Genomic DNA, 57,671 nt, shown 5'->3' with positions numbered 1-57,671 from the left:
CGAGGTCATGGCCGGCAATGCGGCCGCCAACCCGTGGCGTGAACTGGAATGGCCGGCGATTCCCGGGCATTTCGGCAAGCCCTGGTTTTTGCCCTTTGTGGGCGCCTACTACCGGTTCCAAGACTATTTGCACTGAGTTGCCGTTGTTGCGTCACCGTCGTTTGCGTTTCCAGGACGCTCCGGACATCCGTGAGCACTCGATTCTTCCGATTATCGACAGGTAGCCTTGCTATGACTGACAACAAAAACACCCCCGACCTCATTTCCGGCCAGGACAGCCTGCGGATTTTCGAAGGTCTCAATCGTGGCATGTCGCGCCGTAACGCCCTGCAGATGCTTGGCGTGGCCGGTGTGGCCGCCGCTGGGGCAGGCAGCCTGTTCGGCGCCGCCGGCAAGCTGTTTGCCGATGAAGCCGCGGTGGACGGCAAGGGCAAGCCGGGCGGCAAGATCCGCGTGGCGGGCATGTCCAGCTCCACCGCCGACACCCTCGACCCGGCCAAGGGCGCGCTGTCTACCGACTACGTGCGCCACTTCATGTTCTATAACGGCCTGACCCGTTTCGATAAGCACCTGGTGCCGCAACTGGAACTGGCCGAGCGCATCGACAACGTGGATGCCACCCTGTGGACCATTACCCTGCGCAAGGACGTGACCTTCCACAACGGCAAGGCGCTGACTGCCGCCGACGTGGTGTTCTCCCTGAGCCGCCAGAAGGACCCGATCACCGGTTCCAAAGTCATGGCGCTGCTGGAGCAGTTCACCGAGATCAAGGCCAGCGGGCCCAACGAAGTGCAGATCCGCCTCAGTGCACCCAATGCCGAGTTGCCGTCGATCCTCGCCGTGTCGCACCTGTTGATCGTTCCCGAAGGCACCACCGACTTCAACAAAGGCATCGGCACCGGGCCGTTCACAGTCGGCGAGTTCAAGCCGGGTGTGCGTTCGATTGCCGTGCGCAACAAGAATTACTGGAAGCCGGGCCTGCCGTACCTGGACGAGATCGAATTCATCGCTATCGGCGACGAGCCGTCGCGGGTCAACGCGCTGCTGTCCGGCGATGTGCACATGATCAACGAGGTCAACCCGCGCTCCACCACGCGTATCAAGGCCAGCGCCAAACACCGCGTCGTCGATGCGCCGTCGGGCAACTACACTGACTTGATCATCCGTCAGGACCAGATGCCCGGCAAAAGCCCGGAATTCACCCAGGCCATGAAGCTGCTGCTGGACCGCGAGCAGGTCAAGTCCGCAGTGTTCCGTGGCTTTGCCGTGGTCGGTAACGACCAGCCGATTGCGCCGGGCTCGCGTTACTTCAACACCGACCTGCCGCAGACCGTCTACGACCCGGAAAAAGCCAAGTTCCTGCTGAAAAAAGCCGGCATGGAAAGCATCACCATGCCGCTGATGGCCTCGCCGGCCGCGACCGGTTCGGTGGACATCGCCGTGCTGCTGCAGCAATCGGCGAAACAGGCCGGGCTCAAGCTCGACGTGAACCGCCTGCCCAGCGATGGCTACTGGTCCAACCACTGGATGAAGCACCCGTTGAGCTTCGGCAACATCAACCCACGGCCCAACGCCGACGTGATGTTCTCGCAGTTCTTCCAGTCCAAGGCGCCGTGGAACGAGTCCGGCTGGCAGAACGATCAGTTCGACCAATTGCTGATGCTGGCTCGCGGCGAAACCGACGACGCCAAGCGCGCCAAGATGTACGCCGACATGCAGACCCTGGTGCATGACCACGCGGGTATCGGCATCCCGGTGTTCATCAGCAACATCGACGGCGTGGACCAGCGCATCAAGGGCTACGACAGCAACCCGCTGGGCGGCTTCATGGGCTACATGTTCGCCGAGCAGGTGTGGTTGGACGCTTGAGGAGGGCAGGGCGATGAATAGCAATACACTGTGGTTGATCGGCCGGCGCCTCGGCGCCGGGGTCGTGACCTTGTTGATCGTGTCTATGGTCGTGTTCGCGATCACGGCGGTACTGCCGGGGGACGCGGCGCAACAATCCCTTGGCCAGTTCGCCACCCCTGAACAGGTGGCGGCGCTGCGCCTGAAACTGGGGTTGGACCAGCCCGGTGTGTTGCGTTACCTGCACTGGTTGATGAACCTGCTCAGCGGCGATATGGGCGTGTCGGTGTCCAACGCCATGCCGGTGGGTGAGCTGATGGCCGGACGCGTGCCCAACACCTTGATGCTGGCGGCCACCACGGCGTTGGTCTCGGTGCCGGTGGCGATGGTGCTCGGCATCGGCTCGGCAATGGGCCGGGGCGGGCGCATCGACAGCTTCCTCAGTTTTGTGACCCTGGCCATGGTCGCGGTGCCGGAGTTTCTGGTGGCGACCCTGGCGGTGCTGATTTTTGCGGTCAACCTTGGTTGGTTGTCGGCGCTGTCCTACGCCAGCGATATCAGCTCACCCTGGCAATTCATGCGCACCTACGCGCTGCCAGTGATGACCCTGTGCTGCGTGATCGTCGCGCAAATGGCCCGCATGACCCGCGCTGCGGTCATCGATCAACTCGACAGCCCCTACGTGGAAATGGCTCGCCTGAAGGGCGTAGGTCCGGTGCGCATCGTACTGCAGCATGCACTGCCCAATGCCATCGGGCCGATTGCCAACGCCATTGCCTTGAGCCTGTCGTACCTGCTGGGCGGGGTGGTGATTGTCGAGACGATCTTCAACTACCCCGGCATTGCCAGCCTGATGGTCGATGCGGTGACCAACCGTGACATGGCGCTGGTGCAAGCCTGCACCATGTTGTTCTGCGCGGCCTACCTGGGCCTGGTGCTGCTCGCCGACCTGTGCGCGATCCTGTCCAACCCGAGGCTGAGAAATCAATGAACAACCTCATGGTGAAAACAACGCCCGACCTGTCGGCGGGCAAAGTCTCCAACGCGCCGTCCTGGCTCGGGTTGGTGGGCGCCGTGGTGTGCGTGAGCTGGCTGCTGGTGGCGCTGTTCGGTCCCTGGCTGGCGCCGCACCCGGTGGGTGAAGTGGTGTCCGACAACATCTTCGACAGCATCAGCGCTACCTACCCATTCGGCACCGATTACCTGGGCCGCGACATGCTCAGTCGCATCCTGGTCGGCGCACGCTTTACCGTTGGCCTGGCGCTGGTGGCGGCGGTGTTGGCCAGCGGCCTGGGTACCGGCTGCGCGTTGCTGTCGGTGGTCTCGCCCAAATGGCTGGACGAAATCATCAGCCGGCTGATGGACGCGTTTATTTCGATCCCGAGCAAAATGCTCGCGCTGATCATGGTTTCGGCGTTCGGCTCCTCGGTGACGCTATTGATCACCACCGCCGTGCTCAGCTTCAGCCCCGGCGCGTTTCGCATTGCGCGCAGCATGGCGGTGAATATCGAAGCCCTGGAATACGTGCAAGTCGCCCGCACCCGTGGCGAGCGGCGGGTGTACATCGCCTGCGTGGAAATCCTGCCAAACATGCTCAACCCGGTGCTCACCGACCTGGGGCTGCGCTTCGGGTTTATCGTGCTGCTGCTCAGCGGCATGAGTTTCCTCGGGTTGGGCGTGCAGCCGCCGGATGCGGATCTGGGCTCGCTGGTGCGCGAAAACATTGGCGGCCTTGGCCAGGGCGCACCGGCCATCGTGCTGCCGGCCTTGGCCATCGGCACCCTGACCATTGGCGTGAATCTGTTTATCGACCGGCTGTCATCCCGACGCAGTCGCCGCACGGGAGGCCATTGAAATGACTGAGTTGATTCGGGTCGAAGACCTGCGCGTGGTCGCCTGTGGCGAGCGCGGTGAGGTAGAGATCGTCAAGGGGGTGAGCTTTACCCTGGAGAAAGGCGAAGTGCTGGCGCTGATTGGCGAGTCCGGCTCGGGCAAGACCACCATCGCCCTGGCGTTGCTGGGTTATGCGCGGCGGGGCTGCCGGTTGTCCGGCGGGGTGGTGCAGGTCGGTGAACACGACATGCTCGCCCTCAGCGAAAAACAGCTGCAAGGCCTGCGCGGCAATCGCGTGTCCTATATCGCGCAAAGTGCGGCAGCCGCGTTCAACCCCGCGAAAAAACTCATCGATCAAGTGGTGGAGGGCGCGTTGATTCACGGCCTCGGCACTCGGGCGGCGTTGCAAGCCAAGGCCGTCGAGCTGTTTCGCGACCTGGCCCTGCCGAACCCTGAAACCATCGGTCAACGTTACCCCCACCAGGTCTCCGGCGGGCAACTGCAACGGGTGATGGCGGCGATGGCGCTGATCAGCGACCCGCTGCTGGTGGTGCTCGACGAACCGACCACGGCGCTGGACGTGACCACCCAGATCGACGTGCTGCGCGCTTTCAAGCGTGTGGTGCGCGAGCGCGGCGCCACGGCGGTGTACGTGTCCCACGACCTAGCGGTGGTGGCGCAGATGGCCGATCAGATCGTGGTGCTCAACGGCGGGCAGATCCTCGAACAGAGCGCCACCGCGCCGCTGCTCAAAGCCCCGGCCCACGCCTACACCCGCAGCCTGCTGGCCGCCGCACGGCCCGACGAAACCATTCGCCCACCCTGTGGCATCGCCGCAGACACGCCTTTGCTGACCATCAGCGGCCTCACCGCCGGCTACGGCAACAAGAACCTGCACGGCATGCCGGCGATCCGCGTGCTCGAAGACATCGACCTCACCGTACGCCGTGGCCAGGCCATTGGCGTGATTGGCGAGTCGGGCTCGGGCAAGTCGACCTTGGCGCGGGTAGTCGCCGGGCTGCTGACCCCGGCCCTCGGCGGCCTGACGTTTGACGGCCAACCCTTGGGCGCGAGCCTGTCCCACCGCACGCCGGAGCAGTTCCGCCGCATTCAGATGGTGTTCCAGAACGCCGACACTGCGCTCAACCCGATGCACAGCGTAGCAACCATCCTCAGCCGTCCGTTGAAGATGTACTTCGGCCTCAAAGGCGCCGCATTGCAGGCGCGTATCGGCGAACTGCTCGACCTGGTGCGCCTGCCGCGGGACATGGCCGAGCGGCGCCCGAATGAACTGTCCGGTGGGCAAAAGCAGCGGGTCAACCTGGCCCGGGCACTGGCCGCCAAGCCGGACTTGATCCTGTGCGATGAAGTCACCTCGGCCCTCGACACGGTGGTCGGCGCGGCGATCCTCGAACTGTTGCGCGACCTGCGCCAGCAACTGGGCGTGTCCTACCTGTTTATCAGCCACGACATCTCCACCGTGCGTGCGCTGTGCGACGACATTGTGGTGATGTACAGCGGTCACAAGGTGCAGGCCGGCAGCCGCCAGTCGTTTGCCGAGGCGCCGTTCCATCCTTACACCGACCTGTTGATTCACTCGGTGCCGGAGCTGCGCCAGGGCTGGCTGGAAAACTGCGGCACCACCTGCGCCGAGCTGCCGCCGATTGGCGCGCGGGCCAACGTGCCGCAGCTGTGCACCTTCCTCAACCGCTGTCCGGTGCGGGTCGACGGGCTGTGCAACCGCACCGCGCCGAACCGTCGCCGGCTGGACAACGGCAGTGAAATCCTCTGCCACCACGACGGCGCCCATTTGCTGAACACCCAGCAGGGCGTCACGACCATGACCTTGGGAGCCTATGCATGAACGGGCGTTTTGTGAGGCTGGCCGAACAGGGCCGGCCAACGGTCAGCCTGACCGTGGACGGCGCACCCATCGAAGCCCTGCAGGGCGACACCCTGATGGTCGCGCTGCTGACCCAGGGCAACGCCTTGCGCCAGTCCGAATTCGACAGCGGCCGCCGCGCCGGTTTCTGCCTGATGGGCGCGTGCCAGGACTGCTGGGTGTGGACCCGCAGCGGCGAACGCCTGCGTGCCTGTTCCAATGAAGTCCGTGATGGGCTGGACATTGTCACCACACAACCGGAGGCGACATGGCCACTGCACGGGTAGTCATTGTGGGGGCTGGACCTGCCGGGGTGCGTTGCGCCGAAACCTTGCTGGCTGCCGGTATCCGCCCCATTGTCATTGATGAAAACCGCCGCGACGGCGGGCAGATCTACCGTCGTCAGCCCCAAGGCTTTACCCGCGACTACGCCACCTTGTACGGCAGCGAAGCGACCAAGGCGCAAGACCTGCACCAGAGTTTCGACCGCCTGCGCGGCGCCATCGACTACCGCCCCGACACCCTGGTGTGGAACCTCACGCCGGGGCAGTTGTGCTGCGTCAGCCAGGGCCGTCACAGCACCGTGGACTACGACGCACTGATCCTCTGCACCGGCGCCACCGACCGCTTGATGCCCATCGAAGGCTGGCAGCTGGCGGGCACCTACAGCCTCGGCGGCGCGCAGATCGCGCTGAAGAACCAAGCCGTGTCCATCGGCCACCGCGTGGTGTTCATGGGCAGTGGGCCGCTGCTGTATCTGGTCGCCAGCCAGTATGTGAAAGCCGGTGCCACGGTGGCGGCGGTGCTCGATACCTCGCCGATGAGCCTGCGGATCAAGGCCTTGCCCAAGCTGCTGGCGCGGCCGGGTTTGTTGTTCACCGGGATCAAATTACTGGCCCAGCTGTATCGCGCCAACGTGGCGGTGCACTTGGGGATCAAGCCGCTGCAGGTGCTGGGCGATGCAGCCAATGGCGTGATGGGCGTGCGCTTTTGCACGGGCAACGGGCGGACCGAGACCGTGCAGGCCGATGCCGTGGCGCTGGGTTATCACCTGCGCCCGGAAACCCAGTTGGGCGATCTGGCCGGCTGCGCTATGGCCTTTGATCAGGCGTCGAGCCAGTGGTGGCTGGCTACCGACGCCGCGGGGCGTACCTCGGTGAAGGGCGTGTATGCGGCCGGTGACGGTTCGAAAATCCGTGGCGCCGACGCCGCCGAGCACGCCGGGCGCCTGGTAGCGCTGGCGCTGTTGGAGGATTTAAAACAACCGGTGGATAAGGTGCTGCGTGAGGAACAACAGCAGGCCCTGGCAGTGATGGACCAATTCCGTCTCGGCCTGGCCCAAGCGTTTCCGTGGCCCAGCGAACAGGCCAAGGCGCTGCCCGACAGTGCGATTGTGTGCCGCTGCGAGATGATCAGCGCCGGTGAACTGCGCCGCACGGTAAACGAAAAGGGCGCCTGCGAAGTCAACCGTGCCAAGGCGTTCAGCCGTGTCGGCATGGGCCGTTGCCAGGGCCGTTATTGCTCCCAGGCCGGGGCCGAAGTGATTGCGGCCGCCGCCGGTGTCCAGGTGCAGGACGTCGGTCGCCAGCGTGGCCAGGCGCCGGTCAAACCCTTGTCGATGCTCACCGAGGAGGCCGCTTCATGAGCGTGCAAAAAACAGATGTGGTGATTGTCGGCGGCGGCCTGATGGGCGCGGCGACTGCGTTTTTCCTGCGCCGTCGCGGGCAGTCGGTGATCCTGCTGGAGCGTGACCAGATCGGCCAGTACGCCAGCGGCGTGAACTTCGGCAATGTGCGCCGACAAGGGCGTTTCCTCGGCCAACTGGCCTTGGCCAACCGCTCTTGGGCCTTGTGGAAACGCCTGCCGGAGTTGATCGACGATGACCTGGAGTTCATCCCCAGCGGGCATATGCGCGTGTGTTATCGCGAAGACGAAATCGCCGAGCTGGAGGCCTACGCGGCCGCGCCGGAAGCTGAACAGTTGGACCTGAAGATCTATCGCGGCGCCGAGTTGCATCAACGTTTTGGTTTCCTGGGCCCGGACGTGAAGGGCGGCTCCTACGCGCCCCATGACGGTCACGCCAACCCGCGCCTGGCGGCACCGGCCTTTGCCCGCGCTGCGATTCGCCTGGGCGCCCGGATTGAAGAGCGTACCGAAGTCGCCGAGGTGCAAAAAATCGGCGCTGACTTCCACATCGCCACCACCGACGGCCGCCAGTTCCAGGCCGCGCAACTGCTTATCACCGCCGGCGCCTGGGGCCAGAAACTCTCGGCGCAGTTTGGCGAACCGGTGCCCCTGGACACCCACGGCCCGCAGATGGCGGTGACCGAACCGGTGCCCTACGCCTTGCCCACGGTGATCGGTGTGTACACCAAGATCCCCGAGGAAGTGATCTATTTTCGCCAGATCCCACGCGGCAATATCGTCATCGGCGGTGGTTATCGCAGCAAACCCGACATGCAAAACCGCCGCGCCTATGTGGAGCCGCGCAGTATCCTCAACCAGATCAGCCAGATGCGCCGCCTGCTGCCGGGCGTTGGCAACCTGAATATCATCCGCGTGTGGAGCGGCATCGAAGGCTACCTGCCGGACTCGCTGCCGGTGATGGGCCAAAGCGGCACCGTCGACGGCCTGTTCTATGCCTTTGGCTTTTGCGGCCATGGCTTCCAGCTTGGCCCTGGCGTCGGCGATGTGATGGCCGAACTGCTCGCCACCGGCAGCACCAGCACGCCGATTGCGGCGTTTTCCATCACCCGCTTTGCCTTACCTGCCGAACAACGGAGCCAAGCCTCATGAAGCCCCGCGTACTGGATATCCTGAAAACACTCATGGCCTTTGACACGGTGTCGTCCGAGTCGAACATGGCCTTGATCGAGTACGTGCGCGACCTGCTGCTGACAAAAGGCATCGAGTCGCTGATCGTCAAGGACCAGAGCGGCAAGAAGGCCAACCTGTTCGCCAGCACCGGCCCCAAGGACCAGCCTGGCGTGTTGCTCTCCGGGCACACCGACGTGGTGCCGGCGGCCGGGCAGGCGTGGACCTTTCCCGCGTTCGCCGCCACGGTGCAGGATGGGCGCATCTACGGGCGCGGCAGTTGTGACATGAAGGGCTTTATCGCCCTGGCCATCGACGCCATGCTCGATGCCGCCGACCACACCTTGAACCGCCCATTGCAACTGGCCTTGTCCCATGACGAGGAGATTGGTTGCGTGGGCGTGCGGCGCTTGCTCGATGTGTTGCACCTGGCGCCGGTGCGGCCGTTTTTGTGTCTGATCGGCGAGCCGACCAACATGCAGTTCGTGCTCGGGCACAAGGGTAAGGGCTCCTACCGCACCTACTGCCGTGGCCTGGAGGCGCATTCGTCGCTGGCGCCGCGCTCGGTCAATGCCATCCACGTGGCCTGCGACTTTATCGCCGCCCTGCGTGACAGCCAGCAGCAGTTGCAACGCCACGGTGCCCAGGACACTGACTACGACGTGCCCTACAGCACCGTGCATGTGGGGCAGATCGTCGGCGGCAAAGCGCTGAATATCGTGCCCAACCTGTGCACCCTGGATTTCGAAGTGCGCAACTTGCCCGCCGACGACCTGGATCAGTTTCTGGAGCAGATGCGCGAGCGTGCCGAAGTCATCGTGCGTGAGGCGCAGAAGCTGTCCAGCGTGGCGGCCATCGAGATCGAAACCCTTAACGTCTACCCAGGCCTGGATACCCATCCGAGCGTCGAAGCCGTGCGTTTTCTCAAGCAATTCGCCGCGCCGGACACCGGCACGTCCAAGGTCTCGTTCGGCACCGAAGGCGGCCTGTTCAAGCAGCGCCTGGACGTGCCGGTGGTGGTTTGCGGGCCGGGTTCCATCGAGCAGGCGCACAAGCCTGATGAGTTTATCGAGATCAGCCAGATGGACGCCGGCGCGCAGTTTTTGCAGGGCTTGCTCGGCTCGTTGAAGGCCTAGCAGAGCCTGCCGTCCTGGGCTGAATTTCAGCACGGCACGCTGCTGTACCCGCGCTTTCGGCATCCTCGTCCGTGGCACCTCCCTAGACTGGAGCGTGTCTCGGATCAGGATCTCGACCATGCTCACCACTCGCTTGCAAGACCCCAGCCTGTTGGCTGAACTCGCCTATGTGGACGGCCAGTGGGTCGCCGCCGACAGCGGCGCCACCCTGGACATCCACGACCCCGCCACCGGCCACTTGCTGGCGCGGGTGCCCGCCATGGACGCGGTGGACACCCAGCGCGCCATCGCCGCCGCCGAACGCGCCTGGCCCGCCTGGCGCGCACGCCCGGCCGCCGACCGTGCGGCGCTGTTGGAGCGCTGGTACCAGGCGATGCTCGACAACCTCGACGACCTCGCGCTGATCATGACGTGGGAGCAGGGCAAGCCGCTCAACGAAGCCAAGGGCGAAGTGCGCTACGGCGCCGGTTTCGTCAAATGGTTCGCCGAGGAAGCGCGCCGGGTCTACGGTGAAACCATGCCGGCGCCCAGCGGTGATCGCCGCCTGCTGACGTTGAAGCAACCGGTGGGCGTGTGCGCCGCCATCACCCCGTGGAACTTCCCCAACGCGATGATCACCCGCAAATGCGCGCCAGCGTTGGCCGCCGGGTGTCCGATCATCGTCAAACCGTCGGACCTCACGCCGCTGTCGGCCCTGGCCCTGGCGGTGTTGGCCGAGCGCGTCGGCATTCCTGCTGGCGTCTTCAATGTGATCACCGGGCTGCCTGCTGGCATCGGCGAGGCCCTGACCGGCAGCCCGGCGGTGCGCAAGATTTCCTTCACCGGCTCCACTGCCGTCGGCCGCCTGCTGATGCGCCAGAGTGCCGAGCACATCAAGCGTCTGAGCCTGGAACTGGGTGGCAACGCACCTTTTGTGGTGTTTGACGACGCCGACCTGGAGCTGGCGGTCGCCGGGGTGATGATCAGCAAATTCCGCAACGCCGGGCAGACCTGCGTGTGCGCCAACCGCATCCTGGTGCAGAACGGTATCTACGAACGTTTCGCTGCACGCCTGGTGGAAGAAGTGGGCAAGCTCAAGGTCGGCAACGGCCTGGAAGAGGGCGTGACCCTCGGCCCGTTGATCAACCCGGCGGCGGTGAACAAGGTGGCGCGGCATCTCGACGATGCCCTGAGCCAGGGCGCGACGCTGCTGTGTGGCGCGGTTCCCACGGGTGACAGCCAGTTCGTGCAACCCTCGGTACTCGGCGACTGCCACGCCGGCATGCTGCTGGCCAATGAAGAAACCTTCGGCCCGGTGGCGCCGCTGATGCGCTTTACCGATGAAGCCCAAGCGCTGGCCTTGGCGAACGCCACGCCGTACGGCTTGGGTGCCTACTATTTCACCCAGGACATGCAGCGCTCGTGGCGTTTCGGTGAGGCCCTGGAGTTCGGCATGGTCGGGCTCAACACCGGGATCATTTCCATGGAAGTTGCGCCGTTCGGCGGCATCAAGCAGTCGGGGCTGGGGCGTGAAGGCAGCAAATACGGGCTGGATGAGTACCTTGAGGTCAAGGCTTTCCACATTGGCGGGTTGAACTAGCGAGGCAGGATCGATGAGCAAGGCATTCAGAATCGCCGCGATTGCCGGCGATGGGATTGGCAAGGAAGTGTTGCCCGAAGGGCTGCGAGTATTGGAACAAGCGGCCAAGATCTGGGACTTGAACCTGAGCATCGACGTGCTCGATTGGGCCCACTGCGACTACTACCTGGAACACGGTCAGATGATGCCCGACGATTGGTTCGAGCAGCTCAAGGGGTTTGACGCGATTTACTTTGGCGCGGTGGGCTGGCCGGACAAGGTGCCGGACCATATCTCGCTGTGGGGTTCGTTGCTCAAGTTCCGCCGCGACTTCGACCAGTACGTGAACATCCGCCCGGTGCGGCTGTTCCCCGGCGTGCCGTGCCCACTGGCCGGTCGCGAGCCGGGCGATATCGACTTCGTGGTGATCCGTGAAAACACCGAGGGCGAGTATTCGTCGGTGGGCGGCAAGATGTTTGAAGGCACCGATCATGAATTCGTTCTGCAGGAATCGGTGTTCACCCGGCGCGGCGTGGACCGCATCCTCAAGTTCGCCTTCGACCTGGCCCAGACCCGCCCGCGTAAAAAACTGACGGCGGCGACCAAGTCCAATGGGATCTCCATCAGCATGCCGTACTGGGATGAGCGTACGGCGTTGATGGCGGCGAATTATCCTGAGGTGAGTTGGGACAAGCAGCACATCGACATCCTGTGCGCGCGGTTTGTGTTGCAGCCGGACCGGTTTGATGTGGTGGTGGCGTCGAATCTGTTTGGCGACATCCTGTCCGACCTGGGCCCTGCGTGTGCGGGGACCATTGGGATTGCGCCGTCGGCCAACCTCGACCCGGAGCGCCGGTTTCCCTCGTTGTTCGAACCGGTGCACGGCTCGGCGCCGGATATTTATGGGCAGGGCATTGCGAATCCGATTGCGATGATCTGGTCGGGGGCATTGATGCTGGATTTTCTGGGGAATGGCGATGCGCGGTACCGGGCGGCCCATGATGGGATTTTGCGGGCGATCGAGGGGGTGATTGCTTGCGGGTTGGTTACGCCGGATCTGGGGGGCGTTGGATCCACTCAGGAGGTTGGGGTTGCGATTGCTGGGGGGTTGGTTGAGTGAGTACATATCCGTCGTTTGGGTAACGGTCAACCCGGCGTCCTACCGGGCAGAGGTACCTACACGACGCTTGAAGCGCTGACACATAACTCTGTGGTGAGCGGGCTTGTCCCGCGCCGGGCTGCGAAGCGGCCCCAGAACCTTCACTTCGATTGATTCTGGCACTCTGCGATGACCTTATTGGGGGCTGCTGCGCAGCACAGCGCGGGACAAGCCCGCTCACCACAACAGCTCATTTGCCAGGGATTCAGCATGCACGGGAAGTTTTTTGGGGGCTTTTGCAAAGTGAGCCGCCGTCAGGCGGAGCCATAAGTAGCCGTTACCTAAATAACTCATCGGGGCAGAGGTACCTACACGACGCTTGAAGCGCTGACACATAACTCTGTGGTGAGCGGGCTTGTCCCGCGCCGGGCTGCGAAGCGGCCCCAGAACCTTCACTTCGATTGATTCTGGCACTCTGCGATGACCTTATTGGGGGCTGCTGCGCAGCCCAGCGCGGGACAAGCCCGCTCACCACAACAGCTCATTTGCCAGGGATTCAGCATGCACGGGAAGTTTTTGGGGGCTTTTGCAAAGTGAGCCGCCGTCAGGCGGAACCATAAGTAGCCGTTACCTAAATAACTCATCGGGGCAGAGGTACCTACACGACGCTTGAAGCGCTGACACATAACTCTGTGGTGAGCGGGCTTGTCCCGCGCCCGGCTGCGAAGCGGCCCCAGAACCTTCACTTCGATTGATTCTGGCAGTCTGCGGTGACCTTATTGGGGGCTGCTGCGCAGCCCAGCGCGGGACAAGCCCGCTCACCACAACAGCTCACTTGTCATGGATTCAGCATGCACGGGAAGTTTTTGGGGGCTTTTGCAAAGTGAGCCGCCGTCAGGCGGAACCATAAGTAGCCGTTACCTAAGTAACTCATCGGGGCAGAGGTACCTACGACGCTTGAAGCGCTGACACATAACTCTGTGGTGAGCGGGCTTGTCCCGCGCCCGGCTGCGAAGCGGCCCCAGAACCTTCACTTCGATTGATTCTGGCAGTCTGCGGTGACCTTATTGGGGGCTGCTGCGCAGCCCAGCGCGGGACAAGCCCGCTCACCACAACAGCTCACTTGTCATGGATTCAGCATGCACGGGAAGTTTTTGGGGGCTTTTGCAAAGTGAGCCGCCGTCAGGCGGAACCATAAGTAGCCGTTACCTAAGTAACTCATCGGGGCAGAGGTACCTACGACGCTTGAAGCGCTGACACATAACTCTGTGGTGAGCGGGCTTGTCCCGCGCCGGGCTGCGAAGCGGCCCCAGAACCTTCACTTCGATTGATTCTGGCACTCTGCGGTGACCTTATTGGGGGCTGCTGCGCAGCCCAGCGCGGGGCAAGCCCGCTCACCACAACAGCTCACTTGCCAGGGATTCAGCATGCACGGGAAGTTTTTGGGGGCTTTGGCAAAGTGAGCCGCCGTCAGGCGGAACCATAAGTAGCCGTTACCTAAGTAACTCATCGGGGCAGAGGTACCTACGACGCTTGAAGCGCTGACACATAACTCTGTGGTGAGCGGGCTTGTCCCGCGCCGGGCTGCGAAGCGGCCCCAAAACCTTCACTTCGATTGATTCTGGCACTCTGCGGTGACCTTATTGGGGGCTGCTGCGCAGCCCAGCGCGGGACAAGCCCGCTCACCACAACAGCTCACTTGCCATGAATTCAGCATGCACGGGAAGTTTTTGGGGGCTTTGGCAAAGTGAGCCGCCGTCAGGCGGAGCCATAAGTAGCCGTTACCTAAGTAACTCATCGGGGCAGAGGTACCTACGACGCTTGAAGCGCTGACACATAACTCTGTGGTGAGCGGGCTTGTCCCGCGCCGGGCTGCGAAGCGGCCCCAGAACCTTCACTTCGATTGATTCTGGCACTCTGCGGTGACCTTATTGGGGGCTGCTGCGCAGCCCAGCGCGGGACAAGCCCGCTCACCACAACAGCTCATTTGCCAGGGATTCAGCATGCACGGGAAGTTTTTGGGGGCTTTTGCAAAGTGAGCCGCCGTCAGGCGGAACCATAAGTAGCCGTTACCTAAGTAACTCATCGGGGCAGAGGTACCTACGACGCTTGAAGCGCTGACACATAACTCTGTGGTGAGCGGGCTTGTCCCGCGCCGGGCTGCGAAGCGGCCCCAGAACCTTCACTTCGATTGATTCTGGCACTCTGCGGTGACCTTATTGGGGGCTGCTGCGCAGCCCAGCGCGGACAAGCCCGCTCACCACAACAGCTCACTTGCCATGGATTCAGCATGCACGGGAAGTTTTTGGGGGCTTTGGCAAAGTGAGCCGCCGTCAGGCGGAACCATAAGTAGCCGTTACCTAAGTAACTCATCGGGGCAGAGGTACCTACGACGCTTGAAGCGCTGACACATAACTCTGTGGTGAGCGGGCTTGTCCCGCGCCGGGCTGCGAAGCGGCCCCAGAACCTTCACTTCGATTGATTCTGGCACTCTGCGGTGACCTTATTGGGGGCTGCTGCGCAGCCCAGCGCGGACAAGCCCGCTCACCACAACAGCTCACTTGCCATGGATTCAGCATGCACGGGAAGTTTTTGGGGGCTTTGGCAAAGTGAGCCGCCGTCAGGCGGAACCATAAGTAGCCGTTACCTAAGTAACTCATCGGGGCAGAGGTACCTACGACGCTTGAAGCGCTGACACATAACTCTGTGGTGAGCGGGCTTGTCCCGCGCCGGGCTGCGAAGCGGCCCCAGAACCTTCACTTCGATTGATTCTGGCACTTTGCGGTGACCTTATTGGAGGCTGCTGCGCAGCCCAGCGCGGGACAAGCCCGCTCACCACAACAGCTCACTTGCCAGGGATTCAGCATGCACGGGAAGTTTTTGGGGGCTTTTGCAAAGTTAGCCGCCGTCAGGCGAAACCATAAGTAGCCGTTACCTAAGTAACGGATCAATACCCCCGTACCCGATCCACCTCACCCAGCATATCCTGCCCCCGTTGATGACGCCGAATATCCTCCAACAACCCACCAAACGCACTCGCCGGCTGGGTCATCGCAGCAATATGCGGCGTGAGTACAATCTGCGGATGATCCCAAAACGGATGCTGCGCCGGCGCCGGTTCTTCCTGCAGCACATCCAACACCGCAGCACTCAATTGCCCACTCCCCAGCGCTTCCAGTAAATCCTCTTCGACCAAATGCCCACCACGCCCCATGTTGATCAGCGCCGCGCCTCGGGGTAGTTGATCAAACAGGCGGCGATCCAAGATCCCCCGGGTCTGCTCCGTCAACGGCAGCACACACAACAAAATATCGCACTCACGCAAAAACGCCGGCAGTTGCGACACTCCGGCAAAACACGCCACGCCCGCAATCTGATGAGCACTGCGCGCCCACCCCGACAGCGCAAACCCCAACGGCGCCAACGTCGCCAGAATCTGCTGCGCCTGGGCGCCCAGTCCCATCACCCCTACACGCCGGTTCGCCGCCGGCTGCAACAAATGCCCCTGCCAACAACGCGCAACCTGCTGCTGTCGGTAACGCAGCATGTCCCGGTGCACACTGAGCACCGCCCAACTGGCGTATTCGCACATGCCACGGGTGATGCCCGGATCCAGCAGGCGCACCACCGGCAGTTCGGGGGGCAGGCGGGACAGGTCCAGTTGATCGACCCCGGCCGACAACGCAAACAGCACCTTCAGGTTGGGCAGCAGTTGCGCCACATCGTCCGGCGCTTGCCAGGCGGCGAGGTATTCGATGTCTTCGGGGTTGCCGATGTCCGGCCAGGCGCGCCACTCGATGTCGGGCGCGTGTTCGGCGAACAGTGCTTGCCAGTGTTGACCGCGCACTGGGTCGGCTTTGTAGAGCAAGGCCATAGGGAGTTCCTGCTGGATAAAGGAGACGTTCATGATCGCCCAAAGCCCGGCGCAGGATCTGTTGAAAGGCCGGGGCAAAACAGTGGATCCGCATTTCTCACGGGCCAAGTTCGGCGTAGTTGGTTGCCCGCACGCCGTACTCTGAACAGCATCGCAATCACCTTCCGGTTGCCGCACTCACGATGGGAAATGCCATGAACAGCAAAGTCGATGAAACCCCTCATTTGCTCCGTCAGCGCGAGCAATTCGTGCCCCGTGGGCTGGTTACCGCGCATCCGCTGGTGATCGACCGCGCCCAGGGCGCAGAGTTGTGGGACGTGGATGGCAAGCGCTACCTGGATTTTGTCGGCGGTATCGGCGTGCTCAACATCGGGCATAACCATCCCAAGGTGGTCGCGGCGGTGCAGGCGCAGTTGCAGAAGGTTTCCCATGCGTGCTTCCAGGTGGTGGCGTACCAGCCTTATCTCGACCTGGCCCAGCGCCTGTGTGAAATGATCGGTGGGCAAGCGGCCTATAAGGCGGCATTTTTCACTTCCGGCGCCGAGGCGGTGGAAAACGCGGTGAAGATCGCCCGCGCTCACACCAATCGTTCGGCGGTGATTGCCTTTCGTGGTGGTTTCCATGGCCGTACCTTGCTGGGCACCACACTCACCGGCATGAGCCAACCCTACAAGCAAAACTTCGGGCCGTTCGCGCCGGAGGTGTTCCACACGCCGTACCCGAATGCCTATCGCGGCGTGACCAGCGAACTGGCGCTTAAAGCCCTCGACGAATTGCTGGCGACCCAGGTGGCGCCGGAGCGCGTCGCGGCGATCATTATCGAACCGGTGCAGGGCGATGGCGGCTTTCTCACTGCGCCGCCCGAGTTTCTCCAGGCTTTGCGCGCGTTGGCCGACAAGCACGGCATTGTGCTGATCCTGGACGAGATCCAGACCGGTTTCGGTCGCACCGGCACTTGGTTCGGTTTCCAGCATGCGGGCATCCAGCCAGACCTGGTCACCGTGGCCAAGAGCCTGGCCGGCGGCTTGCCGTTGTCCGGTGTGGTTGGCAAGGCGCACATCATGGACGCACCGCTGCCCGGTGGCCTGGGCGGCACCTACGGCGGCAACGCCCTGGCATGCGCAGCGGCACTGGCAGTGATCGATGCCTTCGAGCACGAGCAATTGCTGGATCGCAGCCAAGTGCTGGGCGAACGCCTGCGCCAGGGCCTGCTCGCTTTGCAGGCACGCTACCCGCGTATCGGCGATGTACGCGGCACCGGTTTTATGTTGGCGATGGAGTTGATCCAGGACGACTCGGCGCGCACCCCGGATGCCGACCTTAACCAACGGGTGATCGACGAAGCCCGCGCCGGCGGTTTGCTGGTGATCAAATGCGGCGTGTACCGCAACGTGTTGCGCTTCCTCGCGCCATTGGTGGCCACCGAGGCCCAGGTCGACGAAGCCCTGAAAATCCTCGACGGCGCGTTGGCACGGGTCTTGAACTGAGCCTGTGCCTGTTCAGGGTGAACTGCATCATTGGAGGCTTGACCCCACATGGGACTGACAGATTATCGAGCGTTGCTGATCGATTGCGATGAAGTGCTGGTGGACCGCGATTCGGGGGTGTGGGCAGCGTTGCAACCGCTGCTCGACAGCCGTGGCGGGCAGGTGCCCAGGGAGCAGGTGCTGGCCGAATACGGCGCGGTGGTCGCCGCGTTGTACCCGCGCTTTGCGGAGCTGGGCTTCAGTGGCGTGCTGTGCTTTGCCCATCGCCAGCTCGCTGAACGCTGGGGTGTGCACGCCAGTTGGGAGGAGGGCATGACCTTTGCCCGGTCGGCGGGCAATTGGTCGCTGTTCGAGGACGCGCCGGGAGCTATGCTCTATTTGCGCAAGTTCTACCGGTTGCTGGTGCGTGGTGATCGCGACGCCGAGGATCGTGGCGTGTTGTGCGAGCGGTTGGGCATTGCACCGGAAGATTTCATTTCCCTGGCCGATGACCCGCAATGGCTCAATCAGCCGCCGGATGAGATGCAACCGGTGCTGCATGTGACCGGCCCGTCGGTGAGCGCCGAGGGCGCGTTGGACCGCTGTCTGATCGGCCGCCAGCGGGCCCGGCAGCCTTCGCCGTGTGCGGCGCATTACTGCATTAACAGCATGGCGGATCTGGTGGCGCAGCATCAGCTGTCTTTACGGCGCTGATTTTGCTAGAAGATTGCTTACAAACGGCAGTCAAGAGGTAGGCAATGGAAGGGCAAGTCAAGCTGGACCGGATCGACATCAGCATTCTGGTTGAACTGCAAAAGGACGGCCGGATGACCAACGTCAGCCTCGCCGACGCCGTGGGGTTGTCGGCCAGCCCGTGCCTGCAACGGGTCAAGCGGTTGGAGTCGGCGGGGTATATTTCCAGCTACAAGGCGCACTTGAACCTGGCCAAGATCACCGATTCGGTCACGGTGTTCACCGAAATCACCCTCAGCGACCACAAGCGCGAAGACTTCGCCAAGTTCGAGTCCAACATCCGCCTGGTGGACGAAGTGCTCGAATGCCACCTGATCAGCGGCGGCTACGACTACCTGGTGCGCTTTATGACGCGCAGCATCCAGCATTACCAGGAAGTGGTGGAGAGCCTGTTGGACAAGAACATCGGCATCTCCAAGTATTTCAGCTACATCGTGATCAAGTCGCCGGTGCTCAAGGATGGCGTGCCGCTGCGCAAGTTGCTGCGGCACTGAGCCCGCTTATTCCTGCAAGTCCAACGCCTGCTGCTTGAGCTGGCGTTTGCGTTCGAACGCCAGCTTTTCATCATCCTTGTAGGGCGCGCTGTACCAGTTGCCGTAGGTTGGGTTGGGCAGCAGGAACCAGCGTTGGCCCAGCCAGTTCACATAGGGTGCGACGGCCTTGCGCTGGGCTTCTAACGTGTTGTGTTCGGCCTGCACGAAATCCCCCATCGAATCCCCGGCCATCAGCAATACGCGGGCGTGGCTGGCGACCCATTGGCGGCGGCAGTTCTTGCCGTAGCCGGCACTTTCGCAGTGGCCGGTGGGCGTGCTGGCGGCCAGCACCTGTTCGTCACTTTCCACCGGGAAACCGCGCAGGCGCAGGTTTTTCACCGTGGCGGCGACCTGGCTGTGTTCGCGGTTGGTGAGGTAGTAAACCTTGATGCCTTTTTGCCGGGCCGCTTGCAGGAATGCCACCGAGCCGGGGAGGGCCTGAGCCTTGGCCTGGTCGACCCAGGTATTCCAGCGGTCGTAGGAGTAGACCTGGTTGTTGACCACGTCGCGGGCGTTGAGAGGCACGTTGTCGAGCAGGGTCTCGTCGATGTCGACGACCACCGCTGGCGGCAGGCCGTTGAGGTTGCGGGGTGCAAAGGGCAGGGCGTCCCAGGTGGGATCGGCCAGCGCCGTGTCGAGTTGGCGGGTGGCGTTGGCGAAGAGTTGGCGGTAGATCATTTCGTGTTCGATGGAGGTTTGGGTCCAGAGCACGGCGTCGAGTTGGTCGTTGGCGGGTGGGGTGTGTTGGCAGCCTGCCAATAGGCAGAGGCTGGCGAGGATCAGGGTTCGCATGAATGGGTCTCGCGAAAAAGTGTGGTGGGGAGCTTGTTGTGGCGAGGGAGCTTGCTCCCTCGCCACAGTAGGCTGGTTATTCGGTAGCGCTGCGCCAGTGCGGATGCGCATGTTCATCAATCCCCCAGTGCGGCTGGCCGGGGGTGATACGCACGCCGCCGACCCAGCGCTCCTGCGTTGCATGGTCGGGCCAATACGCTCGGCCTTGGAGCACGTCCTGGCCCAATGCGGTCAGCGCCAACATTCGTTGTGGCCAGGGTTTGTGTGGCTCGGTCTCGGTCAGCAATGGGCGCTCTGTATCAATCAGCGGCCGCATCAACGCATGAAACATCATGTCCCCCAGAAACGGCAGCGGCTCGCGCTTGGCCATCAACTCGGCGAACACCCGGCCAAACGGCGTGGGTCCGGCTTCGGCGAGGTAGGTGAGGGCCAGGCGCTCGGTCAGCGATAGACCATCGTGTGTTCCCGGCAACTCCTGCAACTGGCGCAACAGCGCCGGGGCCAGCAAGGGCAGGGCGGTGTGCTTGCCGTGGGCCAACTCGGCCCATGCTATTGGTGAACTGTCGCAATAGGCCGACCAGGCCCGTTTTGCCAAGTGCACTGCGTCGTCTGCGATTGGCTTGCGCTGTGGCCAAAGCCAGGCGAGCACATCAGGCGCCAGTTGGCCGATGCCGATAAAGCGCTCGACGCCGGGGATGCGGTCCACCTCGATCAACTCCAGCTTGCGCGGCGCCCGCTCAAGGCCGGCCAGTGCGCGGATCAGGAACAGTTGGTCATACGCATCCGCCTCGCACCACAACACGCTGTGTTCAGCGCTGGCCAGGGTGTCGAGGTGGTTGTACTCATCGTCGACGCGGCGCGCTGCATCGGCGGGGTCGATGGTGAACGATTGGCTGATAAAGGTGCTGCGCATCGCACGGAATGCCTGGTTCGGCAGGTCACGCACCGGGCCCATGCACAGCGGGTCGCTGAGCATCTGGAACTGGCCCTTGAACCCCGCCACCTGCAGGCTGTGGGCGATGTCATTGCCGCAGCGCCAATGGGTGGTGCGCGCTTCATCGCTGGCGTCGAAGCCAGGGTGGCGGGCGGCGAAGTCGAGGGCGTCGATATGGGCCTTGAGCTTGGGCCAACTGCTAAAGCCGAGCTGTTTGGCGACCTGCCATTGGGCCTGGGACAGGGTCGCGGCGGCGTCTTGGGCTTTCAGGCGCGGCAACAGTTCCTTGGCGCGCTTGCGCTGCTGCTCAAGGTTGAGGCGGCCATCGGTGTTGGAAGATAACGGGCGTTGCGACATACGATCTCCTTGCACAAACCTATTCCGCTTTCAGGTTGGGAGTCGTAGAAATGTGATATTCAGTCAAGGATCCTGGGCGCAGCCCTTTCCGCGGAAGGTGGCGTAGACAGCGCCAGGCACGGAATATAGGCAGCGGGGCAGTGGATTGCAAGCCGTTCAACCGAGTAAAGAGTGCATGACTGACACCCCTTTGATACAGACCCGCGCCCTGACGCGCCGGGACGAGCGCCACCAGGTGGCGTTGCTGCAACCCACGGATTTCGCGTTGCACCGCGCAGACCGCGTGTCCATCACCGGTTCATCCGGCTCCGGCAAAAGTGTGCTGTTGCGCGCGCTGGCCCTGTTGGATACGCCGAGTTCCGGGCAAGTGCTGTGGAATAACCAGCCGATTGCCAACGCGCAGATCCCCCATTACCGCAGCCACATCAGCTACCTGTCCCAACGCCCGGCGTTGCTTGAAGGCACGGTTGAGGACAACCTGCGTTTTCCGTTCAGTCTCAAGACCCTGCGCCAACGCCAGTTCGACCGGAACGCGGTGACGAGCTTGCTGGGGCATGCCGGCAAGGCGGCGGACTTCTTGAGTAAGAACGCGCTGGACCTGTCGGGCGGCGAGTCCCAGGTGGTCTCGCTGATCCGCACATTGCAACTGAACCCTGAAGTGTTGTTGCTCGACGAACCTACCGCCGCCCTCGACCCCACCTCATCCCGCGAGGTGGAAGCGCTGATCGACGCCTGGTTTGCCGGCGACAAGGCTCGCGCTTATATCTGGGTGTCCCACGATCTGGATCAGGCCCGGCGCATGAGCGACATCCACTTGCACATGAGTGCCGGTGTCCTCAGCGGAGCGATCTCGCGATGAATTATCAGAACCTCACGGCGCTGGACATGGGCATCGCCGCGTCGCTGATCCTGATCAACGGCGCGTTGTCGTTGCTGCTACGCCTGGGCCTTGGGCGCCAACTGGTGTGGGCGGCCGTGCGCACCGTGGTGCAATTGCTGGCCATCGGTTACCTGCTGGGCTGGGTGTTCGAGTTCGCCTATTGGTACGTGGTGCTGCCCTTGATGTGTGCGATGACCTTGATCGCGGGGTTGTCGGCGGCGGGGCGCGGGCGCAGGACTTACCGTGGGCAAAAGGTCGACAGCATCCTGTCGGTGTGGGGCAGTTCATGGCTGGTGACGGCGGTGGGCCTGTTTGCGGTGATCCGCATCCACCCGTGGTACGAGCCGCAATACGCGATCCCGATCCTGGGCATGATCCTCGGCAACACCCTGACCGGCGTATCCCTGGGTATCGAGCGCATGACCCAGGAACTCACTTCGGGTCGCAACACCATCGAAATGATCCTCGCCCTCGGCGGCTCGCGCTGGGAGGCCGCGCAGGAAGCCATCCGCCAGGCCGTGCGTGCCGGCATGATCCCGACGCTGAACCAGATGACCGTGGTCGGCATCGTCAGCCTGCCCGGCATGATGACCGGGCAGGTATTGGCGGGGGAGAGTCCGGTGGACGCGGTGCGTTATCAGATCGTGATCATGTTCTTGATCGCCGCATCGTCGGCGTTGGGCACGGTAGGGGCGGTGCTGCTCACCTACCGGCGGTTGTTTTCAGTGAACCATCGGTTTTTGCGTGATCGCTTGCAAGAGCGCGCCTGAACCTCAGGTGTTGTTGCAGCCGTTGGCAATCGAGTCGTCGCTGTAGAACAGAGCCAGGATCGACGGAGACTTCGGTGGGTTTTCTTCCCACTTGGCCAGGCGCAGTTTGTTTTGGGTGGTGAACGATTCATCGGCAATAGCGATGGGCGTGCGTGATCCTTTCATGGGTACGGCTACTTGAATGACGTGAAGCGACTGGAACGACTCCTTGCTCCACTCGGGCGGGAGCATAAACAGACACTGCGGGTGGTTCAGTTGTCCATTCGATCAATCAAGGGTGCACGGTGGAGCCGGTTTAATATTGGTGCGGTAAGGCGCCCATTCGACTTGCCTGCGATGGCGGAATGTCAGTAAAAAATCATCCGCCGACCCCGCAGGCAAGTCACAGTAGCTCGCCCTAGACTCAGGCCAAAGGACACTCACGGTTTAGCGCTTCATCCACCAATAGCTGAGCTATTTCAATCATCTGCACCACCGCCAGCACTTGTTTTCGGCTTGAACCATCAAGGTGCTCGGCGCAGTCGTACCCGCACACAGTTGCCGATTCAAGCATCTCGCTCGCATTGCTCAAGGCCACTTCGGTGCTGAGGTCCGGGCGGACGGCGAAGATGATGTTCGGTGGAGTGTGTGGGGTGTCATCTGAGGACGGGGGCGGGGGGTTCGGAGTAACCTTTTTCATGCAGTAAATCTCCATTCAGTTGGAGCTGACCACCTCTGCGACCAAGCAGGAAGGTGGCGAGCTGTACGCAGGTTGGTCGACCAGGGAATGGAAACCCGGCAGGGCCTAAGCCCTCCCGCGCACAGTTCGCCATAACGCGAACACAATAATGCCGCTTGCGCGGCACTGTGCGCCATTCTAACCCGGGCGACCAAACCCGATCGCTGATAAGCAGCGACTGCAAGAGGCTAGCGGTGCGTTATAACAACTGCAAGCCACAGGAGTTGTAGGAAAATTCTTGGTCGTGTTATGTGCGCATGGGTTGTTGCAGGTGTTGTTTTACAGAAGGATCCTACGTGCATGTCGCTGCTTAGAGTGTGGCGATACCAGCGTAATCATCGGTCATCAAATAGCCGCGATAGCCTTTGAGCAGGGGCTCCGGCACATTGCAGTGGATGACGCGGCTTTCCAGCAGTTAATTGCGCATCAGATTCAGCAGTGGCTGAACATGCTCGCCGCTCTGGATTGCACCTTGAAGGGAACCATTTTCAGCCTGATCGCACAATTGTCCGCGAATAATTGTTTCGCTAGATGAAATGCTGGATTGTAAATCCTGGTGATTCCAACAATCGGCGCCGCGATGGACCATGCCTGGCGTCGATACCCTCACTTTTGGAGCCGTTCATGTCCCCGTCCGCGATAAAACTCTATGGTTTCCCGCTGTCCGGTCATTCCCATCGGGCTGAGTTGATGCTCTCCCTGTTGGGGCTGCCCACGGAATTTATCCTGGTGGACCTCAAGCAAGGCGCGCATAAGTCCGCCGATTTCACCGCGACCATCAACCGCTTCGGCCAGGTGCCAGCGATTGACGACAACGGCACGGTGTTGGCCGATTCCAATGCAATTTTGGTTTACCTCGCCACGAAATACGGCAACGGCCAATGGCTGCCGAGTGATCCGGCAGGGCAGGCGCGGGTTCAGCGTTGGCTGTCGGCGGCTGCCGGGCAACTGCATGCCGGGCCCGCGACGGCGCGGTTGGCCACGGTGTTTGGCGCTGACGTGGATGCGGCGGCGGCCATCAGCCGTGCCCATGCCTTGTTGGTGTTGGTGGAGCAGCAACTGAGTGAAACCCGCTTCCTGGCCGGCGAGCAACCGAGCATTGCCGACATCGCGTTCTACACCTACGTCGCCCACGCGCCGGAAGGCAATGTGTCGCTGGCCGACTACCCTCAGGTGCGCGCCTGGCTCGCGGGCATTGAGGCACTTGCGGGTTTTGTCGGCATGCCGCGTACGGCGGTGGGGTTGCAAGCGCCATGATGTGAGCACCCTGTGGCGAGTGAGCCGCTGTGGTGAGCGAGCTTGCTCGCGCTGGAGTGCGAAGCGCTCCCGGCTTTTTAGTTCCGCTGCGCAACCCAACGGGAGCAAGCTCCCTCGCCACAAAAAACTACAGGAGCACCGATGGACCGATTTCACGAAATGCAGGTGTTCCTGGCGGTGGCCGAGGAGGAGGGCTTTGCCGCCGCCGCGCGCCGCCTCAACACCTCGCCCCCCAGCGTGACGCGTGCCATCGCTGCGATGGAACAGCGCATCGGCACCCAACTGTTGGCGCGCACCACCCGCAGCCTGCACCTGACCGAAGCCGGCCAGCGTTACCTGGAAGATTGCCGGCGCATCCTCGCCGAACTGGATGAAGCCGAGGAAGCGGCAGCGGGCAGTTATTCCATCCCCTGTGGCCACCTGACGGTGACCGCGCCGGTGCTGTTTGGCGAGCTGTATGTGGCGCCGGCGCTGGGTGACTATCTCGACCTTTTTCCACAGGTGAACATCAACGCTTTGCTGGTGGATCGGGTGGTGAATATGGTCGACGAAGGCATCGACGTGGCCGTGCGCATCGGCCATCTGCACGAGGCGGGGCAGCAGGCGATTACGGTTGGGCAGGTGCGTCGTGTGGTGTGTGCGTCGCCCGGTTATCTCGACCAGCACGGCCGACCCGAGCATCCGGGGCAGTTGCGTGAAGCCAGGATGGTTGCTTTGTCGTCCGCTAGCCAATCGGTGAACGAATGGGCTTTCGTCCAGGGCGACCAGCCGCTAACGGTGCCCATCGAACCACGCCTAGTGGTGTCGGCGAACAACGCAGCGATCAACCTGGCGCGCCTGGGGTGGGGCATGACGCGGGTGCTGTCGTACCAGGTCGCAGCGGCGGTGGCGGCCGGTGAGTTGGAGGTTGTGCTGGAGGCCTTTGAACCGGCACCACTGCCGATCCAGGTGGTGTTCCAGAACAGCGGTCGCGTCCCGGCCAAGGTCAGCACCTTTGTGGATTTTCTCAGCCAGCGCCTGGGCCAGGACGCGGCGCTGCAGCGGCGCAGTTGATGGAGCGTTATCGCGATATGCAGCTGTTCGCGGCCTTGGCCGGGCAACCGAGCCTGGCCCAGGCGGCGCGCCGTGCGTGTGTCTCTGGCCCGACCCTGGTACGCGCAATCGCCCGGTTGGAAGCGCGCTTGCGCGTGACGTTGCTGCAACGCAGCACCCGAGGCGTGAGCCTGACCGACGCCGGCAGTGCCTACCTGGCCGACTGCCTGCGCCTGCTGGCCAGTGTGGATGCCGCCGAAGCCTCGGCCAAGGGGTTGCACGTGCAGGCCCAGGGCAACCTGCGGGTGTTCTTGCCGTTGTTGTTCAGCCGTTACCTGATGGCGCCGGTATTGGCCGACTATCTGCAGCGTTACCCCGACGTGCGCGTGGTGGCGCGTTATCACGACTATGACCCCAACCTGCACGAAGAGGGCCTGGACGTGGCGATCCTGGTGGGTGAGCTGCGCAGTTCTTCGCTGATTGCGCGGCCACTTGGGCAGGTACGGCAGATCCTCTGCGCCAGCCCCGATTACCTCGCCGCCCACGGCGAGCCCCGGCACCCGAGTGAGCTCAAGCAGCATCGGTTGATTGCCCATGCCGATCAGGTGCAGTGGGATTTTTCGGGCTACGTGCTCAGGGCCCGAGCACGCTTGGGCTGCTCCACGGTGCAAGGCGCGATCAACGCCGCCGTCCAGGGCGCGGGTGTGATGCGTTGCTTGAGCTATCCCTTGCACGAGCCGTTGAGCAGCGGGCAATTGCGCCGGATCTTGCCGGCCTACGAAGGGCCGCCGCTGCCGGTCAACGTGGTGTATCGCGAGGGCCGCAATGCCCCGATGCGCGTGCGCAGTTTTGTCGAGCATTGTGTGGCGGCGTTGCGTGGTCATCCGGCATTTCAGTTGGCGTAACAGTGGATTGCCAGGCGTGGGCATTCTCTCGCCGCCGTGCAGCGCGCAGCATCGACACATCCCATTGGAGGTGATCGCCATGAACCCAATCGAACAGTCCCCCTGGCATGCCGGTGAACGGCAGATGCAGGAAAGCGCCGGCGTTGCCGACCGCATGGCCGTGGTCGGCCCCAAAGTGATTCGCGACCATTTGCCCGAGCAGCATCGGGATTTTTATCCCTTGTTGCCGTACCTGCTGCTCGGTGTAGTGGATGAGCAGGGCGTTCCTTGGGCGACGCTGGTGGAAGGCGCGCCGGGGTTTGCCCACTCGCCCGACCCGCACAACTTGCAGATCGACAGCCTGCCATCTGCCAGTGATCCCGCCCGCCCGGCCTTGAGCAGCGGTGCTGCGGTGGGTGTGCTGGGTATCGACCTCAATACCCGCCGCCGTAACCGCATGAACGGCCGCATCGGCGCCGTGGATCACGCAGGGTTTTCGGTGGACGTGGTGCACACCTTCGGCAACTGCCCCAAGTACATCCAACTGCGGCCCGTGGACGGCATCGCGCGTAAACCCGGCACCGTGGCCGAGCGCACTGCCAGCCTGGACCTTGACGCACAAACGATGATTCGCCACGCCGACACCTTCTTCGTCGCCAGCTATGTGGACGCGGATGGCGAACGCTCGGTGGACGTGTCCCATCGCGGCGGCAACACGGGCTTTGTGCGCGTCGACGGCAACCTGCTGACCATCCCCGACTTTGCCGGCAACCTGTTCTTCAACACCCTGGGCAACCTGGCAGCCAACCCGGTGGCGGGGCTGCTGTTCATCGACTTTGAATCGGGGGACGTGTTGCAGATTGCCGGGCGTACCGCGTTGATACTCGACGGCCCCGAAGTGGCGGCGTTTGACGGCGCGCAACGGGTGTGGACCGTCACCGTCGAGCAGGTGGTGTGGCGGCCGGCCGCGTTGGCGTTGCGCTGGGAATTTGCGCAGTTTTCGCCATTCAGTCTGGGGATGGGGAATTGGTAGGGCGCGTGCCGTTTTGGTCAACCTGCACCGTGCTGTTGCGGTTTGCAAGGTGGGTATCGTCAGCGGGTTGTCGTAACCGCGATGGTTGATCGAGGTCGAGGGGGGCGTAGTGAACGGGCTCTTGTAGTGAGCAGGCTTGCCCCGCGCTGGGCTGCGCAGCAGCGCCAACACCCTTTGCCACAAAGGCTTGGGTGCACGGCATTATTGAGGAATGGGGCCGCTTCGCAGCCCAGCGCAGGGCAAGCCTGCTCACTACAAGGCGTTGTCCAGCTCAAGTAGGTGCGCTCAGGTCTAGGAAGTCATGGTGAGCTTGCTCTTTGTGGTGAGCGGGCTTGCCCCGCGCTGGGCTGCGCAGCAGCGCCAACACCCTTTGCCACAAAGGCTTGGGTGCACGGCATTATTGAGGAATGGGGCCGCTTCGCAGCCCAGCGCAGGGCAAGCCTGCTCACTACAAGGTGTTGCCCAGCTCAAGTAGGTGCGCACAGGTCTAGGAAGTCATGGTGAGCTTGCTCTTTGTGGTGAGCGGGCTTGCCCCGCGCTGGGCTGCGCAGCAGCGCCAACAGCCTTTGCCACAAAGGCTTGGGTGCACGGCATTATTGAGGAATGGGGCCGCTTCGCAGTTCAGCTCAAATGGAAGTGCGCTAGCGCTGCGTTGTCAGCACCGCCCGATCTCCCCACGCGCCACCCAGCGCGGTATACAGATTCACCTCCGCCACCAACTGTGCCAGTCGATCCACAATCAGTCCCTGTTGCGCGCTGAACAGCGAACGCTGGGCGTCCAGGAATGTGAGGTTGCTGTCCACGCCGGCGCGATAGCGGTGTTGGGCCAAATCGTAATAGGCCTGGTTGGCCGCGACGAAGTCGCGCTGTGCATTGAGTTGGTCGGTAAACGTCTGGCGCGCGGCCAGGCCGTTGGCGACTTCTTGGAAGGCGGTCTGGATGGTTTTTTCGTACTGCGCCACCGTGATGTCCTTTTGCAGTTTGGCGTAGTCGAGGCTGGCGCGCAGGCTGCCGGCGTTGAAGATCGGCAGGTTGATTTGCGGCTGGAAGGTCCAACTGCCCGAGCCACCCTTGAACAGCCCCGACAGCTCGGTGCTGGTGCTGCCGGCGTTGGCCGTAAGGCTCACCGACGGAAAGAATGCTGCACGGGCCGCGCCGATATTGGCGTTGGCGGCGCGCAGTTGGTACTCGGCCTGGAGGATATCCGGGCGGCGTTGCAGCAGGTCCGACGGTAACCCGGCGGGCACGCGGGCCACCAAGTCAGCCGCCAGCGGGCGGGGCGGCAAGGTTTGATCCACCGGGCCGCCCACCAACAGGGCCAGGTTGTTGAGGTCTTGCGCAACCTGACGCGCATAGCGGGCCACGCTGGCGCGGGTGCTTTCAACGCTGGTGCGCGCTTGCACGACGTCCAGGGCCGAGGCTTTGCCCGCCGTTTTGCTGCGGCTGGTCAGGTGCAGGCTATGGTCATTGGCCACCAGGGTTTGCTCGGCCAAGTCCAACAACTCCTGGTCGGCGCGCCAGGTCAGGTAGGCATTGGCGACATTGGCCACCAGGCTCAGTTGCGCGCTGCGCCGGGCTTCTTCGGTGCCCAGGTAGGTGAGCATCGCCTGTTCGCTGAGGCTGTGCACGCGGCCAAAAAAATCCAGCTCATAGGCACTGATGCCGAGGGTGGCGGAGTAGGTGGAGGTGATCGCCGGTTTACCGCTGCCGTTCACCTCCCCAGGCACGCGCTGGCGGGTGCCGGCCCCCATCGCGGACACCGCCGGGAACAGGTCGGCCCGCTGGATGCGGTACTGCGCCTGGAAGGCCTCGACGTTCAGCGCCGCCACCCGCAGATCGCGGTTATTGACCAACGCCGCGCTGATCAGCTGGTGCAGCGCCGGGTCATGGAACAGTTGCTGCCAGTCCGAGGAGGCCGTCAGCGTCCCGGCCTGTGCCAGCGCATACACACCGGCCTGGGGATACTGCCCCGGCGTCGGCGCCTCGGGCCGCTGGTACTCGGGGATCAGCGAACAGCCGCCAAGCACGAAGACCATGCCCGTGAGGGTGAGCTTTTTCATCAGGCGCCCACCATCCATTTGGCCAAGCCATGCCGGCCACTTACGCCCAGCTTGGCGGCAGCGCGCTTGAGGTAGGTTTCGATGGAGCTGTTTTTCACACTGAGCCGTTGCGCCATCTGCGGCACCGTGCCGCCGGTCAGCAGGCCCAGGCACACTTCCTGTTCGCGCGCCGACAAGGCGATGTCGCCAAGGGACAGGCGCTTGTAGAACTCACGCTGCAATTGCGATTGCTCAAGCAACGTGTGGGCTGGCTCGGCCTGGGCGTGCGGCGTCTGGCGCAGCATCTGTGCATGGCGTTCGATCAGCGGCAGCAGGGTGTCCGACAGACACTTGAGAAACGACAGTTCGGCCAGGGAAAAGCCGCGCTGGGTATGGGGTCGGTAAAACGAAATGACGCAGCGTCGGTTGCCTTGGCGCGACACCAGGTTGCATTGGTGCGAGGTGCCACGAGGGTGGGCGCTGTTGGGTTTGGCGTTCATCTGGATCAGCAGCGGGTCCTGCATGCCGAGCATTTGCTGGAGCAGCGGGTGGTTGTCCAGCGGACGCACAGCCAGGGGCGGCGGCAAATCCTGTTTCTGGCCGGCACTGCCGAGCAGCTTGATGTCGAGCGCGCGGTCGTGCAGTTCGTCCAGGGTCCACTCGCTCAGATCGACCAGATGAATCGGCAGCCATTTGCTCACCAAGTGCAGCATATGGGCGGCAAAATCCTCGTGGCCGCTGTGTGCAATCAACTCGCCCATTTCGGCATAAAAATGCGGGCTTTGCGTGCTGCCGGTGCTGCGTTTCAAACTCATAGCCATCTCATCCTTGATGTCGAAAACCGTCAACGAACTCCCTGGGCCTCTGGGGGCGATCCGTTCCTCCTGAACGAGAGTCGGCACTCGAGATTGTATTTAGCCAGGGGATTTGTCCTACGTATGTAGCGGAAACGAGGGACACAATCTGCCATAAAAATAACGTCATTAATTCGACGTTTCTGAAGGGCAATTCCGGCTAAAAAATAACGATAGAAGTTTATGAATAATTCTAACTATATGATTTTTATCAAAAATCATATTAGTGAACATCGTGGGATCTAGAGCGACATCGGTCAAATATGGCCAATGTCCTACAGCGCTTTAATCGTTTCATCTGTGAACCTTCAGTCAACCCGGATCTATCCGTTTGGATGTCCGGGTTTAAGGTGACAGACAGCCCCCGACCCCCATGCTCAAATCCGGCAATTTCGCCGTAATGGGGCTCCCAGCGCGGTCAGTGCCTGACACCGATGAGAAGGATCTTATGCAGCATTTTCCCAGCCTGCCAGCCAGTTTTCCCCTCACTGCAGCGCAACAGGACATCTGGCTCGACCAACTGCGCGCGGGCAATTCGCCGCTGTACAACATTGGCGGTTACGTCGACTTTGAAGGCGCGGTGGTGCCCGCATTGATTCAGCGCGCTGTCGAGCAGTTGGTGGCCCGGCATGATGCGCTGCGCACCCAGTTGCACAATGGCGCCGACGGCTTGTCGCGGCAGGCGTTTGCCGCGGTGATGGCGGTCGATGTGGCGTTGCATGACGTCTCGGCCCAGCCCGACCCGCACGCCGCCAGCCAGGCCTTGATGCAGGCGCACATGGCGCGGCCCTATCCAATGGAGGGCGCGCCGCTGTTCCGTTTCTTTCTGGTCAAGCTTGCCGACAACCACTACCGCCTCGGCACCCAGGCTCATCACGTGATCCTCGACGGCTGGGGCTTTGGCCAGATGCTGCAATCCCTGGCTCATCTCTACACTGCCCTTGAACAAGGCCGCCCACCGGAACCACCGGCGCCGTCCTATATCGATTTTATCGACGCCGACCAGCACTACCGCGACTCGCCGCGCTTTGCCCGCGACCGCGCCTACTGGCTGGACAAATATCACGTGCTGCCGGAGCCGTTGCTCACCCCGAGACACGTCGCCAACTCGCCCAGCAACACCTTGGCGCAACCCTTTCCCGTGGACCTGCTCAACCGCATGGAGCAGGTGGCCAGCCGTTACCAGGCCTCGGCGTTTCATGTGCTGTTGGCGGCGATGTATGTGTATTTCACCCGCACCGCCCAGCGTCAGGACTGGGTGGTCGGGCTGCCGATTCTGAACCGGTCCAACGCGCGATTTCGCGCCACCGTGGGCCTGTTTACCCAAGTCAGCGCCGTGCGTTTGCAGTTCGATGAACACCTGCCGTTCGGTGCCTTGGTGCGCGGCGTACGCGACCAGCTCAAACAGGATTTGCGTCACCAGCGTTTCCCGTTGAGCCAGATGAACCGCGAGCTGGGCCTGCACCGCGCCGATCGCGCCCAACTGTTCGACCTGTCAGTGTCCTTCGAGCAGGATGACCATGCGCTACGCTACGGCGCGACCCAGGCCCGGGCGATCAAGGTGTCCAACCACCATGAGCCGCTGCCGCTGGCCATCCACCTGCGCAGCAACCGCTACCAGGACACGGCGTGCCTGCATTGCGTGTACAACGAGGCGTACTTCCAGCACGCCGAGGTACTCGCCTTGGCCCAGCGCTTTACCTGGTTGCTGGAGCAGGGGCTGGATAACACCGAGTTGCCCATCGGTGCGTTCTCCCTGCTCACGCCAGTTGAACAGGCCCGATTGCACCAGTGGAACGCTACCGCACAGCCCAGCGCGCAGCCACACACCCTGCACGCACGCATCGAAGCCCAGGCCGTGCGCACGCCGGACGCTGTGGCCGCGATCTATCAGGGCAGCCAGTTGACCTATGCCCAACTCAACCAAAAGGCCAATGGCCTGGCCCATCAACTGATCGAACTGGGCGTGCAACCCGATGACCGTGTGGCGATCCTGGCCCGGCGCAGTGTGGACACGCTGGTGGGTTTGCTGGGGATTCTCAAAGCCGGCGCCTGCTACGTGCCGGTCGACCCGGCCCATCCCGCCGAGCGCTTGAGCTACCTGCTGCACGACAGCGCGCCAGTGGCGGTGCTCACCCAGCACGATTTGCTACATCGCTTGCCTGCCCTGGCGGTGCCGGTGATTGAGCTGGAGCGACCGACGCTCCAGGTCGGTGCCAACCCGCACGTTGCGGTCAAACCGTCGAACCTTGCCTACGTGATCTACACCTCCGGCTCCACCGGCTTGCCCAAGGGCGTGATGGTCGAGCACCACAGCGTCTGCAACCTGGTGGACTGGCACTGCCAGGCCTTCAACCTGCACGCGGGCAGCCACACCGCCAGCGTCGCCGGCTTCGGTTTTGATGCGATGGCCTGGGAAGTCTGGCCGGCGTTGTGCGTGGGCGCCACGTTGCATCTGCCCCCGGCACACGAGGGTACGGAAGATATTGATGCGCTGCTCCATTGGTGGCGCACACAACCGTTGGATGTGTGTTTTCTGCCGACCCCCGTGGCCGAATACGCTTTCAGCCAGGGCCTGCAACACCCGACCTTGCGCACCTTGCTGATCGGCGGTGATCGGCTGCGCAGCTTCAGCCGTGCGCAGACCTTCGAGGTGATCAACAACTACGGCCCCACCGAGGCCACGGTGGTTGCCACGTCCGGGCGCGTGGATGCAGGCCAGCCGTTGCATATCGGTGCGCCCGTGGCCAACGCGGCCATCTACCTGCTGGATGACCGACAGCGGCCGGTGCCCATCGGCGTGACGGGAGAGTTGTACGTCGGCGGCAACGGCGTGGCGCGTGGTTACCTGAATCGCCCGGAACTGAGTGCCGAACGCTTTCTTGACAACCCGTTTGCGCCGGGCCGGATGTACCGCACCGGCGATCTTGCACGCTGGCTGCCCGACGGTAACCTTGACTACCTGGGCCGCAATGACGACCAGGTGAAAATCCGTGGCATGCGCATCGAGCTGGGGGAAATCGAGTCCGCCCTGGCCACCCACGCGCACGTCCAGGAAGCCGTGGTGCAGGCTCGCGATGGGCAACTGCTCGCGTGGTTTATCCCACGCCAGGCCGTGGACGTCGAAACCCTGCGCGCCCATCTGCACACCTCATTGCCGGACTACATGCTGCCGGCAGCCTACATGCCCATGGACGCGTGGCCCCTGACCGCCAACGGCAAACTCGACCGCAAGGCATTGCCGGCGCCGACCCAGGCGGCGTTCGTCACGCGCCTGTTCGAAGCCCCGCGAGCGGGTGTGGAAACCGTTCTGGCGCAGCTCTGGGTCGAGCTGTTGCAGGTGCAGCAAGTGGGCCGTCACGACCATTTCTTCGAACTGGGCGGGCACTCGTTGCTCGCGGTGCAATTGGTGCAACGCATGCGCCAGGCCGGGCTGCGCGCCGATGTGCAAGTGCTGTTCGGGCAACCGACCCTGGCGGCCTTGGCGGCGGTGAGTGACGGCCGCGACGTGGCGGTGCCGGCCAATCGCATTCCGGCTGACTGCCGCCATATCACCCCGGATTTACTGGCGCTGGCCGAGTTGGATCAAACCAGCCTGGACCGCATCGTCGCGGCCATTCCCGGCGGTGCGGCCAACGTGCAGGACATCTACCCCCTGGCGCCGCTGCAGGAAGGTTTGCTCTACCACCACCTCACCGACGAGCGCGACCCGTATCAGCAACAGGCGCTGTTCAGCTTTGAGCGGCGCGAACAATTGGACGCCTTTGCCCAGGCCCTGCAACAGGTGATCGACCGCCACGATATCCTGCGTACCAGCTTGGCCTGGGAGGCTCTGGAGCAGCCGATGCAAGTGGTGTGGCGCGTGGCGCGCTTGGGCGTTGAACCTTGGGCCGAAGGTGAGGCGCCTTTGGACTTGCGCCAGGCGCCGTTGATGGCGCTGGACTATGCCGAAGCACCCACCGGTTGGGTCGCCCGATTGCGCTTTCATCACTTGGTGAACGATGCGACGTCCACCACGATCCTGATGCAGGAAATCCGCGCCCATCTGCTCGGCCAGCAGGCGCAGTTGCCGGCGCCGGTGCCGTATCGCACGGTGGTGGCGCAGTCTCGCTCACCGACGCGCCAGGCCGCCCACGAGGTATTTTTCCGTGCGCAGCTGGGCGATGTGGACGAACCTACGCTGGCCTTCGGTGTACAAGAGCGCCAGGCCAATCGCGGGGACACCGAAGAAGCCCAGCGTGCACTCAGTGACGACCTTAATCTGCGCTTGCGGGCACAGGCCCGTGGTGTGGGCGTCAGTGCTGCCAGCCTGTTCCACCTCGCCTGGGCCCAGGTGCTCAGCCGTGTGGCGGGCCGTGACGATGGTGTGTTCGGCACCGTGCTGCTCGGTCGGTTGCAGGCCGGCGAGGGCGCCGATCGCGCCTTGGGCATGTTCATCAACACCCTGCCATTGCGCCTGCACCTGGCTGGGCAAAACGTCGCGGATGCGTTGCGCGACACCCATCGCCAACTCAGCGCCTTGCTCGCCCATGAGCACGCGTCGCTGGCCCTGGCCCAACGCTGCAGCAGCGCGGCGCCGCTGTTCAACAGCCTGCTCAATTACCGTCATACCGATGCCGAGCGCGACCTCGTGCTGGTGCCGGGCATCGCCTTGGTCAGCGCCGAAGACATCCTCAGCTACCCGCTGATGCTCAGCGTGGACGACACCGCCGGCGGCTTTCATCTCAAGGCCAAGGCCCCGCGCAAGGTCGGTGCCGAACGTATCCTGGACTACCTGCAAACCACGCTGGTCAACCTGGCCCAAGCACTGGAAAACACGCCACAAGCGCCGCTGCGTGAGGTGCAGGTGCTGCCCGCCCATGAAGTGCAGACACTGCTGCTGGACTACAACGCCACCGCTACTGATTACCCCGAAACCCTCACCGTCCAGGCCCTGTTCGAGGCTCACGCCCGGCATATTCCCCATGCAGTGGCGGTGCAGGCCGGCGAGCTGCAACTGACTTACCGCGAACTCAATGAGCGCGCCAACCGCCTGGCGTTTCACCTGCGTGAGCGTGGTGTGCAGCCGGATGCGCGTGTGGCGCTGTGCGTGGAGCGCGGGCTGGACCTGGTGGTGGGGTTGCTCGCCATTCTCAAGGCCGGCGGCGCCTATGTACCGCTGGACCCCGGCTACCCCCGCGAACGCCTCGCCTACATGCTCCAGGACAGCCAGCCGGTGGCGCTGCTGGTGCACGCAGCCACTCGCGACTTGCCAGGTGAAGTCGCCATCCCAGTGATCGATTTTGACCACAGCGCCTGGAGCCACGCGCCGGACGGCAACCCCTCGGTGCTAGGGCTGAGCGTCGCCAACTTGGCCTACGTGATGTACACCTCGGGCTCCACCGGCACGCCCAAGGGCGTGATGATCGAACATCGCGGCCTGGGCAACCTGATGCACTGGGGCTCGCAACTGTGCCCCAATGCCGAGGGCGGAGCGCTGCTGCAACGGGCGCCGTTCAGCTTCGATGGGTCGGTGTGGGAGCTGTTCTGGCCGCTGGCCAACGGCATGCGATTGGTGCTGGCGCGGCCCGATGGCCATCGCGAGCCGGCCTACCTGGCGCAAGTGATCCGCGAGCAACAGATCAGCGTGATCAAATTCGTACCGGCGATGTTGCAGCAGTTCCTTGAACTGGAGGAGTCCGCCCTGTGCACCAGCCTCACCGATGTGCTGTGTGGCGGCGGCGAGCTCACCGAAGCCCTGGCCCGTGCCGTGCAGGCGCGCTTGCCCAAGGTGCGCCTGCACAACGTCTACGGCCCCACCGAAGCCACGGTCGACAGCAGCGCCTGGACCCTGGAGCCCGGCGCACCTGTGCCCACGCTGCAACTGCCCATCGGCCGGGCGATCAACAACACGCGCCTGTACGTGCTGGACGCACACGATGCGCCGGTGCCCATGGGCGTCAGCGGCCAGTTGCACATCGGCGGCGTTGGCGTGGCCCGTGGGTACCTGGGGTTGGAACAGATGACGGCCGAGCGCTTTATCGACAGCCCGTTTGTGCCGGGGGATCGGCTGTACCGCACCGGCGACCTGGTGCGCTACCTGCCGGACGGCAACCTGGAATTCCTCGGGCGTAACGACTTCCAGGTCAAGCTGCGTGGCGTGCGTCTGGAACTGGGGGAAATCGAATCGTGCCTGCTGGCGCATCCGGCATTGCGTGAGGTGGCGGTGCTGATTCGCGATGAGCGACTGGTCGCCTACTTCACCCCGCGCGGGCCGGCGCCAAGCCTGGAAGACTTGCGCGTTCATGTGCTGGAGCAGTTACCGGAATACATGGTGCCGGCGGCCTTCGTCGCGCTTGAAGAATTACCCCTCAACCCCGCCGGCAAACTCGACCGCAAGGCATTGCCAGAACCGGGTGTGGACGCGGTGCTCAGCCGCGCCTATGAAGCGCCCCAGGGCGAAGTGGAAACCCTGATGGCCGAGATCTGGGCGCAGGTGCTCAAGCTGGAGCGGGTAGGGCGCCACGACCACTTCTTCGAACTGGGCGGGCACTCCCTGCTGGCGGTGAACCTGGTCGCGCACCTGCGCAAGGCCGGGCTGGAGGTGGATGCGCGGAGCGTGTTCAGTCAGCCGACCCTGGCGCAATTGGCCGCGCGCGCGGTGACGCAGGTGCAGCGTGTGGAGGTGGCGCAGACGGCGATTCCGCAGCTTGATCGTCGGCGGCGGATATGAATGGGAAAGGCGGTCAATGCGCAGCAGGCAACTGCGGATACAGAATCAGCTGCAAATACCCCTTGGAATAACGCTTACCTCCCAGCGGCAACTGCCCAACCTCGCGCATTTCACTGGTGCTGTTGACCCGCATGAGCACGCCCACCGAGCCGTGCTGGCGTGCTTCGTGGAGCCAGGCCTGTACCTCGCCCAGCTCGATTTTGCGCTGGCCTGCATCCGCGAACTGCAAGCCGTAGCGCAACTCGCCTTCGGTGTCATACAGCGTCACATCGGCGCGCTGCAGGCGCCAGGCGAGGGCGCTGGCGCTGCCCAGTTCGTTGCTCAGCAGGGCATGGGTGTGTTGCAGCGCGTCCAAGTGTTCGAGCACGAACGGGTCGGGCATTTCGTTATCGGCGATCTGCGCCGGCATGCTCGCCGGCAGCAGGATCACCAGCACGCCGATGCCCAGGGCCGGCATCGCCCATAGCGTGAGCGGGCGCAAGGCTTGCAGCAGGTTGGTGAGGATCCACACCAGCAACACGATAAAGGCCAGGGACAGGCCGACCATCTCGGCGTGGCTGTTGCTGTACAGCGGTCTGGCGATTTGCAGGTAGAGCAGGCCGATCATGGCCGCCATGCCGATCACCACGTTGAGCAGGCCATTGAGCCTGATCGTGCGTGGGTGGCCGTTGCGCAGCAGGTCGCTCAAGGTGTGTCCCATCAGCAATGCCAGGGGCAACAGGCACGGCATGATGTAGGTCGGCAGCTTGCCGTTGCTCAGGCTGAAAAACCCCAGCGGTAGCAGCAGCCACAAGGCCAGGAAACCAACGGCGGGCTGGCGTTTTTGCTGCCAGGCCTGGCGCAGCGTGTTGGGCAGCAGGCCGGCCCAGGGCAGGCATGCCACGGCGAGGATCGGCAGGAAGAACCACCAGGGTCGCACGTGCTGGGCGTTGTCGGCGCTGAAACGGCGAATGTGTTCATTCCAGAAAAAGAAGCGCCAGAAGTCCGGCTCCTGGTGATGGATCGCCAGCACCCAGGGCAGGCACACCAGCACCGCTACGCCCACCGCCAGCGGTCCATACCGCAGTAGCTCGCCCTGGCGCCGTTGCCAAAGCATATAGGGCACGGCAATCAACACCGGCAGCGCCCACGCCAGGAAACCCTTGGTCATGAAGCCCATTGCACACCCAAACCCCAACACGGCCCAGGCGCCCAGGCGGCTGCGCGAGGTACGGCTGTCGAGGGCAAACCACAGCGCCACCAGGCTCAGGTTGACCCACAGGGTGAACTGCGGGTCGAGGTTGGCGTACCCCGCTTGTCCAGCCACCAGGCCAACGCTCAGGTAAAGCAGGGCACAGGCGAAGCTTTTTCGCGGGTCGTTCCACAGGCGACGAGCGATCAGGTACGCGAGCAGCACGCTCAAGCCGCTGGTCAGGGCCGAGGCGATGCGTACGCCGAACAGGTTCTGGCCAAATACTTCTTGGCCGAGGGCAATCAGCCAATAACCGGCGGCGGGTTTTTCGAAATAGCGGATGCCCATGAAGTGCGGCGCTACCCAATTGCCGGTCTGGAGCATTTCCTGGCTGATCTGGGCGTAGCGGGTCTCATCCGGGGTCCACAGGCCGTGCAGGCCCAGGGGCAATACGTAGAACGCGGCCAAGGCAAGTAACAATAACCACAGGGGATTTAAACGGGGCATGAACGCGTCGCTCCTTGACGTTTAAAGCCAGGGTTTTCAAGTAATGAGGTCATCATGCAAACAGTCACAGCCGTCACTAAGTAACAGGGGGAGAGTCAGGGGGTGATTAATTAAATGGCGCAACTAAACATGCCAGAAGGGGGCTGTCTTTTTGCTGAACATCGTTAGTCACTTAGAAGTGCTTGAGCGCCGCCGGCCAGTCCGGGTTATTCACGATGCCCAGGGTCTTGAATTGACCGTTGGGCAACACTTGCACGAACAGCGCGCTGCCGTACTCGGGGAATGCCGCACGGGGGAAGCCCTGGGCTTTTTCGAAGTCGGCGATGCAACCGCTGTGCGTCACAAATACCAGGTTGCGCCCGGGCTGCTTGTGGCTGAGCAGTTCTTCGCCCATGGCCGCGCCGCAGACGGCCTGCTGGCCGGAGGTCAGCTCGTTTTTACCGAACATGAAGCGCAAGGTCTGGGCGGTACGAATGGCCGGGCTGGCGAGCACGTCGCTGCCGTCCATACCCAATGATTTAAAGGCCTTGCCGAGTGCTTCGGCCTGTTGGCTGCCGTTGATCGTCAGGCCTTCGACCGGCCCCAGGCACGGGTTGGTCGAACGGTCGCAGCGCTCTTCATGGCGCACCAGCACGATCACGTCGCCGTCGCGCCACAGCGGCATGACCTGGGAGGTCAACAGGCGATTGCCCACGCCAAGATCCCGTGGCGAAGCCGGCCAGAGCAGGCCGCAGGCGAGCACCACGGCGATCACGGCGATGCCTGGCCAGCGCCGATGCAGGCGTTTGAAAAAAGCCCGGGGCGAGCGTGGTTTGGTCAGGGTAATGTCTACCACTTCATTCACCTTGGACACTGTTGGCAATGTTGTATTAATTAGGCGCAACATGTTGGGCAATAGCCGCAGTGACACAGGAGGCTGTCACAGGGCTGCTGTCTTTTCGCTGAACATGCGGCGCTTATAAAAGTTGTCAGGCGTGGCAACTAATCAAGAGGCCGACGCGTGACGCATAACCGGCAATTTAGAGGGGAGCAAGTGGGCAGCCGGTGAAATCCATGTGAAAAATTTGCGTGGCCCCTGGGCGCAGCCGTTATTCTCGATGGCCGCCCATCAATCGAGTGCTCCCATGTTGCAGGTGCAAGGTGTCTTCAAAAGCTACGCCACCCCTCAAGGCCCGTTGGCGGTGCTGGCCGGTGTGGACTTGCACCTGGCCTCACGCAGCAGCCTGGCGTTGATGGGCGAGTCGGGCAGTGGCAAGAGCACGTTGTTGCACTTGGTGGCGGGGCTTGATCGGCTGGATCGCGGCAGTATCCAGGTGGGTGAACAGCGTCTCGACCAGATGAGCGAGGCGCAACTGGCCCACTGGCGGCGCACTGAAATCGGTCTGGTGTTCCAGCAGTTCAACCTCATCGGCAGTTTGCGCGTCGACGACAACCTGGCGTTCCAGGCCCGACTGGCGGGGCGTTTTGATCCGCTCTGGCAGGCGCAGTTGGTGGAACGCCTGGGCCTGGGTGACTTGCTCAGGCGTTATCCGGAACAGCTCTCGGGCGGCCAGCAACAGCGGGTTGCAGTCGGACGGGCGTTGGCATCGCGGCCAGGTTTGTTGTTGGCCGACGAGCCCACCGGCAACCTCGACGAAGCCACCAGCGACGAGGTGCTGCAACTGCTGCTGGACCTGTTGCGCGACAGCCCCACCAGCCTATTGATGGTCACCCACAGCCCCCGCATCGCTGCGCGGCTCGACCAGCAGGTGGTGTTGCATCATGGTCGTGTGCTGCCGGCGGATGCGCGCTGACGTGGCGGTGTTTTATTGGACACTGCGCGCCTTGCTCAGCCATTGGCGGCGTCACCCGGTGCAGTTTTTCAGCGTGCTCACCGGCCTGTGGCTGGCGACCGCACTCTTGACCGGCGTGCAGGCGCTCAACAGCCAGGCGCGCGACAGTTATGCCCGCGCCAGCCAGTTGATCGGCGGCGAACCCCAGGCCAGCCTCAGTGCGCCGGACGCTGCCAGTTTCCCGCAAACGCTGTTTGCCCAATTGCGCCGCGCTGGTTGGCCGGTATCTCCGGTGGTGCAGGGGCGGGTGCAACTTAAGGGGCATGAGGACGCGCGCCTGCAATTGATGGGCATCGACCCGCTGTCATTGCCCGGCACCGGCGCGGTGGCGGGGCAACGTTTGAGCCAGGCGCAGATGCTCGCCTTCTTTGAGCCGCCGGGGCGTACCTGGATCGCGCCGCAAACCTTGCAGGCCCTGGGGCTGCACGAGGGGCAGCAACCCCTGGCGCTGAACGGGCAACGCCTGCCGCCCCTGCAAGCTCAACCCGACATGGCGCCCGGCCTGTTACTCACCGATATCGGCTTTGCTCAACCCCTGCTTCAGATGCCTGGGCAGCTATCGCGACTGCTGCTGGACAAGGCCTTCGCCGCTGGCCATCCCACGCCTCCCGCCGGGCTGCAACTCAGGCAGGGCGAGGACAACAACCTGGCGCGCCTGACCGAGAGCTTTCACCTGAACCTTGACGCGTTGGGCTTCCTGTCCTTTGTGGTGGGGCTGTTTATCGTGCACGCCGCCATCGGCCTGGCCCTGGAGCAACGGCGCGGGCTGCTGCGCACCTTGCGTGCCTGCGGGGTCAGTGCGCGTTTGTTGATCCTCGGGCTTGGGGTGGAGTTGGGTGTGTTGTCGCTGCTGGGCGGCGTGCTCGGCGTCGCCAGCGGCTACCTGCTGGCCAGCCTATTGCTGCCGGATGTGGCTGCCAGCCTGCGCGGCTTATATGGCGCCGAAGTACCGGGGCAGTTGAGCCTGAGCCCTTGGTGGTGGCTGGCGGGGCTGGGCTTGAGCCTGTTGGGTGCCGTGCTTGCGGGCGCCAGCAGTGTGTGGCGGGCGGCGCGCCTGCCGTTGCTGGCGTTGGCCAACGCCCAGGCCTGGCACGAGGCCCATGGCCGTTGGTTACGGCGCCAGGGCTGGGTCGCCGCAGCGGCGTTGCTGATCGCACTGTTGGCGCTTTGGCTGGGCGATAGCCTGGCCGCTGGTTTTGTCGTGATGGCGGCGTTGCTGCTCGGCGCGGCCTTGGGCTTGCCGGTGCTGCTCAACGGGCTGCTCAAGGCGGTGTTGGGGCGCAGCCGTACGGTACTTGGCCAGTGGTTTCTTGCCGATTGCCGCCAACAACTGCCGGCCTTGAGCCTGGCGCTGATGGCGCTGCTGCTGGCCCTGGCCGCGAATATCGGTGCCGGCTCCATGACGTCGGGCTTTCGCCATACCTTCAATAACTGGCTGGAACAACGCCTGACTGCCGAGCTGTACCTCAACCCGCAAACCCCGGCGCAGGCTGCTCAGCTCAGCACCTGGCTGGCGCACCAACCGTTGGTACAAAGGGTGTTGCCGACCTGGCAGGTCGCCGTGCAAGTGCAGGGCTGGCCGGCGGATCTGTTCGGGGTGGTCGACGATCCGACCTATCGCGAGCACTGGCCCTTGTTGGACGCCGCCGATGCACCTTGGGACCGCTTGCTGCGTGACGACACCGTGATGCTCAGCGAGCAGTTGGCGCGCAGGCTTTCAGTCAGGCTCGGGGATTGGATCGATATCCCCACACCCCAAGGTGTCTGGTCACCCAAGGTGGTGGGGGTCTACGCCGATTACGGCAATCCCAAGGGGCATATCCTGGTCAATTCCGAGCACCTGCTGGTGCACTGGCCGACCCTCTCGCCGGCGCGTTTGAACCTGCGTGTCGCGCCGCCCGATGTGGCGCCACTGGTGCGAGACGTGCGGCATGCATTTGCCCTGGACGACAGCCGCATCGTCGATCAACAGCAACTCAAGGGCTGGTCGAGCCAGGTGTTCGAACGCACCTTCGCGGCGACCGCAGCCCTCAACAGCCTGACCTTGGGCGTGGCTGGCGTAGCACTGTTCATCAGCCTGCTGACCCAGAGCCAGAGCCGCCTCGGCCAACTGGCACCGCTGTGGGCGCTGGGGGTGACGCGGCGGCAGTTGATGCTGCTGAACCTGGGGCAGACCTGGCTGCTGGCGGTGCTCACCCTGATGCTGGCGTTGCCACTGGGAGTGCTGCTGGCGTGGTGCCTGGACGCGGTGATCAACGTGCAAGCCTTTGGCTGGCGCCTGCCATTGCAAGTGTTCCCCTGGCAGCTCGCACAATTACTCGGGTTGGCGATGCTGGCCACCTTGTTAGCATCGGCCTGGCCGCTTTGGCAGTTGTACCGCAGCCGCCCGGCGGATTTGCTTCGGACCTTTGCCCATGAAGATTAAGGCGTTGATCTGCGCGTTATGGCTGCTGGCGGCCTGTGACAAAGTCCCCGCACCCCAGGAGAGCTTCGCAGGCCTGGGCAGCGATGCAGCGGACTTTGCCCAAGTGGTACCCGGCAAAGTGTTCAGCTTTCCCGAGGACCACGGCCCCCATGACGGCTTTCGCATTGAGTGGTGGTACGTTACCGCCAACCTCAAGGACGCCGAGGGCCATGTGTTCGGCGTGCAATGGACGCTGTTTCGCAACGCTTTGAAAGCCGGGCCGACCCAGGCCGGCTGGCAGGATTCGACGGTGTGGCTCGGCCATGCCGCTGTCACCTCCGCCAACCGCCACTACGCCGCCGAACGCCTGGCCCGTGGCGGTGTTGGCCAGGCCGGTGCCCAGGCCGCGCCGTTCACTGCGTGGATCGACGATTGGAACTTTGCCAGCCGTCCTGGCGCTGCCAGTGCATTGGCGGATATGCAACTCAAGGCCAGCGATGCGCACTTTGCCTACGACCTGCGCCTGACCTCCAGTCGGCCACTGGTGTTGCAAGGGGACAACGGCTACAGCCGTAAATCCGACCAGGGCCAGGCGTCGTATTACTACAGCCAGCCGTTCTTCACCGCCAACGGCAGCGTCAGCCTCGACGGCAAAACCTATCAGGTCAGCGGCCCGGCCTGGCTCGACCGCGAATGGAGCAGCCAACCGCTGAGCGCGAGCCAGAGCGGTTGGGACTGGTTCTCCCTGCACCTGGACCGGGGTGCGCAACTGATGCTGTTTCGCGTACGCCAGAAGGACGGCGGCGGTTATCTCACGGGCACGTGGATTGATGCCCAAGGGCGTACCGAGACCTTGCATAACGCTGACATCCAGCTGGCACCGCTGGAAACCACGACCATTGATGGGCGCCACCTGCCTACGCGCTGGTCGCTGAAAATTCCCGGCAAACAACTCGACATCACCACGCAAGCCATCAACCCGAACGCCTGGATGAACCTGAACATCCCGTATTGGGAAGGGCCGGTGCGGTTTGAGGGTGGTGTCGGCTACCTGGAAATGACCGGGTATTGAGGGTTCTTCCGTTTTATCTTCCTGGCAGAGGGGGGTAACGATGTCTTTTTTCGTTTACACCTTGGTAATGAGCATTGGAGCGTATCGTTGATACCGTCTCGCGATAATTTGGGCTGTCCGTTGGGGGGATGGGGGCATTTGGCTCTAGAGGGAGCCCCCTGTTCACGGCAGCAGACTCACATCAGCGGATCCCAGCGTTGCGACCAGTCGCTTTCGGCCTTGACCACTTCGCGCAGCAGAGCCAGCGCCTGTTGCAACACCGCCGAGTCACGCGCCCGCGAGTACACCAGGTACGTCGGGAAGCTGAACTCCGGGGCCTTGGGGACGCGCTGCATCACGCCGCTGTCCAGGTAGCTTTGCACCACCCGCGTGCGGAAATACCCCGCGCCGCCATTTTCGAGAATGTATTGCAAGGCCAAAGGCCCCAGGTTGAAGCTCACCGCAGCACGGGCCTTGTCGGGCAGGGCGGCATCATGCTGCTGGCGAAAGCCCGGGCCCCAGTCGATGTAGACGTAGGGGGACGGCTTGCTCACCAACTGCACCAAAATCAGTTTTTCCTCGAGTACCTGTTCCACCTGCAACCCCGGCCAGTACTGCGGCTGGAACACCAGGGCGGCGTCGAGCACGCCGAGTTCCAGTTGGCGCAGCAGGTATTCGCCTTCACGTACATCGGTGCGCAGGGCATGCCCTGGGATATGTTCGCGCAACGCCTGGGCCCAGCCCAGCATCAACGGGTTGCACAGGCTCACTTCACCGCCGATATGCAGCACATTGCGATAGCCATCGGGCAACGGCAGGTCGCGGCGTGCGGCTTCCCAGGTTTGCAGCAGTTGGTTGGCGTACACCACAAACGCCTCGCCGTCGGCAGTCAGGCGTGCGCCGGCGCGGTTGCGCACAAACAGTGTGCTGCCCAACTGGCTTTCCAGGCTTTTGACCCGTGCGGTGATCGCGGTCTGGGTGACGTGCAGTTTCTCGGCCGCTGCGGCCAGGCTGCCGCAGCGGGTGATTTCGAGGAAGGTACGTGCCAGTTCGATGTCCATGAAGCCCCCAGGGATGAATGGGGGACATTGTAGAGGCCGGGGACAGGAATGCGGTTGAAAAATACCCCGGCCCGGGCGGGTGGCTTCGGTGATACATGAGCGGCTCGGCAATCAGGCGAGCAACTGGGGTTTGCATCGCAATCATGCGGATAAGTTTCTTTAACGGGCAGCGTCATCGCAGTGTGTCGTGGTCTGTGGCACGTGGCGGCAAACGGTGGGCGACGCCCCGGCTGTCCAGATCAAGACAATGGGTCGACGGTGGTGGCTTTCTGCCGTAGGCCAGGAAATCGCCCACCCAACGGTTGATACAGCTACCCGCGTCCGGTTTGGCCGATTCCTTGAGGTGCAGTTGCGCGACGTGGGACGCGCCACTCATGCCTTGCTCGGCGTTGACCAGTACCATGCGTGCGACACGTTTGGGAAACAGCGCCGCGTAGCGGCTGCCCAGGCGAGTGGCATCGGCGTTTCCCAGGTAGTGCAGTTGTGCATCGCCCAATTGCGTGCGGACGAACTCCATGTCCCGCGCGGCCTGTTCGACCTCGGACTCGAGGGTGAGGTCGCGAGGGCTGAGTTCAATGACGTCGTACTCGTTGAGCAAGGTGCGATGGGCTTGCGTGGAGTACGCGCCCCAGCGGCTGGCCAGGTGAACGGCAAAGGTGCCGCCATGGTCTTTTTGCAGGGTGTCACCGGCCAGGGCGAAGACCACGCCCTTGCGGCTCAGCGGTTTGCGGGCGCCGACGCGGGTCAGGTAGAGGTTCAGGCTGCCTTGGTCGGGGGCGGCATAGTTGAGTGGCACCGCCACGATGCCGCACTGGGTTCGCTCCAGTACCTCGCGGTCCAGGCGCTCAACTGCGGGAAGAGGGCAGTCCAGCAGCCAGTCGATGGCGGTGGGTTTGATCAGCGACTCGGCATGACCGGTGCTCGCCACCAGCCCGATACAGGCGCACGCGAGGTGTTTTGCGACAGTCATCAAGAGGTCCTGGGCAGCCGTGAAATAGTGGCTTTTTTACCAAGGACCCAGGGCCTAAGAATGTAGGGGACGGAGATGACTCGTGTACGAAACGAGAATTTCGTACATCAGATGCTGCTATTCCAGCCACCCCCCAGCGATTTGTACAAGGCGATGCTGGCTTGCAGGCGCGACAACCGCAGTTGCACGTTCAGGTCCTGGGCGGCGTACAGCGTGCGCTGGGTCTCCAGCACGGTGAGCAAGTCTTCGGCGCCGGCCTGGTAGCGACTTTCGGCGATCTGGAACGCGGTCTGGGCCTGTTGCAGTTCTTCGGTTTGCCATTGGCGCTGCTGGTCCAGGCGGGTGATGCTGCTGAGCGCTTTTTCCACATCGGCGAAACCGTTGATGATTGCACCGCGGTAGGTCTGCAGCAGTTCGTCCTGGCGCGCACGGGCCTTGTCACGTTCGGCACTTAAACGCCCGTTGTTGAAGATCGGCCCGACCAGCCCGGCGGTCAGTGTGTAGTAGGGGCTGCGCAGGATTTCCACGGCTTTGTAGGCATCGGAGCCCAGCGTGGCCCCTAGGGTCACGGCGGGCAGCATGGCCGCGCGGGCCACGGTGACATTCGCCTGCGCCGCTGCCAGTTCGGCTTCGGCCTTGGCCAGGTCGGGGCGCCGGCTTAGCAACTGGCTCGGCACGCCGGGGCCGATATTCGGCCAGGTGAGTGCCTGGAAAGACTCGGTGCCCAGGTCCAGCGCCTGCACTGGCTGGCCGACGAGGGCGGCGAGGGTGATCCGGGACTCTTCGGCCAATTGCTGAATCAACGGCAATTGACGCTGTTGGCTGGCCACCAGGCTTTTTTGCTGGGCCAGTTCGAGGGCGGTGGCGGAGCCCGCGTCGTAGCGGGTTTGCACCAACGCCAGCACGTTGCGCGCATTGGCCAGGTTCAACTCGGCGATCTGCTGGCGCTGGCGTGCAGCCAGGGTTTGCGCGTAGCGGTCGGCCACGTTGCTGAGCAAGGTCAGTTCCACCGTGGCCTGGTCATACTGGCTGGCCCGCAGGCTGTGCAACGCACTGTCGCGCGCAGCGGCGCGGCCGCCCCAGAAGTCCACTTCATAGCTGGCGGTGAAGTTGGCGCCGAAGTTGTCGGCCACATCATCGCTGGACGTCGCATCCAGGTCCGGGCCGCCATTGCCGCGCAATAGCTTCTGGTGGCTGGTGGTGAGGTTGAAATTGACTTCGGGCAGCAGGGGCGCGCCGGCAATCACTGCACTGGCCTGGGCCTGGCGCACACGTGCCGTGGCGGCGGCCACGTCGAAGCTGTCACGCCGGGCCTGGTCGACCAGGCGGTTCAACTGCGCGCTGCCAAATTGCATCCACCAGCGTTGGTTGGTGGCCTGGGCGGCGTCGCGCTCGGCAAACTGCCAGGCGTTCGGGGCCGCGATGCCGCTGTCGGCGTTTGGCGGGTTGCCGGTGCAGGCCGTGAGCAGCAGGCTCAGGCTGAGTAGGGACAGGTGCGTGGGAATGGATCGTTTATTCACTGGTCAACGCCTTAACCGGATCGAGCCGGGCAGCTTTACGGGCCGGCATAAAGCCGAATACGACGCCGGTGACCAGCGCACAACCAAAGGCACCCAGTACCGCCAACAGGGAAAACTGCACGGCCACCTTGGCCAGCACCAGTACACCGCCCACCAACAGGGCCAGGGCAATACCGCACAACCCGCCCACCACCGAGAGCATGACCGCCTCAGTCAGGAACTGGCGCAGGATGTCGCGCTGCCGGGCGCCGGTGGCCATGCGGATGCCGATTTCACGGGTTCGCTCGCGCACGGTCATCAACATGATGTTCATCACGCCGATACCGCCCACCAGCAGCGAGATCGCCGCAATCGAGCCGAGCATCAGCGACAGGGTGTTCTGGGTGCGGGCCTCGGCCTGGATCATGGCGGCGTTGTTGGTCAGTTCGTAGTCGCGCTTGCCGTGGTGCAGCCGTTGCATCAACTGGTCGATGGCCACTTCGGCCTCGTGGACCCGGCTGGCATCGGCGGCGGCAATCACCACGTACTCTGGGTTGTAGCTGCCGAACAGGCGCACGCTGGCGGCGGTATAAGGAATGGCGATGCGGTCGTCGCTGTCTTTGTTGCCGGAGCTTGAGCCTTTTTCCGCGAGCACGCCGATCACCTGGAACGGCACGTTCTCGATGAGGATGTATTGGCCGATCGGGTTGACCAACCCCTTGAATAACTTTTCCTTGATGCGATGGCCGATCACGGCAACAGTGGCCCCGGCACGCTCGTCGGCCTCGGTGAAGTAACTGCCTTCGACCACCGGCCAGTTGAAGATCAGCGGAAAATGAGTGTCGTTGCCGCCCACATAAGCCATGTAGTCGACGTTACCGAAACGCACCCCGGCCTCGGTGCCGTTGACCGGCATGATCCTTTTGACCTGAGGCAATGCCGACAGGGCCTTCACATCGTCGAGGGTCACAATGCCCAGCGGCGTGCGCGGGTTGGGCGAGGAGCCGCTCAGGTACAGGATGTTGGAGCCGAAGGCGCCCATCTGCGCCATGACCTGGCGCTTGCTGCCTTCGCCCACCGCCAGCATCACCACCACCGAGGCCACGCCGATGATGATCCCCAGCAAGGTCAGCGCGGTGCGAAAGCGGTTGATCCACATCACGCGCCAGGCGGCCTGCACTGCGTCCAGCAGTTCAGCCTTCCATGCGCCATTGTGTTCGGCGCCGTCGACCAGGCGTTGGCGCAGGTCCACGGCTTGCAATGCGCCACGGGTGGCTTGAGGGGCTGCTTCGCTTTCATCGGCCGAGTCGCTGATGATCAAGCCATCGCGAATCTCGATGATACGGTTCGCCCGCGCCGCCACTTCGCGGTCGTGGGTGATGAGGATCACCACGTGGCCCTGGCTGGCCAGTTCGTCCAACAGGGTCATCACCTCGGCGCCGCTATGGCTGTCGAGGGCACCGGTGGGTTCGTCGGCGAGAATGATGTGGCCACCGTTCATCAGCGCGCGGGCGATCGACACCCGCTGCTGCTGGCCGCCGGACAGCTGGTGGGGGCGGTTTGCGGTGCGTTCGGCCAGGCCCAGGCGGGTGAGCAGGGCGTTGGCCCGTGCATGGCGCTCGGTGGCGCTGATGCCGGCGTAGATCGCGGGCATCTCGACGTTTTCCTGGGCCGAGCCCGAAGGAATCAGGTGGTAGCCCTGAAACACAAAGCCAAAGGCTTCGCGACGTAGCCAGGCCAGTTCGTCACTGTCCAAGTGGGCGACATTTTCCCCGGCGAACAGGTACTCGCCGATGCTGGGCCGGTCGAGGCAGCCGAGGATATTCATCAGCGTGGACTTGCCTGAACCGGAGGCGCCCACGATGGCGACAAACTCCCCGGCATGGATCGACAGGTCGATGCCGCGCAGTACATCGACCTGCGGGCTGTCGCCGCCGCCGTAGGATTTGCGGATGTTCTTGAGTTCGATCAGGGGCGTGGTCACCTCAACCCCCGTTGCCATCGGCCGGGCCGATCAGCAGATGATCGCCTTCGTGGAGGCCGTCCAGCACTTCGACCCGCAAGCGGTCGCTGATGCCCAGGCGCACTTCGCGCTCTTCGATGCGACCGTTTTTCGCGACTACGCGGGCGATCTGCTTGTCGCCACTTGAGGTGCCCAGCAGCGCTGCAACCGGTGCGGTGAGGGCGTCCTTGACTTGGCCGGCGACGAAAAACACCTGGGTGGTCATTTCAGCCATCAAGGCGTTGTCGCCGTTGTCCACGTCCAGCAGCACGGTATAGAGCACCACACGGCCGGTGCCGCTTTTGCCGGAGCTGTTGGGGCTGCCGCTGCCTCGGGTTTCGTTCAAGGGTTTGGGCGGGATCGGCAGGATCTGCCGCACGGTGCTGGTCCAGCGTCGGTTACCGCCGCTCAGGGTGGTGAAATAAGCGGTCATGCCGGGCTTGACGTGGCCGATGTCGGCCTCCGAGACTTCGGCCCAGACGGTCATCGGCGACAACTTGGCAATACGCAGGATCAACGGCGTCTGTTGCTGGGCATTGAGGGTCTGGCCGACCCGTGCGTCCACCGCGACCACGGTGCCGCTCATCGGCGCATAGATGCGCGTGTAGCCCAACTCCGCCTCGTCGCTGCGCAGGCTGGCCTGGGCCTGGAGGATCTGCGCCTGGAACATGTCGACCCGTGCTTGGGTGGCACTCAATTCGGCCTTGGCGGTTTGCACATCCTCTTCGCGGGTAGCATTGCCTGCTGCCAGGCGCTGCTGGCGCTGGTACTTCTGGCGTGCCAGTTCGTGCAGAGCCTTCTGTTCCTGTAGTTGGGCCTTGAGGTTTTCGATGGCATAGCGGCTGGCGTCGAGCTTGGCTTTTTGCGTCGAGGGGTCGATTTCCACCAGCAATTGGCCTTCCTGGACCTGGTCGCCGGCTTCTACATGGATCTTGCGAATCTGCCCGGAGGCCTGCGCGCCCACATCCACATAACGGCGCGGCTGCAGGGTCCCCAGGGCGGTCACGCTGTTTTCGATATCCCCGCGGGCCACGGTGACGGTGCTCAGCGTATCGCGCCCTGGCGGCAGTACCTGCCAGGCGGCGACGGCAATGATGGGGGTCAGGCACGCCGCAACTAGCAGGGCGCGTCGGGCAGGTCGAGGGCGTTTCATGCTTAGGTTCCAGCCAGGGAAGTTCGGAGCGCAGTTGCGCAGAGCTGACAGTTAAACGAGATAATCGCGTGCAGATTTAGGCTGTTACACACCGTGTAACAGGTGCCTGAGGTAAAAAAAACGACCGTTGGCGCAAGACTTCTTTAAAAGTAGATGAGAATTACTATAAATTGCACAGGGCCAAATTGCCATTATGCAATTGGCTTGCATTTTCAGGTGCTCAAGGAATGGATACTGCCCCTATGCGGCGGTCGGGAGTCATGTTGGAAAACTACTATCGCGAGCTGGTGAGTTTCCTCAACGCCAAGCTGGGCAACCGTCAGGTGGCCGAAGATGTGGTGCATGACGCTTATGTGCGGGTACTTGAGCGCTCCAGCGATATTCCCATCGAGCAGCCCCGGGCGTTTTTATACCGCACCGCGCTGAACCTGGTGATCGACGGCCATCGGCGCAATGCCCTGCGCCAGTACGAACCGTTGGAAACACTCGACACTGAAGAGCGATTTTGTGCCGGCTCCCCTCAGGCCAGCCACGATCAGAGCCAGCGGCTGGAGATGCTCGAGCGTGCCCTGGCCGAGTTGCCCGCGGCCTGTCGTGACAGCTTTATGCTGCGCAAGCTCGAAGGGTTGACGCACCTGCAGATCGCCGAACGCCTGGGCATTTCCCGCTCGTTGGTGGAAAAACACATCGTCAACGCCATGAAGCATTGCCGGGTGCGGATGCGTGCGTGGGACGTACACTGATCGCTGATCAGTAAATTTTATTTCACTGTCCTCGTTTCCTATCAACACATGACCTGTTGTGCAGGTCTTGAAGGTATTTCTGCCCCACCGCCAAGGGGCTTATCCAGAGGACACTGGAATGACACAGGCAATTGCTTCGCCCGCGGTTCACGACCTCATCGGTATCGGTTTCGGCCCATCGAACCTGGCGCTGGCCATCGCCCTGCAGGAACGAGAAAAAACCCAGGGCAAGCTGGACGCACTGTTTCTCGACAAGCAGGCCGACTACCGCTGGCATGGCAATACCCTGGTGACCCAGAGCGAACTGCAAATCTCGTTCCTCAAGGACTTGGTGACCCTGCGCAACCCCACCAGCCCGTACTCTTTCGTCAATTACCTCAAAGCCCACGACCGCCTGGTGGACTTCATCAACCTGGGCACCTTCTACCCGTGCCGCATGGAGTACAACGACTACCTGCGCTGGGTCGCGGCGCAGTTCCAGGGCCAGGGCCGTTATGGCGAGGAAGTGCTGGCCATCGAGCCGATCCTGCATCAGCAGCAGGTTGAGGCGCTGCGCGTGATTTCCCGCGATGCCCACGGTGAGCAGCAAGTGCGCACCACGCGTTCGGTGGTGGTCAGCGCCGGTGGCACGCCACGGGTGCCTGAGGCGTTCAAGGGGCTCAAGGACGACCATCGCGTATTCCATCACTCCCAGTATCTGGCCCGTGTGGCGCAGCAACCGTGCGTGGAAGGCAAGGCGATGCGTATCGCGATCATCGGCGGTGGCCAGAGCGCAGCCGAAGCCTTTATCGACCTCAATGACAGCTACCCATCGGTGCAGGTCGACATGATCCTGCGCGGTTCGGCGCTCAAGCCCGCCGATGACAGCCCGTTCGTCAATGAAGTGTTCTCGCCGGCCTTTACCGACCTGGTGTTCCAACAAGTGGGCGCCGAGCGTGAGCGTTTGGTCGCCGAGTACCAGAACACCAACTACTCGGTGGTCGACCTGGACCTGATCGAGCGGATCTACGGGATTCTCTACCGCCAAAAGGTCTCCGGCATCGCCCGCCACGCGTTCTGCACCATGACCGTCGTGGAAAAGGCCGTGGCCGGCCCGCTGGGTGTCGAACTGACCCTGCGCAACAATGCCAACGGCGACGTCACCGTCAACCATTACGATGCCGTCGTACTGGCCACCGGTTACGAGCGCCAGATGCACCGCGAGCTGCTGGCGCCGATGGAAGCGTACATGGGCGATTTCGAAGTCGCCCGCGACTACCGCATCGTCACCGACGAGCGCTGCAAGGCCGGCATCTACATCCAGGGCTTCAGCCAGGCCAGCCACGGTTTGAGCGACACTTTGCTGTCGATTCTGCCGATTCGCGCCGACGAAATTGCCGCCTCGTTGTACGAAAACGACCGCAGCCGTGGCAAAGGGCGTTCGGTGCGGGACCTGCTGCTGGCCACCGCCAGCTGACAGGCAGCACTTGTGACCCGGAGGGTCGCCTGATACTGTACAAAAAACCAGTATCGGTAGCCCTCCATGCAGTTGATCGAAAAACTCAGCATCCTCGCCGACGCCGCCAAGTACGACGCTTCGTGCGCCAGCAGTGGCGCGCCCAAGCGCAGTTCGCAGGGCAAGGCGGGGCTGGGTTCCACCGATGGCATGGGCATCTGCCACAGCTATACGCCCGACGGCCGTTGCGTGTCGTTGCTCAAGGTGCTGCTCACCAACTTCTGTCTCTACGACTGCCAATACTGCGTCAACCGCCGCTCCAGCGACGTGCCCCGTGCGCGTTTCAGCCCGCAGGAGGTGGTCACCCTGACCCTGGACTTCTACAAGCGCAACTGCGTCAGCGGGCTGTTCCTCAGCTCCGGCATCATCCGTTCGGCCGACTACACCATGGAGCAACTGGTACGGGTGGCGAAGCTGCTGCGAGAAGAACATGACTTTCGCGGTTATATCCACCTCAAGACCATCCCCGACGCGGACCCGGCGCTGATCGCCGAAGCCGGGCGCTATGCCGACCGACTGAGCGTGAACATCGAGTTGCCCACCGAGGCCAGCCTGAACACCCTGGCGCCGGAAAAGCAGATCGTCACGATCAAGCAGGCGATGCAGACCATCTACACCGGCGAGCAGACCGTGTTCAACGAACCCCGCGCCCCGCGTTTTGCCCCGGCCGGGCAGAGCACACAGATGATCGTCGGCGCCGACGACACCGATGACAGCACCATCCTTCACGGCGCCGAGGCGTTGTATGGCAACTTCAAGCTGCGCCGCGTGTATTACTCCGCATTCAGCCCCATCCCCAACAGCCCGAAAAGCGTGCCCCTGGCCGCGCCACCGCTGATGCGTGAGCACCGCTTGTACCAGGCGGATTTTTTGCTGCGCAGCTATGGCTTCAGCGCCAATGAATTGTTCGAAGGCCCCGGCCACCTGGCGTTGGATATCGACCCCAAGCTAGCCTGGGCCCTGGAGCATCGCGAGGTATTCCCCCTGGACCTGAACCGCGCCGAACCCACCTTGATCGCACGTATTCCGGGCATCGGCCTGCGCACCACCCAGCGCCTGGTAGACCTGCGCCGCGAACGCAAGATCCGCTTCGAAGACCTGGCCCGCATGCGCTGCGTATTGGCCAAGGCCAAGCCGTTTTTCATCACCAGCGACTACCACCCACAACAGGCCGATAGCACCAGCGTGCTGCTGCGCGAGCAACTGCGCGACCGCCCGCAGCCGCAGCAGATGGGGTTGTGGGGATGATCAGCCTGGAATGCGCCAACCTGTTCAGCACTTGGCGCGAACAGGCGCGCTGGTTGCTCAGCCATCAGGTCGATCCCAGCCAAGTGAGTTGGGGCGAGGCCGAAGTGGCGGACCTGTTTGCGACTGACGAAGCGATCCCTGAAGGGCTCGGCCCGTTCCAGGCGCGCATTCCCAAGGCCCTGATCGAACTGCTGGAGTCGGCGTCCTGCTATCACGGCGACCAGCGTTGGAGCCTGCTATATGAAGTGCTGTGGCGCGTCAGCCATGGCGACCGCACGGCGATGCTGGCGGGCGACAAGCTGGGCAGCGAATTGCAGCGGCGCATCAAGCAGGTCAGCCGGGAAGCCCATCACCTGCATGCGTTTGTGCGGTTCATCGCATTACCGGCAGGGGCGGGGCCTGAGTTACCCGAGTACGTGGCCTGGCATGAGCCGGCCCACGACATTTTGAAATCGGCCAGCCAGCATTTTGTCGGGCGCATGGGGCGTCATCGGTGGATGATCGCTACACCGTTGGATGGGGTGTATTACGACGGTGAACAGCTGATTCATCAGCGCCAGTGTCCCGAGGCGTGGCAGCAACTGGCGCAAAATGTCGAAGACCCCCACAGCGCCATGTGGCTGACCTACTACAGCCATATTTTCAATCCGGCGCGGTTGAACCCCAAGGTCATGGAAGGGCACTTGCCGAGTCGGTTCTGGAAGAATTTGCCCGAGGGCAAGTTGATACCGGGGTTGATCAGCGAGGCGCGCACCGGCAAGCAGAAGGATGGGCAGGCGAAGCTGGTGGGGGCGCGCCAAGGTAAGAAAATCTTAAGCGGGCATGGTTAAAAATGTGGGAGGGGCGGTGCGACGATTCGACTTGCTCCCTCCCATATTCGATCCTCATTGGCTTGGCGAGTGGGGCTCAGGTCAGTTCGGTCGCGGTGTTTTTGACCACCGCCAACTCCGGATGCGCCACCAACTTATCGATATGCAACTCGTCATTGTTCAACCAGGTCTCCGTCAACACCCGGTAATGCTCCATGTCCCGGCAGCGCATGCGCAGGCTGTAGTCAAACGGCCCACTGATCAGTTGGCATTCGAACACCTGGGGGCAGGCCTTGACGCAAGCCTCAAAGGCCTTTTGCGCCGAGCGCCCGCTTTGGTTGGACAACGCCACCAGCACCAGCAATGACAGCCCTGGCGAGACCATCTGCACATCGATGATCGCGCCGTAGCCACGGATCACCCCACGGCGCTCCAGCTTGCGCACGCGCTCCAGGCAAGGCCTGGGCGTCAGGTGCACCAGCGACGAGAGCTTTTCGTAGGTGATCCGCCCCTGATGGCGCAGCACTTCGATGATCGCTTCATCGATGCGGTCCAGCGAGGGGGAGGTATGGGGTCCGTTGGCCTTGGTATCCATGGGTTTCACTTCAAACGGTTGGAAAGAAATTGCTGCAGGCGCTCGCTCTTGGGATGGTCGAGGATCTCGGCGCCGCCTTGCTCTTCGACACGGCCCTGATGCAGGAACAGCACTTGGCTGGACACCTGGCGGGCAAAGCCCATCTCGTGGGTGACCATCAGCATGGTACGACCTTCCTCGGCCAACGTCTGTATGACTTTGAGGACTTCTCCTACAAGCTCCGGGTCCAGCGCAGAGGTCGGCTCATCGAACAGAATGATTTCCGGCTCCATCGCCAAGGCCCGTGCGATCGCCACGCGCTGTTGCTGTCCGCCGGACAGGAAGGCCGGGTATTGATCGGCCACGCGGCCGGGCAGGCCGACCTTGTCCAGGTACATACGCGCACGTTTTTGCGCTTCGGCCGCGCTCACGCCCAGCACCCGGCGCGGGGCCATGGTGATGTTTTCCAGCACGGTCATGTGGCTCCACAGGTTGAAGTGCTGGAACACCATGGCCAGGCGCGTGCGCAGGTTTTGCAGTTGTGCCTGATGCGGCGCACGGGTGCCGGCGCGACCTTGCTGCATTTCGATACTGATGCCGTCCAGGGTAATGACCCCGGCGTCTGGCTGCTCCAGGAAGTTGATGCACCGCAGCATGGTGCTTTTGCCGGAGCCGCTGGCGCCGATCAGGCTGATCACATCGCCTTGGCGGGCATTAAGGGAAACACCCTTGAGCACCTCGTGTTCGCCATAGCGTTTATGAATACCTTCAACTTGCAGCTTGACTGCGGCGGTTGCGGTGTTGGCAGCGGGTTCGTCAACGGGATAAGTGGCCAGGGCCTGCGCGGACTGATTCATGGGTTAGCCTCGGGTAGGAACAAGAAAACGCATCCAGCGACGTTCGGCCAGTCGAAACAGGCCCACCAGTGCAAAGGACAGCAGCATGTACAGCAGGGCGGCGATGCCGAAGGCCTGGAACGTGAGGAACGTTTCGGCGTTGGCATCACGCGCCACTTTGAGGATGTCGGCGACGGTGGCGGTGAACGCCAGCGAGGTGGCGTGCAGCATCAGGATCATTTCATTGCTGTAGGCCGGCAATGCGCGGCGCAATGCGGCGGGCACCAGCACAAACAGGTTCAAGCGCCAGCCGTGAAGGCCGTAGGCGCGGGCGGCTTCGATTTCGCCATGGGGAATGTTGCGGATCGCCCCGGCGAAGATTTCCACGGTGTAGGCGCAGGTGTTGAGCACAAAGGCCAGCAGGGTGCAGTTCAACGCGTTACGGAAAAACTGGTTGAGCAGGGCGTTGTCCTGCACCACTTCCAGGCTGTACAGCCCGGTGTAGCAAATCAGCAGTTGGATATACAGCGGCGTGCCGCGAAACAGGTAGGTGTAGACCTCCACCGGCCAGCGCAGCCAGACGTGCTCCGAGACCCGGGCCAGTGCCAGGGGAATCGACAGAATGAAGCCCAGCACCACCGAGATGATGAACAGCCACAGGGTCATGGCCACGCCGGACAGGCCTGCGCCATCACTGAACAGGTAGGCCAGGCCGTATTGCTGGAACAGTTCGATCATCGCGCCATCCCCTTGATGCCGAGGTTATAGCGCCGTTCGAGGCGCTTGAAGATGCGGTTGGAGAGGGTGGTGATCACCAGATACACCAGGCCGGCGAGGATCAGGAAGTACAACGGCTCGTTGGTGGTCTTGCCGGCGTTTTGCGCGGCTTTGACCAAGTCTGACAGGCCGATGATCGACACCAGCGCCGTGGACTTGAGCAGCACCAGCCAGTTATTGCCCAGGCCCGGCAGGGCGAAGCGCATCAACTGCGGGAACAGCACCAGGTGAAAGCGCTGCCAGCGGCTCAACCCGTAGGCGGTGGCGGCCTCCAGTTGGCCGACTGGCACACTGAGGATCGCACCCCGGAAGTTCTCGGTGAAATACGCGCCGTAGATAAACCCCAGGGTGATCACCCCGGCGGTAAATGGGTCGATTTCAAAATAGACCCAGCCCAAGCTTTCGGTCAGGTCGTTGAGCCACAGTTGCAGGCTGTAGAAGATCAGCAGGATCAGCACCAGGTCCGGCACGCTGCGGATCA

The 57,671-nt window shown here is 63.0% G+C and carries 45 protein-coding genes and 1 pseudogene (2 of these 46 only partly in view); 28 read left to right on the top strand and 18 right to left on the bottom strand.

What is annotated here, in order from left to right; translation table 11 throughout:
- From PspS35_RS18785 to PspS35_RS18735, 11 genes are all read left to right on the top strand, one after another.
- On the top strand, positions 1-136 hold the 3' end of the coding sequence (locus tag PspS35_RS18785) for an FAD-binding oxidoreductase (protein ID WP_159936286.1). Its footprint begins 1,139 nt before the window's first position; 136 of the gene's 1,275 nt are visible here — the last part of the coding sequence; the start codon falls outside the window, past its left edge; its stop codon occupies positions 134-136.
- Positions 137-231: 95 nt separating this feature from the next.
- A complete protein-coding gene (locus PspS35_RS18780; protein ID WP_159936285.1) occupies positions 232-1,869 on the top strand; it encodes an ABC transporter substrate-binding protein in 1,638 nt (545 codons plus the stop codon).
- 13 nt (positions 1,870-1,882) lie between these two features.
- On the top strand, positions 1,883-2,839 hold the full coding sequence (locus PspS35_RS18775; RefSeq protein WP_159936284.1) for an ABC transporter permease: 957 nt from the start codon (positions 1,883-1,885) through the stop codon (positions 2,837-2,839).
- Positions 2,836-3,702, top strand: coding sequence for an ABC transporter permease (locus PspS35_RS18770; protein WP_159936283.1), 867 nt, complete (start codon positions 2,836-2,838; stop codon positions 3,700-3,702). Before PspS35_RS18775 ends, PspS35_RS18770 begins: the two co-directional genes overlap by 4 nt.
- A 1-nt stretch (position 3,703) precedes the next feature.
- The gene (locus tag PspS35_RS18765; RefSeq protein ID WP_159936282.1) at positions 3,704-5,545 is read left to right on the top strand and encodes an ABC transporter ATP-binding protein; all 1,842 of its coding nucleotides are present in this window, start codon (positions 3,704-3,706) and stop codon (positions 5,543-5,545) included.
- A complete protein-coding gene (locus PspS35_RS18760; protein WP_159936281.1) occupies positions 5,542-5,850 on the top strand; it encodes a (2Fe-2S)-binding protein in 309 nt (102 codons plus the stop codon). Before PspS35_RS18765 ends, PspS35_RS18760 begins: the two co-directional genes overlap by 4 nt.
- Positions 5,832-7,208, top strand: a complete 1,377-nt coding sequence (locus tag PspS35_RS18755) for an FAD/NAD(P)-binding oxidoreductase (protein ID WP_159936280.1) — start codon at positions 5,832-5,834, stop codon at positions 7,206-7,208. The genes PspS35_RS18760 and PspS35_RS18755 overlap by 19 nt, the downstream gene beginning before the upstream one ends.
- Positions 7,205-8,359 (top strand): FAD-binding oxidoreductase, encoded by a 1,155-nt coding sequence (locus tag PspS35_RS18750; RefSeq protein WP_159936279.1) that lies wholly within the window; start codon positions 7,205-7,207, stop codon positions 8,357-8,359. Before PspS35_RS18755 ends, PspS35_RS18750 begins: the two co-directional genes overlap by 4 nt.
- Positions 8,356-9,513 (top strand): acetylornithine deacetylase, encoded by a 1,158-nt coding sequence (argE, locus tag PspS35_RS18745; RefSeq protein ID WP_159936278.1) that lies wholly within the window; start codon positions 8,356-8,358, stop codon positions 9,511-9,513. Before PspS35_RS18750 ends, argE begins: the two co-directional genes overlap by 4 nt.
- 118 nt (positions 9,514-9,631) lie before the next feature.
- Positions 9,632-11,092, top strand: coding sequence for an NAD-dependent succinate-semialdehyde dehydrogenase (locus tag PspS35_RS18740; RefSeq protein WP_159936277.1), 1,461 nt, complete (start codon positions 9,632-9,634; stop codon positions 11,090-11,092).
- Positions 11,093-11,105: 13 nt separating this feature from the next.
- Complete coding sequence (locus tag PspS35_RS18735; RefSeq protein ID WP_159936276.1) at positions 11,106-12,191, top strand: tartrate dehydrogenase; 1,086 nt, start codon at positions 11,106-11,108, stop codon at positions 12,189-12,191.
- Between the two features lie 2,926 nt (positions 12,192-15,117).
- On the opposite strand, the gene PspS35_RS18730 is transcribed toward PspS35_RS18735, so the two are convergent.
- Positions 15,118-16,044: a glyoxylate/hydroxypyruvate reductase A gene (locus tag PspS35_RS18730; RefSeq protein ID WP_159938076.1), complete on the bottom strand. Its 927-nt coding sequence runs from the start codon at positions 16,042-16,044 to the stop codon at positions 15,118-15,120.
- A gap of 194 nt (positions 16,045-16,238) precedes the next feature.
- Here PspS35_RS18730 and gabT point away from each other — a divergent pair, with 194 nt between their 5' ends.
- The 3 genes from gabT to PspS35_RS18715 are packed head-to-tail and all read left to right on the top strand — an operon-like array spanning position 16,239 to position 18,757.
- Positions 16,239-17,531, top strand: a complete 1,293-nt coding sequence (gene gabT, locus PspS35_RS18725; protein WP_159936275.1) for a 4-aminobutyrate--2-oxoglutarate transaminase — start codon at positions 16,239-16,241, stop codon at positions 17,529-17,531.
- 48 nt (positions 17,532-17,579) lie between these two features.
- Complete coding sequence (locus PspS35_RS18720) at positions 17,580-18,224, top strand: 2-haloalkanoic acid dehalogenase (RefSeq protein WP_159936274.1); 645 nt, start codon at positions 17,580-17,582, stop codon at positions 18,222-18,224.
- A gap of 44 nt (positions 18,225-18,268) precedes the next feature.
- Positions 18,269-18,757 (top strand): Lrp/AsnC family transcriptional regulator, encoded by a 489-nt coding sequence (locus PspS35_RS18715; protein WP_010449292.1) that lies wholly within the window; start codon positions 18,269-18,271, stop codon positions 18,755-18,757.
- Positions 18,758-18,763: 6 nt separating this feature from the next.
- Here PspS35_RS18715 and PspS35_RS18710 read toward each other — a convergent pair whose 3' ends face one another.
- Complete coding sequence (locus PspS35_RS18710; RefSeq protein WP_159936273.1) at positions 18,764-19,588, bottom strand: HAD family acid phosphatase; 825 nt, start codon at positions 19,586-19,588, stop codon at positions 18,764-18,766.
- Between the two features lie 76 nt (positions 19,589-19,664).
- The gene (locus PspS35_RS18705) at positions 19,665-20,879 is read right to left on the bottom strand and encodes a DUF1835 domain-containing protein (RefSeq protein ID WP_159936272.1); all 1,215 of its coding nucleotides are present in this window, start codon (positions 20,877-20,879) and stop codon (positions 19,665-19,667) included.
- 175 nt (positions 20,880-21,054) lie between these two features.
- Between PspS35_RS18705 and PspS35_RS18700 the strand changes: the two genes are divergently transcribed.
- Both PspS35_RS18700 and fetB read left to right on the top strand, forming a co-directional pair.
- Complete coding sequence (locus tag PspS35_RS18700) at positions 21,055-21,738, top strand: ATP-binding cassette domain-containing protein (protein ID WP_159936271.1); 684 nt, start codon at positions 21,055-21,057, stop codon at positions 21,736-21,738.
- Entirely contained in the window at positions 21,735-22,529 is a 795-nt protein-coding gene (gene fetB / locus PspS35_RS18695) for an iron export ABC transporter permease subunit FetB (protein ID WP_159936270.1), read from the top strand. The genes PspS35_RS18700 and fetB overlap by 4 nt, the downstream gene beginning before the upstream one ends.
- 30 nt (positions 22,530-22,559) lie before the next feature.
- Here the strand turns inward: fetB and PspS35_RS18690 are convergent.
- Both PspS35_RS18690 and PspS35_RS18685 read right to left on the bottom strand, forming a co-directional pair.
- Positions 22,560-22,667 (bottom strand): annotated as a pseudogene (locus tag PspS35_RS18690) (hypothetical protein); the annotation flags it as partial.
- Between the two features lie 265 nt (positions 22,668-22,932).
- Positions 22,933-23,208 carry a DUF6124 family protein gene (locus PspS35_RS18685; protein WP_159936268.1) on the bottom strand — a complete coding sequence of 92 codons (276 nt, stop codon included), beginning with the start codon at positions 23,206-23,208 and terminating at the stop codon, positions 22,933-22,935.
- Between the two features lie 663 nt (positions 23,209-23,871).
- Between PspS35_RS18685 and PspS35_RS18680 the strand changes: the two genes are divergently transcribed.
- From PspS35_RS18680 to PspS35_RS18665, 4 genes are all read left to right on the top strand, one after another.
- Positions 23,872-24,504 carry a glutathione S-transferase gene (locus PspS35_RS18680; protein ID WP_159936267.1) on the top strand — a complete coding sequence of 211 codons (633 nt, stop codon included), beginning with the start codon at positions 23,872-23,874 and terminating at the stop codon, positions 24,502-24,504.
- Between the two features lie 141 nt (positions 24,505-24,645).
- Positions 24,646-25,557: a LysR family transcriptional regulator gene (locus PspS35_RS18675; RefSeq protein WP_159936266.1), complete on the top strand. Its 912-nt coding sequence runs from the start codon at positions 24,646-24,648 to the stop codon at positions 25,555-25,557.
- Positions 25,557-26,441, top strand: a complete 885-nt coding sequence (locus tag PspS35_RS18670) for a LysR substrate-binding domain-containing protein (protein WP_159936265.1) — start codon at positions 25,557-25,559, stop codon at positions 26,439-26,441. The genes PspS35_RS18675 and PspS35_RS18670 overlap by 1 nt, the downstream gene beginning before the upstream one ends.
- Positions 26,442-26,520: 79 nt before the next feature.
- Complete coding sequence (locus PspS35_RS18665; protein ID WP_159936264.1) at positions 26,521-27,453, top strand: pyridoxamine 5'-phosphate oxidase family protein; 933 nt, start codon at positions 26,521-26,523, stop codon at positions 27,451-27,453.
- A gap of 641 nt (positions 27,454-28,094) precedes the next feature.
- Here PspS35_RS18665 and PspS35_RS18660 read toward each other — a convergent pair.
- Positions 28,095-29,513 carry an efflux transporter outer membrane subunit gene (locus PspS35_RS18660; protein WP_159936263.1) on the bottom strand — a complete coding sequence of 473 codons (1,419 nt, stop codon included), beginning with the start codon at positions 29,511-29,513 and terminating at the stop codon, positions 28,095-28,097.
- Complete coding sequence (locus tag PspS35_RS18655; protein WP_159936262.1) at positions 29,513-30,307, bottom strand: helix-turn-helix transcriptional regulator; 795 nt, start codon at positions 30,305-30,307, stop codon at positions 29,513-29,515. Before PspS35_RS18655 ends, PspS35_RS18660 begins: the two co-directional genes overlap by 1 nt.
- 487 nt (positions 30,308-30,794) lie before the next feature.
- On the opposite strand from PspS35_RS18655, the gene PspS35_RS18650 reads away from it, so the two are divergent.
- Positions 30,795-37,058 carry a non-ribosomal peptide synthetase gene (locus PspS35_RS18650; RefSeq protein WP_159936261.1) on the top strand — a complete coding sequence of 2,088 codons (6,264 nt, stop codon included), beginning with the start codon at positions 30,795-30,797 and terminating at the stop codon, positions 37,056-37,058.
- 13 nt (positions 37,059-37,071) lie between these two features.
- Here PspS35_RS18650 and arnT read toward each other — a convergent pair whose 3' ends face one another.
- Together arnT and PspS35_RS18640 are read right to left on the bottom strand one after the other, a co-directional pair.
- Positions 37,072-38,736, bottom strand: a complete 1,665-nt coding sequence (gene arnT / locus PspS35_RS18645) for a lipid IV(A) 4-amino-4-deoxy-L-arabinosyltransferase (protein WP_159936260.1) — start codon at positions 38,734-38,736, stop codon at positions 37,072-37,074.
- Positions 38,737-38,908: 172 nt separating this feature from the next.
- A complete protein-coding gene (locus PspS35_RS18640; protein WP_159936259.1) occupies positions 38,909-39,622 on the bottom strand; it encodes a histidine phosphatase family protein in 714 nt (237 codons plus the stop codon).
- A 238-nt stretch (positions 39,623-39,860) separates the two neighbouring features.
- Between PspS35_RS18640 and PspS35_RS18635 the strand changes: the two genes are divergently transcribed.
- Genes PspS35_RS18635 through PspS35_RS18625 form a run of 3 tightly spaced genes read left to right on the top strand, consistent with a single transcriptional unit; the run spans position 39,861 to position 44,044 of the window.
- Positions 39,861-40,529 carry an ABC transporter ATP-binding protein gene (locus tag PspS35_RS18635; protein WP_159936258.1) on the top strand — a complete coding sequence of 223 codons (669 nt, stop codon included), beginning with the start codon at positions 39,861-39,863 and terminating at the stop codon, positions 40,527-40,529.
- Position 40,530: 1 nt separating this feature from the next.
- Positions 40,531-42,993: an FtsX-like permease family protein gene (locus PspS35_RS18630; RefSeq protein ID WP_159938075.1), complete on the top strand. Its 2,463-nt coding sequence runs from the start codon at positions 40,531-40,533 to the stop codon at positions 42,991-42,993.
- On the top strand, positions 42,983-44,044 hold the full coding sequence (locus tag PspS35_RS18625; protein ID WP_159936257.1) for a lipocalin-like domain-containing protein: 1,062 nt from the start codon (positions 42,983-42,985) through the stop codon (positions 44,042-44,044). Before PspS35_RS18630 ends, PspS35_RS18625 begins: the two co-directional genes overlap by 11 nt.
- Positions 44,045-44,220: 176 nt before the next feature.
- Here the strand turns inward: PspS35_RS18625 and PspS35_RS18620 are convergent, their stop codons facing one another.
- The 5 genes from PspS35_RS18620 to PspS35_RS18600 form a co-directional block, all read right to left on the bottom strand.
- A complete protein-coding gene (locus PspS35_RS18620) occupies positions 44,221-45,084 on the bottom strand; it encodes a LysR family transcriptional regulator (RefSeq protein ID WP_159936256.1) in 864 nt (287 codons plus the stop codon).
- A gap of 172 nt (positions 45,085-45,256) precedes the next feature.
- Positions 45,257-46,054, bottom strand: a complete 798-nt coding sequence (locus tag PspS35_RS18615) for an alpha/beta hydrolase (RefSeq protein WP_159936255.1) — start codon at positions 46,052-46,054, stop codon at positions 45,257-45,259.
- Between the two features lie 107 nt (positions 46,055-46,161).
- Entirely contained in the window at positions 46,162-47,574 is a 1,413-nt protein-coding gene (locus PspS35_RS18610; protein WP_159936254.1) for an efflux transporter outer membrane subunit, read from the bottom strand.
- Positions 47,567-49,555: a MacB family efflux pump subunit gene (locus PspS35_RS18605; RefSeq protein ID WP_159936253.1), complete on the bottom strand. Its 1,989-nt coding sequence runs from the start codon at positions 49,553-49,555 to the stop codon at positions 47,567-47,569. Before PspS35_RS18605 ends, PspS35_RS18610 begins: the two co-directional genes overlap by 8 nt.
- The gene (locus PspS35_RS18600; RefSeq protein ID WP_159936252.1) at positions 49,539-50,708 is read right to left on the bottom strand and encodes an efflux RND transporter periplasmic adaptor subunit; all 1,170 of its coding nucleotides are present in this window, start codon (positions 50,706-50,708) and stop codon (positions 49,539-49,541) included. Before PspS35_RS18600 ends, PspS35_RS18605 begins: the two co-directional genes overlap by 17 nt.
- Before the next feature lie 260 nt (positions 50,709-50,968).
- On the opposite strand from PspS35_RS18600, the gene PspS35_RS18595 reads away from it, so the two are divergent.
- From PspS35_RS18595 to PspS35_RS18580, 4 genes are all read left to right on the top strand, one after another.
- Positions 50,969-51,451, top strand: a complete 483-nt coding sequence (locus PspS35_RS18595) for a sigma-70 family RNA polymerase sigma factor (protein WP_159938074.1) — start codon at positions 50,969-50,971, stop codon at positions 51,449-51,451.
- 118 nt (positions 51,452-51,569) lie between these two features.
- A complete protein-coding gene (locus tag PspS35_RS18590) occupies positions 51,570-52,907 on the top strand; it encodes a SidA/IucD/PvdA family monooxygenase (RefSeq protein WP_159936251.1) in 1,338 nt (445 codons plus the stop codon).
- A 66-nt stretch (positions 52,908-52,973) separates the two neighbouring features.
- A complete protein-coding gene (locus PspS35_RS18585) occupies positions 52,974-54,194 on the top strand; it encodes a putative DNA modification/repair radical SAM protein (RefSeq protein ID WP_159936250.1) in 1,221 nt (406 codons plus the stop codon).
- Positions 54,191-55,024 carry a TIGR03915 family putative DNA repair protein gene (locus PspS35_RS18580; protein WP_159936249.1) on the top strand — a complete coding sequence of 278 codons (834 nt, stop codon included), beginning with the start codon at positions 54,191-54,193 and terminating at the stop codon, positions 55,022-55,024. The genes PspS35_RS18585 and PspS35_RS18580 overlap by 4 nt, the downstream gene beginning before the upstream one ends.
- A 76-nt stretch (positions 55,025-55,100) precedes the next feature.
- On the opposite strand, the gene PspS35_RS18575 is transcribed toward PspS35_RS18580, so the two are convergent.
- The 4 genes in view from PspS35_RS18575 to PspS35_RS18560 are tightly spaced (at most 5 nt apart) and all read right to left on the bottom strand, a layout consistent with a single transcriptional unit that may run on beyond the window.
- Complete coding sequence (locus PspS35_RS18575) at positions 55,101-55,598, bottom strand: Lrp/AsnC family transcriptional regulator (RefSeq protein WP_159936248.1); 498 nt, start codon at positions 55,596-55,598, stop codon at positions 55,101-55,103.
- Positions 55,599-55,603: 5 nt separating this feature from the next.
- The gene (locus tag PspS35_RS18570; RefSeq protein WP_238785886.1) at positions 55,604-56,434 is read right to left on the bottom strand and encodes an ATP-binding cassette domain-containing protein; all 831 of its coding nucleotides are present in this window, start codon (positions 56,432-56,434) and stop codon (positions 55,604-55,606) included.
- A gap of 3 nt (positions 56,435-56,437) precedes the next feature.
- The gene (locus PspS35_RS18565) at positions 56,438-57,151 is read right to left on the bottom strand and encodes an ABC transporter permease (protein ID WP_159936247.1); all 714 of its coding nucleotides are present in this window, start codon (positions 57,149-57,151) and stop codon (positions 56,438-56,440) included.
- Positions 57,148-57,671 carry the 3' portion of an ABC transporter permease gene (locus tag PspS35_RS18560; RefSeq protein ID WP_159936246.1) on the bottom strand. Its footprint extends 178 nt past the window's final position, so 524 of the gene's 702 nt are visible here — the last part of the coding sequence; the start codon falls outside the window, past its right edge — the gene reads right to left on this strand; the stop codon is at positions 57,148-57,150. Before PspS35_RS18560 ends, PspS35_RS18565 begins: the two co-directional genes overlap by 4 nt.

The sequence above is a fragment of the Pseudomonas sp. S35 genome, assembly GCF_009866765.1.
Taxonomy (GTDB): Bacteria; Pseudomonadota; Gammaproteobacteria; order Pseudomonadales; family Pseudomonadaceae; genus Aquipseudomonas.
This window is presented reverse-complemented; position numbering and strand designations above follow the sequence as displayed.

What these genes read in the sequence shown, in the direction of transcription:
- PspS35_RS18580 (WP_159936249.1), top strand. Translation starts at nt 54,191, where the DNA reads ATGATCAGCCTGGAATGCGCCAACCTGTTCAGCACTTGGCGCGAACAG.
- PspS35_RS18625 (WP_159936257.1), top strand. Translation starts at nt 42,983, where the DNA reads ATGAAGATTAAGGCGTTGATCTGCGCGTTATGGCTGCTGGCGGCCTGT.
- PspS35_RS18770 (WP_159936283.1), top strand. Translation starts at nt 2,836, where the DNA reads ATGAACAACCTCATGGTGAAAACAACGCCCGACCTGTCGGCGGGCAAA.
- argE (WP_159936278.1), top strand. Translation starts at nt 8,356, where the DNA reads ATGAAGCCCCGCGTACTGGATATCCTGAAAACACTCATGGCCTTTGAC.
- PspS35_RS18635 (WP_159936258.1), top strand. Translation starts at nt 39,861, where the DNA reads ATGTTGCAGGTGCAAGGTGTCTTCAAAAGCTACGCCACCCCTCAAGGC.
- PspS35_RS18600 (WP_159936252.1), bottom strand. Translation starts at nt 50,708, where the DNA reads ATGAAACGCCCTCGACCTGCCCGACGCGCCCTGCTAGTTGCGGCGTGC.
- PspS35_RS18590 (WP_159936251.1), top strand. Translation starts at nt 51,570, where the DNA reads ATGACACAGGCAATTGCTTCGCCCGCGGTTCACGACCTCATCGGTATC.
- PspS35_RS18775 (WP_159936284.1), top strand. Translation starts at nt 1,883, where the DNA reads ATGAATAGCAATACACTGTGGTTGATCGGCCGGCGCCTCGGCGCCGGG.
- PspS35_RS18565 (WP_159936247.1), bottom strand. Translation starts at nt 57,151, where the DNA reads ATGATCGAACTGTTCCAGCAATACGGCCTGGCCTACCTGTTCAGTGAT.
- PspS35_RS18670 (WP_159936265.1), top strand. Translation starts at nt 25,557, where the DNA reads ATGGAGCGTTATCGCGATATGCAGCTGTTCGCGGCCTTGGCCGGGCAA.
- PspS35_RS18700 (WP_159936271.1), top strand. Translation starts at nt 21,055, where the DNA reads ATGACTGACACCCCTTTGATACAGACCCGCGCCCTGACGCGCCGGGAC.
- PspS35_RS18710 (WP_159936273.1), bottom strand. Translation starts at nt 19,588, where the DNA reads ATGCGAACCCTGATCCTCGCCAGCCTCTGCCTATTGGCAGGCTGCCAA.
- PspS35_RS18660 (WP_159936263.1), bottom strand. Translation starts at nt 29,513, where the DNA reads ATGAAAAAGCTCACCCTCACGGGCATGGTCTTCGTGCTTGGCGGCTGT.
- PspS35_RS18675 (WP_159936266.1), top strand. Translation starts at nt 24,646, where the DNA reads ATGGACCGATTTCACGAAATGCAGGTGTTCCTGGCGGTGGCCGAGGAG.
- PspS35_RS18755 (WP_159936280.1), top strand. Translation starts at nt 5,832, where the DNA reads ATGGCCACTGCACGGGTAGTCATTGTGGGGGCTGGACCTGCCGGGGTG.
- PspS35_RS18650 (WP_159936261.1), top strand. Translation starts at nt 30,795, where the DNA reads ATGCAGCATTTTCCCAGCCTGCCAGCCAGTTTTCCCCTCACTGCAGCG.
- PspS35_RS18765 (WP_159936282.1), top strand. Translation starts at nt 3,704, where the DNA reads ATGACTGAGTTGATTCGGGTCGAAGACCTGCGCGTGGTCGCCTGTGGC.
- PspS35_RS18680 (WP_159936267.1), top strand. Translation starts at nt 23,872, where the DNA reads ATGTCCCCGTCCGCGATAAAACTCTATGGTTTCCCGCTGTCCGGTCAT.
- PspS35_RS18575 (WP_159936248.1), bottom strand. Translation starts at nt 55,598, where the DNA reads ATGGATACCAAGGCCAACGGACCCCATACCTCCCCCTCGCTGGACCGC.
- PspS35_RS18615 (WP_159936255.1), bottom strand. Translation starts at nt 46,054, where the DNA reads ATGACTGTCGCAAAACACCTCGCGTGCGCCTGTATCGGGCTGGTGGCG.
- PspS35_RS18750 (WP_159936279.1), top strand. Translation starts at nt 7,205, where the DNA reads ATGAGCGTGCAAAAAACAGATGTGGTGATTGTCGGCGGCGGCCTGATG.
- PspS35_RS18620 (WP_159936256.1), bottom strand. Translation starts at nt 45,084, where the DNA reads ATGGACATCGAACTGGCACGTACCTTCCTCGAAATCACCCGCTGCGGC.
- PspS35_RS18730 (WP_159938076.1), bottom strand. Translation starts at nt 16,044, where the DNA reads ATGGCCTTGCTCTACAAAGCCGACCCAGTGCGCGGTCAACACTGGCAA.
- gabT (WP_159936275.1), top strand. Translation starts at nt 16,239, where the DNA reads ATGAACAGCAAAGTCGATGAAACCCCTCATTTGCTCCGTCAGCGCGAG.
- PspS35_RS18715 (WP_010449292.1), top strand. Translation starts at nt 18,269, where the DNA reads ATGGAAGGGCAAGTCAAGCTGGACCGGATCGACATCAGCATTCTGGTT.
- PspS35_RS18570 (WP_238785886.1), bottom strand. Translation starts at nt 56,434, where the DNA reads ATGAATCAGTCCGCGCAGGCCCTGGCCACTTATCCCGTTGACGAACCC.
- PspS35_RS18740 (WP_159936277.1), top strand. Translation starts at nt 9,632, where the DNA reads ATGCTCACCACTCGCTTGCAAGACCCCAGCCTGTTGGCTGAACTCGCC.
- PspS35_RS18705 (WP_159936272.1), bottom strand. Translation starts at nt 20,879, where the DNA reads ATGTCGCAACGCCCGTTATCTTCCAACACCGATGGCCGCCTCAACCTT.
- PspS35_RS18735 (WP_159936276.1), top strand. Translation starts at nt 11,106, where the DNA reads ATGAGCAAGGCATTCAGAATCGCCGCGATTGCCGGCGATGGGATTGGC.
- PspS35_RS18665 (WP_159936264.1), top strand. Translation starts at nt 26,521, where the DNA reads ATGAACCCAATCGAACAGTCCCCCTGGCATGCCGGTGAACGGCAGATG.
- PspS35_RS18640 (WP_159936259.1), bottom strand. Translation starts at nt 39,622, where the DNA reads ATGTTGCGCCTAATTAATACAACATTGCCAACAGTGTCCAAGGTGAAT.
- arnT (WP_159936260.1), bottom strand. Translation starts at nt 38,736, where the DNA reads ATGCCCCGTTTAAATCCCCTGTGGTTATTGTTACTTGCCTTGGCCGCG.
- PspS35_RS18720 (WP_159936274.1), top strand. Translation starts at nt 17,580, where the DNA reads ATGGGACTGACAGATTATCGAGCGTTGCTGATCGATTGCGATGAAGTG.
- PspS35_RS18760 (WP_159936281.1), top strand. Translation starts at nt 5,542, where the DNA reads ATGAACGGGCGTTTTGTGAGGCTGGCCGAACAGGGCCGGCCAACGGTC.
- PspS35_RS18655 (WP_159936262.1), bottom strand. Translation starts at nt 30,307, where the DNA reads ATGAGTTTGAAACGCAGCACCGGCAGCACGCAAAGCCCGCATTTTTAT.
- PspS35_RS18685 (WP_159936268.1), bottom strand. Translation starts at nt 23,208, where the DNA reads ATGAAAAAGGTTACTCCGAACCCCCCGCCCCCGTCCTCAGATGACACC.
- PspS35_RS18595 (WP_159938074.1), top strand. Translation starts at nt 50,969, where the DNA reads ATGTTGGAAAACTACTATCGCGAGCTGGTGAGTTTCCTCAACGCCAAG.
- PspS35_RS18780 (WP_159936285.1), top strand. Translation starts at nt 232, where the DNA reads ATGACTGACAACAAAAACACCCCCGACCTCATTTCCGGCCAGGACAGC.
- PspS35_RS18605 (WP_159936253.1), bottom strand. Translation starts at nt 49,555, where the DNA reads ATGGCAACGGGGGTTGAGGTGACCACGCCCCTGATCGAACTCAAGAAC.
- PspS35_RS18585 (WP_159936250.1), top strand. Translation starts at nt 52,974, where the DNA reads ATGCAGTTGATCGAAAAACTCAGCATCCTCGCCGACGCCGCCAAGTAC.
- fetB (WP_159936270.1), top strand. Translation starts at nt 21,735, where the DNA reads ATGAATTATCAGAACCTCACGGCGCTGGACATGGGCATCGCCGCGTCG.